The sequence below is a fragment of the Streptomyces iranensis genome (assembly GCF_017874715.1).
Lineage (GTDB): Bacteria > Actinomycetota > Actinomycetes > Streptomycetales > Streptomycetaceae > Streptomyces > Streptomyces iranensis.
Genome location: NZ_JAGGLR010000012.1, coordinates 171,414 through 226,881, shown reverse-complemented (window position 1 = coordinate 226,881; position 55,468 = coordinate 171,414). Strand labels below are relative to the sequence as shown.

The window sequence follows — 55,468 nt, the reverse complement described above, 5'->3', positions numbered from 1 at the left end:
GCGTTGACCGCCATCTCACGGCATCCCGGGATCAACGCGAAGTGGGACGCCGAGGCCGGTGAGATCGTCCAGTACTCCGATGTCAATCTCGGCATCGCCGCGGCGACACCGCGAGGGCTCATCGTCCCCAACATCGCCGCGGCCCAGCGGCTCTCCCTGCGTGAGATCGCCTTGGCGCTCACCGACCTCGTCGACGAGGCCCGCGCAGGCAAGACGCCACCCGAGCGGATGAGAAACGGGACGTTCACGATCACCAACATCGGTGTCTTCGGCATCGACGGCGGAACACCGATCCTCAACCCCGGCGAGGCGGCGATCCTCTGCTTCGGCCAGGTGCGGCGAACGCCGTGGGAACACAAGGGACGCATACGGCTGCGCGACACCACGACCCTCGCCCTGTCGTTCGACCACCGTCTCGTCGACGGCGAACTCGGTTCGCTCGTCCTGCGCGACATCGCCCGCTTCCTCGAGCGGCCGGACCTGATGGTCCTTCACCGCTGATCGGCCGTCCAGGACGTGAGGACGCGCAGGGCGTCGTGCGAAGCGCTGCCGGGCTCGGCGGTGAGGACCATGAGACGCTGCCCCGAGCCGTCGGGGCTGCTCCAGATGTCGCAGTCCAGCGTCAGGTCGCCGACCAGCCGATGCCGGTAGTGCTTGGTGCCGTAACTGTCGCTGTTGACCCGGTGCTCGGCCCACCAGATGCGGAAGTCGGCGTCCCCGAAGGACAGTTCGCCGACGAGCTGGGCCAGTTCGGGGTCGTCGGGGTCGGCCGCGGCCTCCATGCGCAGCGCGGCGACGGCGTCCCGGGCGTCGTGCCGCCACTCCTGGTGCATGTCTCGGACGATCGGGTCCGTGAACAGCAGCCGCACATAGTTGCGCCGCCCCGACGGCATCAGCGAGAAGTCGGTGAACAGGGCCGCGGCGGCGACGTTCCAGGCCAGGATGTCCATCCGCCGCCCGAGAACGATGGCGGGGGCTGCGGTGAGCTGGTCGAGGAGGCGCCGCATGGTGGGCCGCACGCGCTGCGCGGCCCGCCGTCGGCGGCGCGGCCACTCATCAGCCCTGCCGGCGAGTTCGTACAGGTACTTCCGCTGGTCGTCGTCGAGGCGCAGCGCGCGGGCGAGGGTGGTGAGCACCGATACGGACGCCCGGACGCGGCCCTGCTCCAAGCGTGTGTAGTAGTCGACGCTGATGGCCGCGAGCTGGGCGACCTCCTGGCGGCGGAGTCCCGCGACCCGGCGATGGGAGTCCGTCTCGGGCAGGCCCAGGTCCCGCGGCGCCAGCTGCGCTCGGCGAGCCTTGAGGAAGGCCCCGAGCTCGCGGGGGGCGGGTGCCGGAGTCATGGGTTCCATTGTCGCGTGAGCGCCACGAGGGGACACGAGAGGAGAGGGGGCAGATTTCTTCCCAGGCAGAAACGTGCCCCTTTTGTGTGCCGTGGGTGGCGCCGAGGGTGGGGGAGTGCCCGGCGATGTGCCGGGCGCGGAGCCCACCGTCCGGGGCGGCCCCGCCTGGAGCGGATCCACAGGTCCGTGGCGGATCCATCGCCCCGGCGCGAAGCACCGCCCGGGTGCGGCTCCGCCGTGACAGCACACCTGGAGCATCCCGTGGCGAAGACGAACATCACCTTCGACAGTGCCGGCATCCCGCTCGCCGGTCACCTCTACGTCCCCGACGCCCCCGCGCGCGGCCCGCGCCCGGCGATCGTCGTCGGCCACCCCGGCAGCGGGGTGAAGGAGCAGGCCGCGGGCCTGTACGCGCAGCGCCTGGCCGAGCGGGGCTTCGTCACGCTCGCGTTCGACGCGGCCCACCAGGGCGAAAGCGGTGGCCTGCCGTGCGGTCTGGAGGATCCCGCCCACCGTGTCGAGGACCTCAAGGCCGCCGTCTCCTTCCTCACCACCCGCGGCGAAGCGGACTCGGAGCGCATCGGCGCACTCGGCATCTGCGCCTCCGGTGGCTACGTACTGCCCGCCACTGCGAGCGATCACCGCATCCAGGCCGTCGCCACGGTCAGCGCCGTCGACATCGCCCGCCAGTTCCGGCTGGGAGCCGACGGGACCCAGGACCCGGCCGTGTTCCAGAGCATGCTGGCCGCCGCGGCCGACGCACGCACCACCGAGGCCCGTGGTGAGGCGCCGCCGGTTCTGACCCTCTTCCCCGACACCGCCGAGCAGGCCCGCGCGCTCGGCGGAGAGCACGGCGCCGAGGGCTTCGCGTACTACCGCACCCCGCGCGCCCGGCACCCCCGCTCGGCGGGCTTCCTCACCTGGACCAGCGTCGACAAGATGGCGGCCTTCGACGCCTTCAGCCCGATCCCGCTGATCGGGCAACGGCCTCTGCTCGTGATCGTCGGAGCCCGAGCCGTCACCTCCTGGATGAGCGTCGAAGCGTTCCAGCGGGCCATCGGCCCCAAGGAGATCCACTGGATCGACGGCGCGAGCCATGTCGACCTCTACGACAGAAAGCAGTACGTGGACCCCGCCGTCGAGAAGCTCGTGGGCTTCTTCGGCGAGCACCTGGACCGAGCGGTCTAGGGAACGGCCTCAGCGCCGGGCGAGCAGGTCTTCCAGGGCTCGCAACGCCGTGGCGTTGTCGGCCCGGCGGCGCTTGTGCTCCACCCAGTAGATGGTCCGGTCGGGTGGCCCGTCGCGCAGCGGGAGGACACGGCATCCCGTTCGCGCCTTCAGGTCGTCGGCCATGAAGGAGGGGGTCACGGTCCAGCAGTCCGGGGTGCGCAGCAGCGGTGGCAGCGTATGCACCATGGTGACGGTGTGGACGGGCTCCCGCAGCAGGTTCCGCTCCCGCCACAGGTCGTAGTCGGGGCCCCAGGGCAGGTATATCTCGTTCGACCGGGACAGCGCGGAGAGCGGCAGCGCCCCGGCCGCTTCCCGGTATTCGTCGTCGATCGATGGAGAGTTGACGGCGGCGAGCATCGGATATCGCGCGAGTGGACGCACCCGAAGGTCGGTGTGGACCGGCTCGTAGAAGACGAAGGCGACGTCGAGATGGCCGGCGACGACGCGGTCGCACAGCGCTGTGCTGCGCCCGCTTTCCAGGGTGAGCCGCAGCTGGGGGAGCCGGGTGCGCAGTTCTCCGACGAGCGAGTCGAACACATAGATGCTGATGGCGTCGGCGCCGCCCATGGCCAGGGCCGCGTCCGGGGCTTCGCGGATCCGGGCGGCCTCGCCGACGAGCCGTTCCCACTGCTCGGCGAGCTCGCGGTAGCGCTCACCCGCGACCGTCAGCCCGATCCCCTTCGCTCCCCGTGCCCGCAGGACAAGACGCCGCCCCAGGCGCTTTTCCAGCCGTTCCAGCCGGTAACTCACGGTCGACTGGGAGGTGTGCACGATCCGGGCGGCTTGGGCGAGGCTTCCCGAGCGGGCGATCGCGAGGAAAGTCTCGACCTCCTCTACGACGAACATATCGATCCCGTCGATATTCGGTCTCGAAAACTTGAGCGTGACAGGCATCTTAAGCCCGACCTAACGTGTGTCCACCGGCCGGAGACCCACGTCACATCCGACTGCCGATTCCCATGGGGAGATGAGACACCGTGGACACGCGCAAAGTCCCCCTGGACGACCTGCCCACCTGCCGATTCCACCGCAAGGTCGCCTTCGTCGCGGCAGGCGGCCCCTTCTGCGACGGCTATCTCCTCGGCATCATCGCGGTGGCACTGCCCACGATCGCCACGGACCTGGGAATGGGCTCGCTGGGCGAGGGACTCATCGGTGCCTCGGCGCTGATGGGCATGTTCCTCGGCGGCCTGATATTCGGGCCGCTGACCGACCGGCTCGGACGCAGCGGAATGTACACCGTGAACCTTTTGGTGTTCGTGGTGTGTTCCGCGCTCCAGTTCTTCGCCGTGGACGCCCTGTCCCTGTTCCTCATGCGCTTCGTCATGGGGGTCGCGCTCGGCGCCGACTACCCCATCGCCACGGCCCTGGCCACCGAATTCCTGCCCCGGCGGCTGCGCGGGCCGGTGCTCGTCTCGCTGGTGCTGGTCCTGTGGGTGGGTTTCACCGCGAGCTACGCGGTCGGCTATCTGATGGCCGGTCTCGGCGACGGAGCCTGGCGCTGGATGCTGGCCAGCGCGGCCGTCCCCTCGCTCGTCTTCCTGCTGCTACGGCTGGGCACCCCCGAGTCCCCGCGCTGGCTGCTGAGTGTCGGCCGCACCGACGAGGCGCGCGCGGTCGTCACCGAACACCTCGGGCCGCAGGCCGACTTCGAAGCGCTGGCCGCCGAGACGCGCGCCACCCCCGTGCGGAAGGGCCCGGCACTGAGCGGCATCGGTGAGCTGTTCCGCCGCGGCTACGGGCCGATGCTGGCGTTCTGCTCGATCTTCTGGGTCTGTCAGGTGGCGCCCTCGTTCGCGGTGAAGACCTTCCAGCCGCAGCTGCTCACCTCGCTCGGGGTCGACAACGCACTGGGGGCCAGCGTGCTGGTGCAGTCGTTCGCGATTGTGGGCACCGCCCTCGGCATGCTCGTCATCAACACTCTCGGCCGCAGGACGCTGCTGCTCGTCTCCACGGCCGTGTTCACCGTGGCGCTGCTGGTTCTCGGGATCAATCCATGGGCCACCAGCGGGCTGGTGATCACGCTGTTCATCGTGTTCAACCTGGCCGAGGCGGCCGGCGCCGCGCTGCAGTTCGTCTACCCCAATGAGCTGTTCCCCACCGATCTGCGCGGCACGGGCATGGGCGTGGCCACTGCCGTGAGCCGCATCGGATCGGCCACGGGCACCTTCCTCCTGCCCCTCACCACCGACCGATGGGGCACCAGCACCGGCCTGTACATCGCGGCGGGCATCGGAACGATCGGGCTCGCCGTCTCGTGGCGCATGGCGCCGGAAACCCGCCGGCTCAGCCTCGCCCAGGCGAGCGGGGCCGAGGAGCGGGGCCACGGACCGCGGCAGCCGGCCGACGCCACGCGACCGGGCTGGCCGGCCCAATAGCCCACCTGAAACCGCAGAGAGACCACGACGAGCAAGGAGACCCATGCCACCCCTCCCTTCCCCCTCCTCCGCCCATGTGGTGGTCGTCGGCGCCGGCATTCTCGGCACGGCGCTGGCCAGGCAGCTCGCCCTGAGCGGCGCCCGCGTGACCGTCCTGGACCGCGAGGGTCCCGCGGCCGGGGCCACGTCCGCCGCCTTCGCCTGGCTCACCAACCAGACGTACTTCCGCAACGGCACCTCGCTGTCGGACGGCACGTCCCGGCACTACTTCGGCCTGCACCGTCTCGCGCTCGGCGCCTGGCGGCGGCTGCACCACGAGCTCGGCGAGGCCCTGCCGGTCCGCTGGGGCGGAACGGTGCAGCTCGCACCCGGCCACGGCGCGGAACACGACCTTCTCCGCGGCGACCTGCGCCGACGGCTGGCCTGGGGCAGCCCCTCCCGAGCCATCACCGCCACCGAGGCCAGGGAGCTGCTCCCCGGCGCCGTCGTCGCCGACGAAGCCGTCGGCTTCTTCACACCCGACGAGGGCTCCGTCGACCCCGCCGGGGCCGTCGCCGCACTGGTGGACGCCGGCACGAGGCTCGGGGTGGACTTCCGCTACGGCGCCGACGTCACGGCTGTCGAGGGCGCCGGGGACCGCGCCCGAGCCGTGGTCACCTCGAGCGGGCGGATCGAGTGCGACCACGTGGTCGTCGCCTGTGGCGCGGACTCGCCTTCGCTGCTGGACCCGCTGGGCGTCACCGTGCCGCTGGTCGATTCCTCCGGCACCATCGTCCATCTCGCCCCGCTGCCGCCCTTCCTGGAGCGGGTGCTGCTCGCCTCGGACATCCACGCCATCCAGCGCACGGACGGGCGGGTGGTGCTGGCCAGGCACTACACCGGCACACCGGTCTCCGACCCGGCGGGGCTGGACGGCGAGGGGCTGCTGGCCGACGCGGCCACGGTGCTGCCGCCACTGCGGCGGGCGGAGATCGAGAAGATCACCGTCGGGCGCCGCATCGTTCCGGCCGACGGGCTGCCCGTCATCGGCCGCAGCCCCCTGTATCACAATGTCCACGGCGTCACCACGAACGCGGGTATCACCCTCGGCCCCTGTCTCGCGCAACTGCTGGCCACGGAGGTCCTGGACGACGTCAGGGTGGATGTGCTGGACCCCTATCGGGCGACCCGGTTCACAGCGGTCAGCGGATAGCCCACGCGGGTGGTGTCCTCGCCGCGGGCCGTTCTCGCGGCAGGGGCGCCGGCGCGGCCGTCGCCCGTTCGGCGGGACGCGTCCCGGGGTAGCACCAAGAGAGGTCGCGGCATGGGCATATGCACCGTGGGTGACTACCTCCTGCGCCGGCTGCGGGAGATCGGGGTCAGGCATGTCTTCGGCGTGCCCGGCGACTACCAGCTGGAATTCCTGGACCAGGTCGAGGCGATGGACGGCATCGAATGGGTCGGGAACTGCAATGAGCTCAATGCCGCCTACGCCGCGGACGGCTACGGCCGGCTGAACGGAATCGCGGCTCTCATCACCACCTTCGGCGTGGGGGAGCTGAGCGCCCTCAACGGCATCGCCGGCGCGTACGCCGAGTCGGTGCCCGTCGTGTCCATCGTGGGGACACCGGCCACCTTCGTCGTGGAGGGCAAGCAGAAGGTCCACCACACGACCGGCGACGGCGACTTCACCCGCGCCGCGAAGTGTGCGGGCGAGTACACGGTCGCGCAGGCCGTGCTGAGCCGCGACAACGCCGCTTCGGAGATCGACCGGGTGCTGCGCTTCTGCTGGCTGCTCAAGCGTCCCGTGTACATCATGCTGCCCTCGGACGTCGCGTACGAGACGATCGAGGCACCGGCCGAGCCGCTGGCCCTCCTGGAACCCTCCAGCGACCCCCGCAAGCTGGAGCGGTTCGCGGGCCAGGCGCGGGATGTGCTGCGCGCGGCCCGGTCGGTGGCCCTGCTGATCGGCCCCGAGATCGACCGGTACCACCTCACCGGCCGGCTGAGGGAACTCGCCGAAAAGATCGGCTGCCCGGTCGCCTGCCTCAGCAATGCCAAGGGCGTCTTCCCGGAGGACCACGACCAGTTCATCGGCGGATACGCGGGCAGGCTCAGCGACACGTACGTCAGGGAGGCCATCGAGAACGCGGACTGCCTGCTGGCCGTCGGCACTCAGTTCACCGACTCGGTCACCGGCGGGTTCTCCCAGAACATCGACCCGTCACGGGTCATCGCCCTGCATCCGACGGCCGCCGCCATCGGCGACACCCAGTACGCCCACGTATCCATGAAGGACGCGCTGCTGGCGCTCGTCAGCACCGGCGTCCACAAGCCCGCCGCCATCACCCCGCTCCTCCGGCGCCGCGTCACGGGGCAGGAGCGCGCGCCCGTCCGCCCGGCCCGGCTGGTCCAGGAACGCTTCTGGGAGCAGCTCCAGGCGTTCCTCGAACCCGGCGACGTGGTGATCGCCGATCAGGGCACCTCGTACTACGGATGCGCCGAACTGCCGCTCCCGCACGGCTGCACCTCACGGTGCTGCGGCATGGACTGCACCCCGTCATCTTCCTGATCAACAACGACGGCTACACGGTCGAGCGCTGCATCCTCGGCGCGGACGCGGGCTACAACAACATCGCCACGTGGCGATACGACCGGCTGGTCGAAGCCTTCGACCCCCAGAACCTCGCCATCACCGTCAAGGCGAACACCGAGGACACCCTCGCGGCCGCGCTCGAGACGGCCAGGGGCAACCGCGACTGGCTCATGTTCATCGAGGCGGTCATGGAACGCCTGGACGCCCCGGAGCCCCTCGTCAAGCTGGGCAAGGCATTCGCCGCAGCGGACTACCACCACGCACCCGTCTCCTGACCGGCGACCTACAGCTGAGAACTGCGCAGCCAGCGCAGTGAGGCGAGACCCAACGCGGTCATCATGGCCACGATGTTGGGATCGGCGCCCGGCCCGGCCGCGGCAGCGGTCCGCAGGAGAAATCCGGCGTGCAGGGCGAGCACCTCGTTGATCCGGGCGGGGTCGAGATCGCGGGTCAGCGGGTGGTGCTCGGCGATCGGCCGCGGGTCCACGCCGCTGAGGGAGGCGCTCGACACCAGGGTGACCACGTCACAGTGGCGGGGGCCGATCCAGGCGTGCGGCCAGTCGACGACGAAGACACGGTCCGCGGTCAGCATGATGTTGAACGGGTACAAGTCTCCATGCAGGAGAGTGGCGCCATCCAGTGAAGCGTTCTCCTCCAGGGCGACGAGCTGGTCGAAATGGCGGGCCGCCCACGGTGACAGCTCCTCGACCTTGCCCCTGACAGCGGCGTCGTCCGCCATCGCCGGCCATCCTCCGAGACGGGGCTTGCCCAAGACCGCCTTGTTCATGGGCGATGGCGTCAGAACCTCCGCCATATCGGTGACCGCCGCGAGCACTCTGTCGAGCTCCTCCCGCTGCCACGGCTGGACGGGCAGATGTCCCACGACCTCCTCGAAGGCCAGCACGACCCAGGTACCGTCGTCGTACGCGTCGAGCAACCGCGGCGCCGGCGCCTCCCTGGGAAGCCGCTCGGACACGGCGATCTCCCGGCGGTGGAAGTCCGCCACCGCCGGTGCCATCAGTGAGCCGGCCGCCTTGACGAAGGCACGCTTGCCGTTCTCCAGACGCACTCGTGCGGCGAGCCCCTCGGAGAACCCGCCCCGCTGGCTGACCGCATGGGCCACCGGGCTGCCGAGCAGCTGCCCGATCCGAGCCGCCACCTCGCGCGGCATCGCCGCCCAGTCCATCCTCCGGCTGCCTGTGGCCTCGGGCAGGCCCAGGCTCGCCGAAACGAGTCCGTCGTCGGGATCATGTGTCATGGTCGGCTCCGAGGTCGTCCTTCACCGTTCTCTGCCACCGCGTAACCGGGCACGGACGGCCACCGGACGGTCAGCACCACCGACTCCTCCTCCGCGAACCATGAATGGTCGACTCCGTGTCCCCACACGACGTAATCACCCTGCTCTTCCAGAAGAACGTCGCGGCCGGGGAGTTCCACGCGGAAACGGCCGCTGATGAGAACCAGGAGAGCCGTACGTTCCTCGCCCCTCACCCATTCCGCTCGTTCGTCGCCACGAGGGTGGACGCCCCATTTGATCTCCACGGCCTCGCTGTGGCGCGGATCGCCGGCGTCCTTGAAGTGTCCGAGGAGCCACCCCCGGTCCAGTGCCGCGTCCTTGCCTGCATTGCCCACGTACACGCTGTCGCTCACGGTGCCGGACGCTAGCAGCTCCTCGTGTGCGCGCCCGTGTGGGCATCTCGGTCCCCGTGGCCCGTGGCGGTCGCGTCCTCATCGTACGTCGGCCGGGGGCGGGGCCGCAGGACGGTGCCCAGGACGTGTGTCGTGGGGAAGTAGCCCGCCTCGCGGGAGTCGTAGCTGTTGTGGGTGTTGTCGCCCAGGAGGACCAGTGCCCCGGGTGGGACGGAGTCGACGGCGGCGTACGGCTCCGGGAGCGCTCCCGGGGGCGGTCGGTCGCCCGCCACCGCCGCCACCCGCTTGATCATCCATTCTTGCGCGGTACCGGCGGCCGCTACCGCCCGGCTCGGGGCGGGTGACGAGCGCCCGTCGTCCGTCTGCCGTACGACGATCACGTGCCCGACCGCGCACCGTCCGCCGCGCCGCACCAGGACTCGCTCCCCGTCTCGGTACGTGGGCTCCATGCTCCCGCCCCGTACGGTCACGACCACGAGTGTCCGCCGCAGTACCGTTCCCGTGATGAGAGCCGTCCCCAGGGCCATCCCCATTCCCAGTGCTGTCAGACCCATCACACCGCCTCCTCCGGCGCTACCGGAGACTCCTCGGCGGAGAGCTGATAGCCACCGGCCTGGAGGGTGAAGAGCCGCGCGTACTCCCCGCCCGCCGCCATCAGCAGGGTGTGGTTCCCCCGCTCGGCGACCCGCCCGTCCTTGAGTACGACGATGATGTCCGCGTCCCGCAGCGCACTGAGCCGGTGCGAGATCAGCAGGCTGGTGCGGGTGCTCCGCTCGCTTCGCAGGGACGCGTGGATCTCGTGCTCCGCCTCCGCGTCGAGCCCGGCCGACGGCTCGTCGAGGATCATCAGTTCGCGGCGCGTACACGCATCGCGCAGGAATGCCCGTGCCAGTGCCAGCCGCTGCCACTGACCGCCGGAGAGGACCACGCCCGTCTCCGGGTTGCCCTTGTCCTCCTCCGTGAAGAACATCCGGGTCAGCAAGGTGTCGTAGCCACGGGGGAGTGCGGCCAACTGGCGGTCGATTCCGGCCCGTTGGGCGGCCTGACGCATCCGCTCAGGCGATCGGTCCCGATCCGTCAGCACGGTGAGGTCGCCGAGTGCGATGTTCTCCGCCGCCGTCATGTCGTACTGCATATAGTCCTGGAACACCGCGCCCACGCGTTCCCGCAACCGCGCCGGATCGGCCTCACGGATGTCCACGCCGTCCCACAGGATCGCGCCGCGCGTCGGGTCGTAGAACCGGCAGAGCAGCTTCACCAGAGTGGACTTGCCCGCCCCGTTGAGCCCGACGAGGGCCAGCGCACGGCCCTGCGGAATGTGCAGATCGACGCCGCGCAGCACCCACGGGAGATCGGGAGAGTAGCGGAACCAGACGTCCCGGAGCTCGATTCCGTGGCGCAGCGCCGGCAACGGGCGGGGCCGGTCCGCGACCGGGAGGTCCGGGCCGGCCTGCGTCACCGCCGTGTAGTGGTCGAACATCAGCAGCGTCTGCTGGCCCTGCGCGGCGTCCCCCGCCAGCGAGGTCAGCGCCCCCTGCACACCGGCGATCGCGGCCACGAACATGGTCACATCCCCCACCGACAGCGCCCCGCCGCGCGCCGCGAGGACCGCCCAGAGCAGTCCACCGCCGGAGACCACCGCCGCCAGTCCGCCCAGCCCCGTCTGTACGGCGATTTCCCGCCGGTCCATGGCCCGCTTCGCGGCGTTGGCCGTGCGCCGTTCCGTCAGCATCCGCTCGCGCAGAAACGGGCCGATGCCGAAGAGCCGGACCTCCTTGGCCGCCTCCACGCTCGACAGCAGATCGGCGTAGAAGAACTCCCGCCGCTCGACCGGCCCGACCTCCCACAGCATCCGCGCCCGCCGCCGTGCCAGCGCCACTTCCGACCACAGCACGGGCACCCCCGCCACCAGCAGTATCCCGGCCATCACGGGGCTGACGAGGAGGAGCGAACCGAGGAAACCACCGATGGTCGCCCCGGCGCGCACGACGCCCAGGATGCTCTCCGCGACATGGGTGGCCGTCTCGTGGCCCGCCTGCTGGGCCAGCCGCAGGCGGTCCAGGAAGTGCGGGTTCTCGAACTTCCCCAGCCCGACGAACCCGTCGACGGCGGCGAACAGCCGGTCCTGCATCTCCAGCCCCACCCGGCGGTCCAGCTCCGCTCGCGCGTAGCGCATGGCCTGCGAGGCCACCACCGCCGTCACACCGAGGCAGGCCATCGCCGTACCGGGCCACAGCAGGGTGCTCGGGGCACCGCTCGCCAGATCGTCCAGGACCAGCTTCATCAGCCAGGCCGTCACCACCGGCAACGCGCTCACCAGCAGCGACAGTCCGATGTGGAGCAGCAGGGTGCCGGGGGCGGCGCGGGCGGTGACCGCACAGACGGCGGCGAGCCGCCGCAGCGCGATCACGGCACGCCCCGAGCGCCGGGAGTCGCGCCCCCGGTGCCCGGAAGGGGCGTCGGAGGGGGCGCGGTCGGTGTCCGCCGCCGACTCCTCGTGGCCGCCTCGCCCGCGCACGGTGCTCACACCGGAAGTGTCGGCCGGGACAGGTCCACCGCGTCGTCGGTGACCACGACATCGCCCTCGGCATCCGGCGCGACCATGAGCACCGTGGGAAACGCCATGATCTCGAATGCCGCGCCCAGGGGTTCCTCGTTGCGGGTCTGGGTCACGACCTTCGCCACCGACCTCAGTTCGGCGACCATGGGCGCGGCCAGATCCTCATCGCCCACCACGGCGGCCAGCACCCGATCGCGTCCGCCGGGCACCGTGCGGGCGTACTCCATGAACTTCGGCAGTTGCTCCTTGCACGGTCCGCAGGTCGGCGTGAAGAAGCCCACCAAGGTGGTCCCGGTGATCGTGGCGCGGCCCAACGGCTCGCCGTCCACGGTGTGAGTGGCGAACTCACCCACCGGTTCGCCGAGTTCGATCGCCGAGCGTGGCCGGTCGACGGCCCTCGCCGCCAGCAGCTCGCCGTGTTCCCGAAGGCGCTTGATCACGCCCAGGGTGAGGATCAGGTCCAGCGAACACAGTGCCCCCACGAGCACCACGGCGCTGATCAGGACTGGCATGGTTCCTCCCCGATGTCCCGGATATCCTGGATGTTGCGGATGGCCTTCGGATGGTGTGCGCGCGCGTCGAACCGCGGATCTGCCGGGCCCTGGACGGGCGGAAGAGCTCGGCCAGGTCGTCGAGTACGGTCACCAGGGCACCCGCGACGAGCCCGGCCGCCGCCGCCACGAGCGCCCCCGTCGCCGTCGCCGGAGCCCGGTCCGCCTGTGCCATCAGGCCGGCCGCCGCCGCGACGGCGGTCAGCACCACATTGCGCAGGAGGTGGCGGCCGCCGAGCGGGGCCGCCGAGGCCCCGAAGCAGCGGCAGGTGGCGCCCGTTCCCCGCCGTATCGTGCGGGCTATCGCCGCCGTGAAAGCGCTCAACAGCCCCGCCGCGAGGGCCAGTCCGGCCACGGTGGCACCGTCGGACTCCACGATGAGCAGGGCACATACCGCGCCCTCCGCGGCGACCACGGCCCCCGCCGCGGGTCCGACCAGCCGCGGTGGCACCACTCCCATGGCGGGCAGCGACTCCACGAAGGCCGTGAACCTGCCCCGGCCCGCCGACTTGCTCAGAAAGGCCATCAGGAAGACCACGCCGATCATGGCCCGGACCGCGATCACCAGATACTGCACGGCAACCCTTTCAACGGCAACCCTTTCAACGGCAACCCTTTCAATCGAGGTAGGGGTGCGGGCTGAGCGTGAAGGCGGCCCCCGGATGCCCCCGTGGCCACTCGGGGGCCGCCTGCCCGCTGTCGTTCAGCGGTGCGCCGCGTACGCCGTCGTCCAGGAGCGGACGGCGGTCAGCACGGCCCTGCGCGGTGTCAGCAGCCCACGCAACCGGCGCAGTCGAAGCCCCCGGCCGAGTTCTTGCAGCAGCGGGCGTTGCAGCTGCACTGACCGCCGTACTGCCGGTTGCACTGCCAGCATTGCGGCCAGCACTGCTTCACCTGCACGGCAGAGGCCTCCACCTGGGGAACGAACAGGCCGAGCAGCCTGCTGCCCATCGTGGTGAGCGTCCTGTACATGTCCACCCTCCTTCCGTCGAGTCCGGCCCGGCTCCGTGGACTGGGCGCGGGCCGATGTTGGGTCGAGCCGACAGACGGCGCCTGCCGACTCCGCCACCATCGCGATCCGGCAGGAGGGATGTCTTGTACGAATGCGACGCCGGGAATGCGCCGCCCTCACTCGGCGAGCAGAACGCTGGTGACCTGATCGGGCAGGAAGTCCAGCGGGTCGCCGGGCTTGGAGGACGCCCGGCGGGTTCCGAACCGGCCCGGTGTGCAGCCGACCCGGTCCTTGAAGGCCCGGGTGAAATGGGCCTGGTCGTAGTAGCCCGCGAGGGCCGCCGCCTCCGCCCACGGCAGACCGCCGTCCTGCAGGCGCAGCGCCTCCTGCAGCCGTAGCACCTGGGCTAACTGCTTGGGTGGCAGGCCCACTTGCTCGCGGAAGCGCCGCTCAAGACGTCGGCGGCTCCATCCGGTCTCGGTGGCCAGTTCCCCCACGCGTATCCGGCCGTGGGTGCGTCCCAGCCGCCGCCACGTCCAGACCACCTCGGGCGCGCATACCGGCCCGGCCTGGGCTCGGGCCGCGAACACCCCGTCGAGCAGGGCGAAGCGCGATGTCCAGTCGCGGCACTCGGACAGGCGGCAGAGGAGACGGCCCGCCTCCCGGCCGAGGAGATCGGCCGGGTCCAGGTTGCGCTCCGCCAGCTCGGCCATCGGCATGCCGAAGAAGCGGAAGGCCGCGATCGGCGTCAGCATGACCGTCACCCCGGACAACTGGCCGGTGTGCTCGCCCAGCGTGGCGGTGGCCCGTAAGCCGTTGATCATTGAGGTTCCGGTGACGGACTGGCACGGATCCACCGCGTCGGCGATCCGTACCGGCTCGCCGAACCCGAGCATCACCTTCACCACACCGTCCGGCACCAACAGCCGACATCGGGGCCGGCGCGCACCGAACCGGAAGCCCCGGTATCCCAGCACATGCTCGCGCGCGGCGGCGCCGGGTTTCCTGGTGATCAGCTCTCGCGAATCCGCCGCACTCGATAAGGCCCTCGGTGAGTGCTTCTCATGCATGGTGCTTTCCCCCTCGTGTCCGTGGATCGGTCACATAAGCCCCATCGTGTCCGGTACGGGGAGACGGGGACCACAGGGATCAGGCCAATGCGGACGGCGGGGGCGAACCCCGTACGGACACTCCGGATGCTAGCAGCGCTAGACATTCGAGCGGCGCTCTGGTTAGCATCACATGGAAATCTAGCGGCGCTAGAAATGCGTCAGGGGCTCGGGAGGGGACATGCAGAACACACTCGCCATCGTCACGGTCGTGGTCGTCGGCCTGCTGGTGGGCGTCGAGTTCGCGGTGGCGGCCTTCGTCAACCCGATCATCAGTCGGCTGCCGGACAACGGCGGCCTCGCGGCCCGCGGCCACGGAGCGCGCCTCCTCGGCAGGGTGATGCCGTTCTGGTACATCGGTTCGGTACTGCTCAGCGCCCTCTGGGCCGCCATGGCGCGGGGCGACGCGGGGGCGGGACTCATCGTCACGGCCGCCGCCCTGCTCGTCCTCAGCGTGCTGATGTCGATCGCCCTGCTCGTCCCGATCAACTCCCGCGTGGCCCAGTGGACCCAGGACACCGTCCCGGCGGACTGGAGGGAGCAGCTCGGCCGCTGGGACCGGTTCCACTACCTGCGCGTCGGCGTCATCATCGCAGCATTCGTCCTGCTGGTCGTCGGCATCGCGTGACGCCCCGGCGCCGGCCGGGCACCGGACTCCACGTCAGGCTCCGGCCGGGGACTGCCCGGTCGCCTCCCTGCAAGCACGTACGTAGTCCAGCACCAGGGGACGGTGGTCGTCGGCGCGCCGGGCGAGTGCGTACCGGCTCGGCGAGATGCCGCGCACCGGCCGGGTCACGACGCCGCCCAGAGTGATGAGCGGTGCGTTCCCGCCGGCCAGCAGGCAGACCCCGCGCCCGTCCACCAGCGCCTCGTACGTCTCCTCGGTACTGGCGATCTCGGCGCCGACGACCGGTGGCCTGCCGTCACGGGCGTCCATGGCGAGCCAGTAGTCCCGGAGCGCCCCGGCGCTCGGGGGCAGCGCGAGGAACGGCTCGTCCAGCAGGTCGGCGAAGTCGACCACATCCCGGGCGGCCAGCGGATGCTCCTCGGGCAGCGCGACCAGACGGGGTTCCCGGGCCACCACCACCCAGGTGTAGCGGTCCGGATCGGGCATCGGGAGCCAGACGAACGCGAGGTCGCTGGAGCCGTCCGCGAGCCCCGCGGTCGGGTCCTCCCAGCTCACCTGGCGCAGTTTCATACGGGCGTCGGGGTGTGCGTCGGCGAACCGGGACCTGATCCCCGGCAGCAGACCGCCGCGACCCGGGCTGGTGCTCATCCCCACGACAAGCGTCGCCCGTTGCCCGGCCTTGGCCCGCTCGACCGCTTCCCGCGCGGCGTCCCACGCGGCGAGCACCTGCTGGGCGTGCGGCAGCAGCGCGGCGCCCACCGGTGTGAGCCGGACGCTCCTGCCGTCCCGTACGAACAGCGGCGCGCCGAGCCGGAGCTCCAGCATCCGGATCTGCTTGCTCAGCGCCGGTTGCGAGATGAACAGCCGCTCGGCCGCGCGGGTGAAGTGCAACTCCTCGGCCACAGCGGTGAAGTACCGCAGATCCCTCCCATGCACATCCATAACCATCGGCTATCACACCGGGTCTTGGACGGGCAAAGGACTTCTCCGCGAGAGTCGACCCCGAAGAGCACAACACTTCCGTGAAGGGATGTCCGATGGGCAAGGTCTGGCTGGTGACCGGGGCGAACAGTGGCTTCGGCCGGGCGATCACCGAGGCCGCGGTGGCCGCCGGGGACGTGGTCGTGGCCACCGCACGCCGTGTGGCGGCGCTGGGTGACCTCGTGGCCGCGCACCCCGACCAGGTGGAGGCGCTGACGCTGGACGTCACCGATACCGCGGGGGCCGAGGCCACCGTGCGGGATGTGGTGAGCCGTCACGGCAGGGTCGACGTCCTGGTCAACAACGCGGGGCGCGGCCACGTCGGCGCCGCCGAGGAGACCACCGACACCGAGCTGCGCTCGCTGTTCGACCTGCATGTCTTCGGCCCCGCCGCCCTGGTCAGGGCCGTGCTTCCCGCCATGCGGGCCCGGCGCTCCGGTGCGATCGTCCAGATGAGCAGCATGGGCGGCCAGATGTCCTTCGCCGGATTCTCCGCCTACAGCGCCACCAAATTCGCCCTGGAGGGATTCTCGGAGGCGCTGGTGGAGGAGGTGCGCCCGCTCGGCATCAAGGTGCTCATCGTGGAGCCCGGCGCCTTCCGCACCAGCCTGATGGACAACACCGGCGCCAGCGAGGAGATCGCCGACTACGCCGCGACGGTCGGGCCCACCCGGCGGATGACCCGGACCGCCGGGGGCGCGGAGCCGGGCGACCCGGCCAGGGCCGCGGCGGCGATCCTGACGGCTCTGGACGCCGAGCGGACGCCGCTGCGGCTGCCGCTGGGCAGCGACGCGGTCGACGCGGTCCTCACCCACCTCGACGCCATCCGCTCCGACGTCACCACCTGGGAGAAGACCGCTCGCGACACCGCCTACCCGCAGTAGGCGCGCGGCAGGCGGAATGTCCCGCAGCGGCGAGAACGAGGCTCAGCGCCCGGTGCCGCCGTCGATGAGCTCGCGGAGGATGTCCGCGTGACCTGCGTGGCGACCGGTTTCCTCGATCATGTGGGTGAGTGCCCAGCGAACGCTCGGCGCCGGGCCCGGACGCCCCGGCCGGGGCAGTGGCGCACCGAGCTCGGTGCATTCGTCGAGCACCTCGTTCGCACGCGCGACGGTCTCCCGGTAGCGCGTGACGACGTCGGAGACGCTGTCCTCAGGGTCGGGCCGGAGCGTCGCCTGCCAATCAGTGACCTTCTCGCCGAGGAACGTCGCGCTCTCGACGGCGATCAGATGGTTGAGCAGTCCGAGCAGGTTCGTGCCCGAGGGCACCGCGGACGTCCGGACCTGAGGCTCCGCGGCTCCGTCGACTTTCGCGGCGATCGAGACACGCAGATAGTCGAGGAATCCGCGCAGGACGTCCGCTTCGCTGTTCGCGGTGCGGGGTGGAGGGGTGTCCTTGCGGCGGGAGGCGGTGGGCACGGCGTTCTCCTTGTGTGGCGCTCGTCGGGGCGGCCCTCGGTGTCGGTGGGGCCAGTCTCGGCACAGGCGTCACAAAGTGGCGAGGAACCTTGCGGTTTCGGCAAGCCGCCTCGAACGCTCATCGCTGGGGGACGTGGTCCGTTTCCCGCTGGGCGGCGTACCAGCCCAGTGCGCGGACCATGGGCTTGTGCGGAGTCGGCGGGAGCAAGGGTGCGAGGGCGTCCCAGGTCTTGTCGACGAGTGTGCGGGCCTCGGCCACGCACGCGTCGACGGCTCCACTGCGCATCAGCAGGTCGGAGGCTTCGAGCGCCCCGGCGTCGGAGCGCTCCCGGAGGGCGTCGCGCAGGCGCCGGCGGTCGGTTGCGCCGAGCAGGCCGGTGGCGTGGGCCACGGGGTAGGTGACCTCGCCGTTGCGGAGGTCTTCGGCGGGGGAGCGGGTGGTGATGCCCCGTTGGTGTTCGTCGGGGGTGCACTGCCCGTACAGGTCGGCGACGTCGTCGGTGATCTGGTAGGCGACGCCGACGGCCTCGAAGTACTCGCAGATCGCGGCCAGTTGGGCCTCGTCGGCGCCGCCGAGGATCGCGGAGACCTCGGCGGTGCTGCGGACGAGCATGCCCGTCTTGAGCCGGTGGGCGGTGCGGATCTGGTCGAGGAGGGCGCGGGCGTCACCCGTTGCCACGGCTTCGCCGAACGCGGTGTGGTGCCCGGCGAGGTCGAGGGCCTGACCGGCGTGGGCGGCGCGCAGGTCCCGCAGATAGAGCCGGTAGATGCGCAGCATGGTGCCGGGGTCGGCCTGCGGGACGCGCTGGATGAGGGCGTCGAAGGTGTAGTAGCCGAGGGTGCCGGCGGTGATCGCGGGAGCGGTGCCGAAGACCTCGTGGACGCTCGGACGGCCGCGCCGGGTGGGGGAGTTGTCCTGGATGTCATCGATGACCAGCGCCGAGACATGGAGGAGCTCGGTGACCGCCGTCAGCGGCCGGTAGGGCTCGGGGTCCGCGCCGAGGAGGCAGAGCACGGCCGCGGCCACGTAGGGACGCCATGAGCGCCCGGGGTTGTCCAGCAGGTGCAGGAGCGGAGCGGCGACCCCCTGGTGGAGGCGGATACGGGCGGCGGTGTCCAGGCCCGTCCCGTCGCCGGTGCCGGTGAGCAGTCCCAGCGCGGTGCCGTCGGTGGCATCGCTGGAGTAGAGCGCGGCGGCCTCCGCACGGGCGATGTCGTGGGTCCGGCGCATGTAGTGCTCGATGTCGCCGATGGTGTTGGTCGGGAGGGTCTGCAGGAACGCCGTGCCCGCCACGGACGTGGTCCCCATGACACCGCGCACGGTGGCGGGGCTCTCCCACAGGGCGCGTCCGGCGAGCAGCGTACGGACCTCGCCCTCCGCCGCCGGGGCGATCACCTCGACATCCAGGCCGAGGCCGGGGACGCTCACGCGCACGGCGGTCGGGTAGGTGTTGAGGGTGGCCAGCGAGGTCCAGTGGCGCACGGGCCGCCAGTCCACGTCGTGGTAGCCGACGCCGCCGTCCGGGGCGACCACCGTGGCGCGGGTGAATTCCAGTGTGGTGGCACCGGTGGTGGGGTCGGTGTTGCGCGCGTGGACGCAGCTGATCTCCCAGCCGTTGCCGAGCTGGATGCCCGCCCACTCCCAGGTGTGGTCCGGCGTTCCCGGGGCCCGCTGGACGTCGTAGTAGGTGCTGCCCCAGTCCTGCTCGAACCAGGCGTGCCCCGCCAGCCGCTTCTGGGTGCCGTCCGCACGGCGCAGGGTCCCGTGGGCGCGCAGCCGGGGCACGAAGTACGACGTCATCGTGTCCGCGCCGGTCGGGAGCCGCCCCGGGTAGCACCCCTGGGCGTCGAACTGCGGGACCGCCGCCTTGACGGGGGTGAGGACGAGCTCGAAACGTTCCTCGTCCTCGAAGGCCAGGCGGTAGCCGCCGTCCTCCTCACGGCGCAGCGCGGCCACGTCCCCGAAGGAGATGTCCAGCGTCTCGGCCGACTCCACCACCGGCTCGGCCAGCAGCCGGTCGGGCAGCAGCGGGCCCTCGGCGAGGGCGTCCGTCAGCGCCTCACGGACCCGGTGATCCAGCGCGGTGTCGCCGCGGAGCGCGTCGCGGACCGCGCGATGCATGGTGGGCGACAGCCAGGCGCGGTGGGAGACCCCTGCCGGGCCCGAGCACGTGGACACCAGACCGTACCCGGGACGGGCGGCGCGGTCCCGCAGATCGTGGTGTTTCAGGAAGCTGACCATCCACGTGTACGTGTCGCCGCTCTCGTCGCGCAGATGCCCGTTGAGATACCACGCCTCGGCGCCGGCCGAAGGGTGCGGCGCGCCGAAGGGCGCTGAGGCGGTGGTGTGCTGTGGCGCCGGCCTCGAAGGGCCCTGTGCCACGGAACGGGACGGGGAGGTGGTCATGCCGGAAACCTAGACGTCCATCGCCCGCTCACCGGGCTCCCTTGCACTGGCCCCACCTCATCGGATGAACGCACAGCCCGGATATCGGGTCGTCACCGTGCCCTCGAGGCCCCCGGCTCGTTATAGCGGAACGCCAAGGGGAGGAGGCGTTCGATGGAGGTGACCGGCGTGCATCACGCCTACGGCCGGCGGGTGGTGCTGCGCGGTGTCGACCTGCGGCTGCGACCGGGTGTCCTGGCCGGAATCGTCGGGGAGAACGGCGCGGGCAAGACGACGCTGCTGAGGATTCTGTCCGGCGAACTGGCCCCCGATCGCGGCACGGTCCGCCACCACGGCGGTTTCGGGTACTGCCCGCAGGCCGCCGTCCTCAACGACGCGCTCACCGTCCGCCAGCACCTGAACTACTTCAAGGTCGCCTACGGCCTGAGTGATCTGGCGCGGGCCGAAGAGGTCATGGAGGTACTCCGGTTCAGCGAGTACGCCGACGAACGGACCGGAGTCCTCAGCGGTGGAACCCGGCAGAAGCTGAACCTCACCCTGGCCCTCATGCACGACCCGCGGATCCTGCTGCTGGACGAGCCCTACCAGGGCTTCGACTGGGAGACCTACCAGCGGTTCTGGGACCTGGCCGGCCGGCTGCGCGAGGACGGCCGGTCGGTCCTCGTGGTCTCCCATCTGGCCTACGACGCCGAACGCCTCGACGAGTTGTGGCGCCTCCACGGCGGCGTGCTGCGCGAACGGACCACGGAGCCCACCGCATGACACCTCTCCGGGCCATACGCCGCCACCGCCCCCTTTTCCTGACCGCGGCCCGCTACGCGCTGATCGAGCACCTGCGCAACCGCTTCGCCATGGTCCTCATCGCCCTGTTCATCCCCGTGTGGACCGCGCTGGCGTTCTGGTCCGTGCCCGGCACCCCCACCCGCTTCCGGCTGCGCGCGACCGGACACCTGCTCACCCCGCACGGCAACCAGCTCACCGAGATCACCGGCGCCCTCAACGCCGTCACCCTGATCATCGGCTTCATGATGTTCGCGGCCTCCTTCACCGGCGGCCACTTCGACCGCCGACTGGCCCTGGCCGGCTACCCCCGCACCCATCTCGTCCTCGCCAAGCTCACCTCCCTGGCACTGGCCTCCGCCGCCGTGGCCGCCTACGCGACCGCCCTCACCTGCACCTTCTGGACACCCGAGCAACCCGCCCTGCTCGCCGCGGCTCTCTTCTGCGCCGGTATCACCTATGGCGCCCTGGGCGTCGCCTTCGGCTCACTGCTGCGCCGCGAAGTGGAGGGCATGTTCGCCATCGTGATGACCAGCGTGATCGACCTCGCCCTGCAGAATCCGCTCTACAGCTCCAGCTCCGACGGCAGCGTGGTGCGCTGTCTGCCCTCCTACGGCGCGATGCAGGCGGCCACCGGCGCCGGGTTCTCCACCACCCCGCTCCCGAAGTACCTCGCCATCCAGGCCGGATGGTTCACCGCCGCCGCACTCGTCGCCCTCCTCGCCTTTCACATGCGCACCCGGAACACCCTCGGCAAGACCGGGCGGCCGCGGTCGGCAGCCCATCAACCAGCCGCGTCACCGGTGCGAAAGATGCGGTTCAGACAGTGCTCCAGGACCACGACCGCGGAATGCCGGGTCAGCCAAGGAGATCCTGGGCCATCAGTTCAAGACGCTCGGCGAATTCGGTGAGTCCGGCTTGGTCGACGTTGCCGAAGCTGACCCGGAACGTCTGGCGGTCGTCGGGCAGGAAGGCGGTGCCCGATATGACGAGCGTGTCGTAGCGGGTGATGAGGTCGCGCACGACCTCGTCGGTGGGGCGCTCGGCAAAGGGGTGGCGGATCCAGCCGAAGAATCCGCCGCTGCTCATCAGCTGGAAACCGCCCGGCCGACCGGCCAGCGCGGTCTCCAGCCGACGTCGCTTGTCCGCGACCTCGTTCGCACGCGCACGTCGCCACTCCTGGGCCGAGGTCAGCCCGGCCCAGGCGGCTTCCTGCCCGATACGCGGAGGACATATCGCCACACAGTCGAGCAACTTCATCACCTCGCGGCTCAGCTCGGGCGAGGCGATGACCGCGCCCACCCGGTAGCCGGGAATCGCCAGGTCCTTGGAGAAGCTGTGCAGGCTCACCAGGGTCCGCTCCCAGTCCGGGTCGGCGAACAGCTCGTGTGCCGGTTGCTCCGTGTCGCGGAACGAGCGGTAGGTCTCGTCCAGGATCAGCGCGATATCGTGCCGCTTCGCCAGCTCGTAGAACCCCGCGAGCACATCCGACGGAAGGGTGACGCCGCTCGGGTTGCCCGGGGTGACCAGCACGATCGCCCTGGTGCGCGGCGTGATGAGCGCTTCGGCCGCCTCCGGGTCGGGCACGAGACCGGGGCCGGGCTCCAGGTATCGCGGCACGACACCGTTCATGCGCAGCCACATGTCGTAGTTGAAGTAGTACGGCAGGGCTTCGATGACCTCGTCACCCGGCTCGGTGAGCGACTGGGCAACCAGGCAGAACGCCTGATTGCAACCCGCGGTGACGACCATCTGGCCGGCCCCCACCGGGCTCTGGTAGGCGCGGCTGAGGTCGGCGGCGAACGTCTCCCGCAGCCGGGGCAGCCCGGGAGCCGGCACGTAGGCGGCGCCGTTCGGCTCGTGTGCGACCTTGGCGACGTGCTCGATCATCTCGATCGCGGGCGGGTAGCTCGGCGCGGCCTGGGCCAGATCGAGTAGCGCACGCTCGCCGCTGCGCTCCGCCAGCAGGGCATATGTCGCGCCCATCGGTGACTCGATCTGGTGCACGGTTCGCGGGCTGAGTCGCACGTCGGCGCTCCTTCACGGGTTGGCTGTCCGCAGACGGTCGACCACGATGCTATCGGCGTGCTTCGCGCACCAGCCGGGTCATGAGAGGGTGGCGGCGAGACAGGCGAGGACCATGGTTGAACGAGTCATTCGGTTCGATTTCATTGTTCAGGCTGTACGCATAGCTCTGCACCGCCATCGGGATCGCCGACGCACAAGGACTCGCCGCCGTGTCCATGCGCCGGATCGCCGCACGGCTCGGCTGCACCACGATGTCGCTCTACCGGTACGTGCCCGGCAAGGCCGAGCTGCTCGACCTCATGACGGACGCCGTGATGGGCGAAGTCCCGCCGGCCGATGCCGCGCCGGGCGACTGGCGGACCCGGCTGGAGCTGTCCGCCCGTGCCGACTGGGGCCTCTACCACCGTCACCCCTGGATCCGCTCCGACGCCTGCCGCCAACGCGCCTACCGCGCCTGCCGGTCCCGCCGGTCCCGCCCGGCGTAGGAAGCCCGGTGCAGAAGGCGCAGCCCGGGGTAGCGCAGCAAGACCGGATCATCACGCTACCGAGATCTCCGGGTTCCCTTCTCCGTGCCCACGGCTACGCTCATTCCGTGATGCAGTCGTGGAAAGACCACGTCAGCCGTCATCCGCTGTGGGGCGCGGTGGAGTTGACGTTCGCATGGCACACCGTGCTGCTGCTCTTCGCCAAGGTCATCCTGCCTCCACTGGCGCCCTCCTGGTACCCGGACCTCGGTGCCACCCTGGTCAACGTCATCTGCGCCGCGGGGGTGTGGCTCGTGCTGTGGCGGTGGGGGTGGCTGCGGGTTTCCGGGGTGGCCACGCCAGGCCGTCCGCGCCGCTGGTGGATGGCCGCGCCGATGCTGCTGGTCGCCTGCTCGTATTCCGTGGCGGGCCTCGACGGCAGCGCGACCGTTGTCGGCAGCGGCCTGGTGTCGCTGCTGTGGGTCGGCGTCAACGAGGAGATGTACAGCCGGGGACTCGTCCAGCAGGCCCTCGGCCCACTCGGTCCGGTGCGCGCGGCCGTCGGCGTCGCCGTGCTCTTTGGAGCGGGCCACATCCAGAACTTCCTGTTCTTCGGCGATCCGCTCGACGACACGCTGTGGCAGATGCTGTCCGCCGGGTTCTTCGGCTTCACATGCGCCGCCCTGCGCTACGCGATCGGCTCGATCTGGCCGATGGTGGTCGTCCACGGCCTCGACGACTTCTTCCAGATCCGCTCTCCCGGCTCGGCCCCGGACTGGTGGCAGGCGAGCGTGTACGCCTTCCACTTGGTGTACGGCCTGTGGCTGCTGCGCCGCTACGGTGCGGGCGGGTCGTACGAGCGCGCATGAGTCAACGCGTGAGTGGCTGCAGAGGCTGCTCGGCCCAGATGGTCTTGCCGTTGTCGGTGTATCGGGTGCCCCACTCCTGGGCGAGTTGGGCGACGAGGAAGAGGCCGCGCCCGCCCTCGTCCGTGGTGGCCGCGTGGCGCAGATGGGGGGAGGTGCTGCTGGTGTCGGACACCTCGCAGATCAGGGAGCGGTCGTGGAGCAGCCGCACCTGGATGGGGCCGTTGGCATAGCGGATGGCGTTGGTGACCAGCTCGCTGAGCAGCAGTTCCGTGACACATGCCAGGTCGCCCAGCCCCCAGGCGTCCAGCGTGTGCGCGGCGGCGGTGCGGATGTCGGAGACCGCGGCAGGGTCCGCGGGCACTTCCCAGCGCGCGATCCGGGCGGGGTCCAGGGCGCGGGTGCGGGCGAGGAGCAGGGCGATGTCGTCGCGCCGGGCGTCGGGCGGCACGGTGTCCAGGACGGCCTGGCAGGTGTCGTCCAGTGTGCGGTCGGTGGGGGCCAGGACGTGGCGTATCCGGTGGAGCGCGGTGTCGACGTGGCGGTGGCGGTCGTTGATGAGTCCGTCGGTGTAGAGGAGGAGCTGACTGCCCTGGGGGAGGTCGATGTCGGTGGCCTCGAAGGGGAAGCCGCCCAGTCCGAGGGGTGGTCCGGCCGGTATGTCGGGGAACTCGACCGTGCCGTCGAGGTGGGCCAGGGCGGGGGGAGGGTGACCGGCGCGGGCGAGGCTGCACCGCTGGGACGTGGGGTCGTAGATCGCGTAGAGGCAGGTGGCGCAGATGTTCCCCGCGCCGGTGCGGTCGCCGTCCTCGTCCGTGGCGCTGTCGTCCTGGTCGAGGCGGCCGACGAGTTTGTCGAGCTGGGTCAGGAGTTCGTCGGGGGCGAGGTCCAGGGCGGCGAAGTTGTGGATGGCGGTGCGCAGCCGGCCCATGGTGGCCGCGGCATGCATACCGCGGCCGGCGACATCACCGGCGACGAGGGCGACGCGGGCGCTGGAGAGCGGTATGACGTCGAACCAGTCTCCTCCGGCACCGGATGTGGCGGGGAGGTAGCGGGAGGCCACGTCGACCGCGTCCTGCTCGGGCAGCCCGTGGGGGAGGAGCCTGCGTTGCAGCGCGAGGACCATGGTGTGCTCGCGGGTGTAGCGGCGGGCGTTGTCGACGCACAGGGCGGTCCGGCCGGCCAGTTCGCCGGCCAGGGAGCGGTCGTCGTCGGTGAAGGCGTGTCCCCGCGCGCGGTAGAAACCGGCCATGCCCAGGACGACGCCGCGGGCGGCGAGCGGGACGGTGATGAGGGAGTGGAAACCGTGGCCGAGGACGGCCTGGGCGCGCTCGGGGTCCTGGGACAGCCAGCCGACGGCGGCCTTCAAATCGGGCTCCAGCTCGGGTTGTCCACTGGCCAGACAGCGGGACTGGGGGGTGGCCGGGCCGAAGGCGACCCGTGCGCCGAGGGGGTAGAAGGGGTGGCCGGCGCGGAGGCCGTGGGCCACCGTGCGGCGCAGCTCGGCGCCGGGATCCGGGGATTCGTCGCCACGCAGTACGGCATCGGCCAGATCGATGAGGACCACGTCCGCGAAGCGGGGCACCGCCACCTTGGCCAGCTCCTCGGCGATCCCCGTGATGTCCAGACTGGTGCCGATACGGAAGCTGGCCTCGGACAGCAGTTCCAGACGGTGGCGAGCCGCGAGAGCGAGCTTTCCGACCTCCGGCTCACCCAGCAGCACCAGTCGCTCGTCGGTGGCGTCCGGAGAGGACGCGGGCACACCGACGGCCATGCCGGTGGTCCCGGACGGGCTCGTCACCGGGCTGCTCGAGAGAGTGGCCACCGACCCGTCGGAGAGGGATGTCTCCGTGGTCGCCCCCCGGCCCAGTGCGATCAGTTCCGAGGCCTTCTCCGTCAGCAGCATCTGGTCCTGCCGGCCCAGCGCGCACTCGGCCGACGTGTCCGCTCGGCCCGGAGGGCGGAGCCCCTGTCGGGTCTCGAGGTATGCCTGGAGCAAGGCACGTTCGCGTGCCGAGCTCTGCTCCAGGAGTCGCCGTTCGATGGCCCGCGGAGCCCTGTCCAGCAAGGTGGTGATCGCCGGCATGGCGCTGGTGACGGGGAAGCTGAAGTCGAGGAAACCTTCGATGCGACCACTGAGCGGGTTGTGCAATGGGTAGGTCATACAGACGGCCGTGTGTCCCCAGACCGGGAAATGCTCGCTGCCGTAGACAAAGGTCGGCCTCCTCTCGGCGAGGGCCAGTCCGATGCCGTTGGTTCCGGCGAACGGCTCGGCTACATTGACGCCCGGCGGGTGTTGATCCTCCCCCAGTTTTCTGATCACCGATGGGTTGCCGAAGCGGCGCTGGATTATTGTGCCGTTGCTGTCGGCAAGGGCCACGAGCACATCAGTGCCCGCGATTTCGGCGGCCAGCCAATCAAGCACCGGCTCGGCCGCGCGGACGAGGTGACTCGAATCGTCGAAGTCCAGCTCATGAGTGGAGTCGTCATCCGGGGAGATTCCCAGGGACCTGCTGCGCTGCCACGAACGCAGAATCAACATCCGGACACCCTCTGTGACCGGCTTGTCGGCCAGGAACCGCTCGCGGATATGCGCCAAATTCTTGGGGTCGTCCTCCGCGATGGCCCTCATTTGATTCAGTTCCTTCATCGGGATACTCCGAGACGTCGCGAAGGAGCTCATACCCAAAGAGCTTGAGCCGGTCGACTCGACTGACTGAGGCTTGAGAAATTCAAACCTTGAACCGGAAACATTATCGCCCTCTCACGTCGAATTATAACGACCGGGAATGTCGTACTTCGGAAGCCGCTGCCGCGGGCATTCGAGTACCGCATGGCGGCCACCGGCCTGGTGGCATCGGGTAGGTTGGTCCGAGCGCCCGGAACTCGGCGCGGAGCTGGACGGAGGCGTGGAGTTGTCAGATGCGCTCAAGCGTGGGCTCGACGTTCTCGAGCTGCTTGCCACGCACGGCGACACGCGCGTGGCGGACGTGATGAGCGACCTCGGCGTCTCGCGCGCGACAGCACACCGCATCCTGGGCACCCTGGAGGGCAGGGGCTACGTCGAGCATGTGCGTGAAGACCACGTCTGGCGTCTCGGGCCCGCGATCACGGAGCTCACCGCCGGGCTGGATTCCACATCGATCATGCAGCTTGCCGCGCCCGCGATGGCGGACCTGCGCGCCACGAGCCGGGAGACGGTGAACCTCGCCGTTCTGCAGCGCAACCAGCTGGTCTGTGCGGCGTCGTTCGACAGCGCGCACGCCCTGCGGTTCGCCACCACGGTCGGGGAGCCGGTGGCGGTGCACACCACGGCGATGGGCAAGGCGATCCTTTCCGCCCTTCCCTCCGAGGACTGGGCGAAGCTGTTGCCCGCGGAACCCTATCCGGAGGCCACTCCGCACACCCGGCGCACGGCCGCCGCTCTCCGTCCGGACATCGAGGCGGCCCGCTCCCGGGGCTGGGCTCTCGATGAGGAGGAGTCCGAGCTGAACGGTGTCTGCGTGGGGGCGGCGATTCTCGGCCGGACCGGGCGTCCCGTCGCGGCGATCTCCGTTTCCTCGGTGGTCGGCCGGCTTCCGGAGGAAGCGCGCGGGGCGCTGGGCCGCGCGGTGCAGAAGTGGTGCGAGCAGATTTCGTACCGGTTGCGCGGCGGGGTCTCGTCGCCCGAGGTGTAAGCCGTCGCCCGTACGCGCGTCGTACGCCGGGGCGCCGTCCGCCGCCCCGGCTGAGTGGCCCGGCTGAGTGGCCCGGCCGGGTCACCGTCCCTCACGTAGACCAGTAGCCGCTTTCCGTCATGCGCTCGATGAGCCGGTGTGGTCTGCCCACGGCATGAGCGCGGTCCGCGGGTGTACACCGGGAAGAGCGGGTGTGTCCTCCTGTGACTCATCAGGAGAGACAGTGTTGACTCTCTGAGTGAGACATCCTAGCCTCGCTCGCAGAGACACCGAGGGTTCGTCTCGGCTTCCCCTTCTCTTCCCACCTTCTTTCCGTGTCTCCTTCACGTCCCCTCCCACCTGCACTTTGAGGCGGTACCGGCATGGCAGACGATGTGCAGTCCTCACCCGCGGACACTCCACCCGGGGGTCCGCGCGCTGACGACGACCAGTTGCGAGAACTGGGCTACCGGCCCGAGCTGCGACGGGCGCTCGGCGGAATGTCGAGCTTCGCCCTTCAGTTCTCGACCGCGTGTTTCTCCGGCGCGATCGTCGTGGCCTTCCTCGTCGGCTTCGGCCAAGTCGGCCCGCTGTCGCTGTGGACGTTCGCCGGAGCGACGGTTCTCCAGGTCGTGGTCGCGTTCTGCATCGCGGAGCTGTGCTCGGCCTATCCACTGGCCGGCGGTGTGTATCAGGTGGTCACGCGGCAGGCCGGCCGGTTCCTCGGGTGGCAGGTCGGATGGATGATCCAGATCGCACACTTCGCATCCGTCGGACTGGGCGCGGTCGGCCTCACACCGCTCATCTGCAACTGGTTCGGTGTCGAGCGGCTGTCCCACTGGCAGACCGTCGGTGTCTCCGCCTTGATCATCCTGGCCACCACCCTGCTGAACCTGTTGCGAGTGAAGCTCGTCGCGCTGCTCAACAACGTCGGGGTCGTCTCGGAGTTGCTGGCGAGCGGCGCCATCGTCGTCGGCTGCGGTGCGGCCTTCCTCTTCTTCGGCCAACCGCACCGGCCGATGGGCTTCCTGTTCACCGACGCCGGGGTGGTGCAGGGTTCGGTGGTCCTTCCGCTGATCTTCTCCTGTCTGCTCAGCGCCTTCATCGTGTCCGGATTCGACGTGAGCGGTACCGCCGGCGAAGAGACACACAACGCGTCCCGGTCGGTCCCCGTCATGGCGGTGAGCGCCAACATCCTCACCCTGATCGTGGGCAGCCTGGTGCTGTTCGTGCTGATGCTGGGCATCTCATCGGTCGACGGCACACTGAATTCCGCCTCACCGGTCAAGTACATCCTCGCGCCGATCCTCGGGACGCCGTTCGCGACGGCCATCGAGGTGCTGGCCGTCTTCTCCCTCTTCGTCAACGGCATGGTGGTCCAGCTCGCCGGTGCGCGCGTGCTGTGGGCACAGGGGCGGGACGGCGCCTTCGTCGGCGCGCGGCTGCTGAAGCGGCTCAGCAGGGAGCGTGTGCCGGTCACCGGTGTGCTCGTGTCCGGCGCGATCGCCCTGCTGTTCATCGTCTACTCCGCGGTCTTCCAGGTGCTGGCCGCCATCCTCGCGGTCACCTGGGCCCTGTCCTACGCCGCGTCGACCGCCGTCGGCATCCGGTCACGGATCAGGGGAAGCCTGCCGGAGCGCTCGTTCACCCTGCGCGGCGGCCCGTTCTGGTACATCGTCGCCACGATCTGGTCGCTGATGCTGGTGGCCTTCCTCATCTACCAGGATCCGGTCAAGGTCGGCTGCGGCACGCTCGGCGTCATCGTCATCGGCGTCGTCCTGTACTTCACCGCACATGCCAGGGACGAGCGTGCGCCCGAGGAGGCCGTGACCCCGCCACGGCCCGTGGCGCGCTGATACTCCCCGCACCTGTCGCCAACTCACCTCAGGGAAGAACGGATGTCACACTTCGACGCGGTTGTCATCGGGTCCGGTCACAACGGTCTCATCGCCGCGAACTACCTCGCCGACGCCGGACTGAAGGTCCGCGTGCTGGAACGCCGCGACATCATCGGCGGCGCCACCGTGACGGAGGAGATATGGCCGGGCTACCGGGCCTCCACCGCCTCCTATCTGTCCGGCCTGCTCCACCCCAAGATCCTTGCCGATCTGCGGCCGCACGAGTGGGGCCTGCGATTCCTGCAGGGCGGTGTCGGCACGACCAACGTATGGCGCGACGGCCGGACCGTGTCCATGTACAACGAACTCGGCGCGACCCTGCGGGAGTTGGAAGGGGTGAAGAAGGGGGAGAGCGAGGGATTCCTCGCCTTCGGGCTGGAACTGCAGAAGCTCTACCGCGTCATCAACCCGTTCCTGCTGACCACCCGGCCACCCAGCCTCGCCGAAGTCATCGAGGCGTTCCACCGGGCCGGCATTCCCGAGGTGTTCACCGACTTCTTCACACTGAGCATCAAGGAGATCGTCGACCGCTTCTTCACCGCCGACATCGTCAAGGGCCTGCTCGCCTTCACCGGCACGGTGAGCGTGTACGGCGGTCCCGCGACACCCGGCTGGGCCTATGTCTACGGCCACCACGCGATCGGTGAACACGAAGGCCACATGGGACAGTTCGCCTTCCCCCAAGGCGGCATGGGCTCCATCGCCAACGCACTGGCCGACCGGGCGCGGGCCCGCGGCGCCGTCATCAGCACCGAGGCCGAGGTCGCCTACGTCACCTCCCGCAACGGGCGGGCGACCGGCGTGGTCACCAGCGGCGGTGAGGCGATCACCAGCGATGTCGTCCTGTCCAACGCCGACCCGGTCACGACCTATCTGCGGCTGGTGGACGCCGCCGACCTGCCGTCCGAACTGCTCGAGCGCATGGGCGCCTACGACGTACGCGGCTGTATGGCGCGGTCGTACTTCGCGCTCGACCGGCTTCCGGAGTTCGTCGGCCGCAAGGGCGAAGGCCCGGAGCACCGGGGACTCACCCTCCTCGGCGCCGACGTCGACCTCTTCACCCGGACGGGGGAGGACCAGGCACACGGCCGGATGGCCGACGACTTCCCCATCGAGTTCATCATCCAGACGGTCCTGGACGACACCCTCGCACCGGCCGGCAAACACATCCTGAGCACCGGCGTCCAGCAGGTCCCCTTCGAACTCGCCGACTCCGACTGGGACACCGCCAAGCCGGAGTTCGAGAAGCGCGTCATCGACGTCCTGGAAACCTACTCGCCGGGCATCAGCAACTCGATCATCCACTCCAGGACCTGGACACCGCTGGACTACGAGCGCACCTTCGGCCTCGCCGGGGCGAACATCTTCCACGGCGCGATGACCCTTGGGCAGCTGTTCGACGCCAGGCCCGTACCCGGGGCCGGCGGATACCGCGCCCCGTTGCGCGGCCTGTACCTGTGCGGCGCCGGCACCCATCCCGGCGGGGGCGTGATGGGGTCGCCCGGACACAACGCGGCCCACGCGGTCCTGGAGGACAAGTTCGGCAGCTCCGGCCTCGACGAATCCCGGGGCGCCCGGCAGGCCCGCACTCCGGTGGTCGAGCGGCTGATGGCCAACCCCACTCTCCGCCGGCTGGGTGCGCAAGCCGCGCGCAACCCCCGCCTGGCCCGCATCGTCGACCGCTTCAGCTCGCGCTGACCACCACGGCTTCCACGCACAGGCAACGCGAATGCCACGCAGAGGAGAGAGATGTCCGGAGAGATCCAGCAGACGATGGACGGCTTCCCCGTGCGGATCGTCACCCTCGAGAACGAGCACTGCAAGGCAGTCCTCACCGACCTGGGCGCACGCCTCCTGGAGTTCCACGTGCCCGACCGGGACGGTGTCATGGCCGATGTGGTCCTGGGACGTCCGTCGCTCAGGGAGGCTTTCGAGGACCGCAGCTACATGGGCGCCACCGCCGGCCGCTACGCGGGACGCATCGCGGCCGGCAGGTTCACCCTGGACGGCGCCGAGTACCAGCTCGCGACCAACGAGGGCGTCAACCACCTGCACGGCGGCGAGCGCGGCTTCGACCAGTACGCCTGGAGCACGGTGCGCCATCCCGGGGAGGAGGCGGTGAGCTTCCACCGCCAGTCCGGGGACGGCGAGGAAGGCTTCCCGGGAACGCTCGACACCCGCGTCACCTACCGGCTGGAAGGCAACAGCCTGCGGATCACCATGACGGCCACCACCGACCGGCCCACCATCGTACGGCTGGTCCACCACTCGTACTGGAACCTCGGCGGCCATGACTCCGGCACCGTCCTGGACCACGTCCTCCAGCTGGACTCCTCCCACTACGTCCCCGTCGACGAGGAGCTCATCCCGGACGGAGAGGTCCGGCCGGTCGAGGGAAACCCCTACGACTTCCGCACCCCCAAGCCGATCGGCAAGGACAACGCGCTCATCGAGAACACCGGCGCCGGACGGGTGGCCGCCGGATCCGCCGGCTACGACGACATCTGGGCGCTGGACGGCTCCGGTATGCGGGTCGTCGGCTCGCTGACCGATCCCGCCAGCGGCCGGAGCCTGGAGCTGGCCACCAACCAGCGGGGGCTGTGTGTCTACGCCGGAGGGTATCTGGCCGGCGAACCCGCCAAGGGAGACCTGGACGCGTATCCGGCGTTCGCCGGGGTGACCTTGGAGACGACCGGCTTTCCGGACGACATCAACATCCCCCACTTCCCGTCTCCGGTCCTGCGTCCCGGTGAGGTCTACACCAACGACATGCGGCTGACGTTCACCGCCCGGTGACACGGCCCCGCCACCGGGCGCGCCCGGTGGGAACGACTCACACCACAGGAGGATCTCGTGGAACACCCCCCGCCGCCCAACCCCTCGGACGCCGCGGAAGCCGCGCCCGACCCCGCGTGGGACCTGCTGACCAGCGCACTGGCCTCGGACGCGCTCGACGCACTGGGACGCAGGCGGCAGTGTCTCGGACCGGACATCCGGCCGCTCGGCCTCGCCCAGCGAGTGGTCGGCAGGGCCCACACCGTCCACGCCGTGGCGGCGGCCGAGGTCTCACCCGCGCGCCCCTACGAGGGGCTGCTGTCGGCGTTGGACCACACGGCGCCCGGGACGGTGTTCGTCTTCCACACCGGCCGCTCCGACGCCGCCGGTGTGTGGGGCGAGCTGGTGACCACCGCCTGCCTTTCGCGTCAGGTGGCCGGTGCGCTCACCGACGGGCTGATCCGTGATGTCAGCCGGGTGCAGGCCCTGGGCTTCCCGGTCTTCAGCCGCGGCGCCACACCGTACGACAGCAAGGGCCGGGTGGACGTGGTCGAGGAACTGGTCCCGGTCACCATCGACGGCGTGCGGATCGACCCCGGCGACCTGATCGTCGGCGACGCCGACGGCGTCTGCGTCGTCCCGGCCGAGCTGGAGGAGAAGGTGATCTCCCTGGTCCGGGAGAAGCGGGCCGGCGAGCGCGAGTTCCGCGAGGCGGTTGCCCGGGGCGTTCCGGTGACCGACGCCTTCCGGACGTACCGCGTCCTGTGACGTGCGGAGAGGAGCCGATGGCCATGGCGCGGCCGACTCCGCAACGGGCCGAACTCTGGGCCGACTGCCGCTGCTCCCTGGCCGAGAGCCCCCGCTGGGACGACCGGACGAACCAGCTGCTGTGGGTGGACCTGGACGCCGGTGATCTGTGGAAGGCGCGGACCGACCGCACGGCGCCGCCGGACGGCGGACCGGTCCGCGTCCAGTTCGACCGGCCCACCTCGGTCGCCGTGCCCCGGATGGACGGGGGCCTGCTGACCGCCGGGCCGGGCGGCTTCGTATGGACGGACCGCGACGGCCGTCCGGGCCGCACGGTGGACCTGCCGGAGGACTGGTCGGTCATGCGGATGAACGACGGCGCCTGCGACCCGGCCGGCCGGCTGCTGTGCGGCTCCACCTCCCGGGAGGCCGGCGCCGGACCGGGACGTCTCTACCAGCTCGACGGCGACGGACGGGTCCGCGTCCTGCTCGACGGCCTCGGCATGTCCAACGGCATCGCCTGGAGTCCCACCGGGGACACGGTCTACCACGTCGACTCGCTCGCCCACGAGGTGGCGGCTCACGACTACGACGTGGACGGCGGGGCGCTCGGCGACCGGCGGCGGTTTCTCGTCCTCGAAGAGGACTTCGGCATGCCCGACGGCCTCACGGTCGATGCCGAGGGATTCCTGTGGGTCGCGGTATGGGGTGCGGGACGCGTACTGCGCTGCGCACCCGACGGCGAGGTCGTCTCCCACGTCGACGTCCCGGCCCGATACGTGACCGCCTGCGCCTTCGGCGGTGACAGCCTGTCCGACCTCTACATCACCACCGCGCGCCGGCCGTCGACCGGGCGGCCGCCGCGGGCGGAACCCGCGGCGGGCGGGGTGTTCCGCTGCGCTCCCGGAACCAGTGGCCTGCCGCTCAGCCGGTTCGACGGATGAGCGGGCTTCCCCTTCCGGTCACGTCCTCAGCAAGGAGAGAGAAACCATGAAGATCGTCGATATCCGCGCAACGCCGGTGACCGTGCCCCTCACACGCCCCCTGCGCTGGTCATTCGGCGTCGAGACCGCCACCACACGCACCATCGTGGAGCTCATCACCGACGAGGGTCTCGTCGGCATCGGGGAGACCCGGGGCGGCGACGAGATCGTCCGCGCGCTGGAGCTGCACCGCGACCTCTACCTCGGCGTGGATCCCCTGGAGGTCTGGCGGATCACCCGCCGCTTCTCGGTGTTCCGGATGACCAGTGAGCAGCTCGCGCTGGTCGGCGCCGCCAAACTGGCCGGTGCGGCGGTGGAAATGGCCTGCTGGGACCTCATCGGCAAGGCCACCGGCAAGCGCTGCGGGGACCTGTGGGGCGGCATCGAGTCCGACGCCGTCGAGTTCTCCGCCTATGTCTTCTACCGCTACGACGCCGATGGGAGCGTCGGCACCGGCGACCGGCCCGAGAACGCCGTCGAGCACGCGGTCGAACTCTTCGACACCTACGGCTTTCGTGACATCAAGTTCAAGAACGGTGTGCTCGACCCCGCTCTGGAGATCAAGTCGGTCGAGCTGATGCGCGCCGAACTCGGGGACCGGCTGCGGTCCATCAGGATCGATCCCAACGCGGTCTGGTCCGTCGACACGAGTGTCCGCGTGCTCAACCGGCTCGCCGACTACGACCTGGAATTCTGCGAGGATCCGACCTGGGGCATCGAGGGCCTGGCGCGCGTCCGTGAGCGGACACCGGTGCCGCTGGCCACCAACATGGCCGTGGTGACCTTTGAGCAGCTTCCGCTGACGGTCCGCAGCAAGGGCCTGGACATCATCCTCGGCGACATCCACTTCTGGGGCGGGGTCAGCTCCGTCCTCCAACTGGCCAAGATCTGCGAGACGTTCAACATCGGCATGAGCCTGCACAGCGACCGCGAACTCGGCATCTCGTCGGCTGCCGCCATCCATGTCGCCGCGTCCGAGACCATGATCAGCCATTCGATCGACACCCACCTCCTGGAGCAGGCGGACGACATCATCACCGCACCGTTCCGCTTCGAGGGCGGGAAGGTGCGGGTACCCGAGGGCCCCGGTCTGGGCGTCGAAATCGACCGGGACAAGCTGGAGTTCTACGCCAAGCGCCACCGTGAGGTCGGGGAGGTCAGCGAGTTCCAGGACCCCGCGCAGAGCACGTTCCGCGCGAAGTTCCCCAAGTTCTGAGCCCGCCGAACGAGGAAGCGGACCGGCCGCCGGCCGGTCCGCTTCCTCGTGTGCCCAACGGGTCTTCCGCGGCGGTTCTCAGGCCGTCGCGTCGAGCAGCAGCTCCAGCACATGCCGATACGAGGCTCCGGTGGCGCGGGACATGCCGATCTCGCAGGTACGGTTCATTGACGCGTACGCCGTGGTCGGCCGCCGGGCCACCGCCGCGGCCTCCGCCGCCGTGGCGGAGGCCGTGAGCTCGGGATGGAGCATCCCGCGGTCCCCGGCGAAGCCGCAGCAGCCCCAGTCGTCGGGTACGTGCACCCGGTGCGCCACCGCTTCGCCGAGGCGCACCAGGTCCTCGTTGAGGCCCAGCCGGGTGGACGAGCACGTCGGGTGCAGCGTCAGCGACTCCAGCCGGTGGCGTACCCGCAGCCTGGGCAGGAGCCGCTGGGCGGCGAAGCCCACGGCGTCCATCACCTCCGGTCCTCCCTCCACCGGACCGAGGTCGCGCAGCATCTCGGCGAATCCCTCCGTACACGACGAGGCGTCCACCACCACCGGCAGCCTTCCGCCGTCACCGGCCTCACGAAGCCGCGGCACCGCCTGGGCCGCCATCGCCTGATAGCCGCGGAGGTGGCCCTTGGACTTCCAGGGGGTACCGCAGCACAGCGCGCCCGTCCCGCGAGGTGTGCGCACCTCAAGGCCGGCGCGCCGGCACAGGGTGAGGAACGCCTCCGCCGCACCGCCGCCCTCCTGGTCCCCGAACATGGACCCCATGCACGAGGGCATGAACACCAGGTCGGCCTCGTCGGCCGTGATGTCGGGGCGGGGCGCGCCACCGCGGGGCAGGTCCCCGCTCCACAGCGGCACGGTGTCGGCTCCGGCGGCCCGGCGGGCGATCCGGCTGCCGCTCCCGGCGATCCGGGGCACCCGCTGGGCGGTGGTCAGGGCGAATGACGCCGCCCGGGTCGAGAACTCCCAGTGCTGTGCCGCGGAGTGCCACAGCCGCCGGGCCACCGGTCCTTCCTGCTCCGCGCGGAGTCTTTTGACCAGCGCTCCGGTGTCGATGAGCACCGGGCACGCCGTCTGGCACATCCCGTCGGCCGCGCAGGTCTGCACGCCGTCGTAGGCGTAGTCGGTCTGGAGGCGCTCGGCCAGCGCCGAGTCCCCGCGTGCCCGCGCACGGGCGATCTCACGGCGCAGCACGATGCGCTGGCGTGGGGTGAGGGTCAGGTCGCGGCTCGGGCAGACGGGCTCGCAGTAGCCGCATTCGACACACCGGTCGACCTCCTCGTCCACGGCCGGGGTGCTCTTGAGGTGCCGTACGTGCGCGTCGTCGGACGAGACGAGGATGGTGTCGGGGTTGAGCAGCCGGCCGGGATCGAGGAGCCCCTTGAGGTCGGACATGACCTGGTACAGCTCCTGCCCGTACTGCCGCCGCACGAACGGGGCCATGATCCGGCCGGTGCCGTGCTCGGCCTTCAGCGTGCCGCCACGGGACAGCACGAGCTCGACCATGTCCTCGGTGAACGCCTCGTACCGCTCGGTGTGCCCCTCGCCGAAGGTCTCGTTGAGCATGAAGTGGATATTGCCGTCCTTCGCGTGGCCGAAGATCACGCTCTCGCTGTAGCCGTGGGCCGAGAAGAGCTCCACCAGGTCCTCGCAGGTGCCGGCCAGCGACTCCAGGGGGACGGCGATGTCTTCCAGCAGGGCGGTCGTGCCCGGTGGCCGGCTGCCCGCCACCGTGGCGTAGAGACCCTTGCGGATGTGCCACAGCGCCGCGCGGGCGGGCGCGTCGGTGGTCAGTGTGGCCGGCGCCGCCAAGGGGAGTCCGCCCAGCACCGACCCGCCCGCCTCGACCCGTGCCGCGAGTCCGGCCGCGGACGACTCCTGGTACTCGACCAGGAGTGCGGCGTGCCGGTCGACCGCGAGGCCGCGCAGGGATGGATCCGCCCGCGCGTCGCGCTGTGCCACCCGCAGCGAAGCGGCGTCCATCAGCTCGACCGCCCGCGGGCTCGAGGCGACCAGATCCGGCAGCGCCTCCGTGGCGCGCCGGAGGTCGGTGAAGAGCAGCAGACCGGTCGCCCGGTGGGGGTACAGCGGGACCGTGCGGAAGGTGGCGGAGGCGACGAACGCCAGCGTGCCCTCACTGCCCACCACGAGGTGGAGCAGCAGCTGGACCGGGTCGTCGAAGTCGAGGAAGGCGTTCACGCCGTAGCCCATGGTGTTCTTCAGGGCGAAGAGCCTGCCGATGGTGGCGACGGCCGCGGGGCTCGCGCGCACGCGGTCCCGCAGCCGCAGCAACCCCTCGCACAGCTCCGGCTCGTGGTGGGCGAGGAACGTGGTGGCGTCGGTGCGGGAGGTGTCCAGCACCGTTCCGGACGGCAGCACGAGGACGGCCGACTCCAGGGTCCGGTAGGTGTTCTGCTCGATGCCGCACGCCATACCGCTTGAGTTGTTCGCGACGACCCCACCGATGGTGCAGGCCGCCTCACTGGCCGGATCCGGGCCGAGCTTCCTGCCGTAGGGCGCCAGCCGCGCGTTGGCCGCGCGCACCGTCACCCCGGGGCCCACGGTGATGCGGCGCCCCTCGTCGGCCACCTCGATGTGCTGGAACCGGCGCCGGGTGTCGACCAGGACGTGTGCCGAGCCGGCCTGTCCGCTCAGGCTGGTGCCCCCGGAGCGGAAGGTGAGCGGCAGACCCAGCGGGCGCGCGGCCCGCAGCAGCGCCGCCATCTCGTCGGTGCCGGACGGGGTGACCACCGCCCGGGGGGTGAGCAGATAGTGGGACGCGTCGTGTGCCAGCGCGAGCCGGTCCGCGGCACGGACGCTCACGCCTCCGGGGACGGCCCCCTCCAGCGCGGTGCGCGCCCGTTCGTCCAGGACTGCCTCGTCGGACCGCGGGGACATCGCGGCTCCTCTCAGTAGATGCGGGCGAGCAGGCCGCCGTCGACGAGGATGTCGGTGCCGGTGATGCAGCCGGACTCGTCGGACGCGAGGAAGAGGGCGGCGTTGGCGACGTCACGGGGAACCGCGAAGCGCCGCAGCGGATAGCGCTCGGTGATCTGGGCCCGTGCCGCCTCCGGGTCGTCCTGGAACGCGAAGAACTCCGCGACCATGGGCGTCTCGACGTCCCCCGGGCAGATGGTGTTGACCCGGATGTTCTCCGGGCCATACCGCGTGGCCATGGACCGGCACAGCGCGCGCACACCGCCCTTCATGGCGCCGTAGGCCGGCAGGTCGGGATCGCCCACCAGGCCGAGGACGGAGGCCGTGATGATCAGGGACCCGCCGCCGCGCCTGCGCAGTTCGGGGACCGCGTGGCGCAGCCCGCTCGCCACGCCGTAGAGGTTCGTCCGGAACTGCCTGTCCCAGTCCTCCGCGGTGGCCTGCTCCAGTCCGCCCATGATCTGCGTGGCCGCGTTGGCGTGGAAGACATCCAGTCCACCGAAGCGGGAGCGGGCGGCATCGACCAACTCCGCGTTGCCCTCGTCAGTGGAGACGTCGGCGGTCACGGCGACCACGGTCCCCGGCGCGGACGCGGTCTCCTCGGCCACTGTCCCGATCCCTTCGCCCTCGAGGTCGGCCGCCACCACCGAACATCCCTCCTCGGCAAGGCGATGGCACACCGCCGCGCCGATGCCCCCGCCGGCGCCCGTCACGACCGCCACTTTCCCGTCCAGCCTCATCAGCTCGTCCTCTCCTCGCCAGACTTCCATTATTCTGAATGGCGATCTACTATTTGGATTATGGCGGATACTAGTCGACGGCAGAAGCAAGCGGCACCGGTCTCGCAGGACCGGTCCTCAACACCGGTGGGCGCCGACCGCGTGCTGCTGATCCTGCGCGAACTCGCCGCCAACCCCGGCGGCATCGATCTGGACGACCTGACGAAAACCGTCGGGTCACCGAAGCCGACCGTGCACCGGGCCCTGGCCGTGCTCCGCAGGGCGGGGTTCGCCAGGCTCGAGGCCCACGGCAGATACATGCTGGGAGACGAGTTCCTGCGACTGGCCTTCAGCCACTACGAGGCACGCCCCGATCACCTGCACATGCAGCCGGTCCTGGAGACGCTGGCCGCGCGGTACAACGAGACGGCCCACTACGCCGTCCTGGACGACCGGACGATCGTCTACCGGGCCAAGGTCGATCCATCGGCCGGCGCGGTCCGGCTCTCGTCGACGATCGGCGGCCGCAACCCGGCACACTCCACCGCCGTGGGCAAGCTCCTGCTGTCCTACACCCTTCCGGACGACGACGCCGTGGCCGAGTGGGTGGGCGGCGCCCCCCTCACCGCCCGGACCGGGCGGACGAAGACCACCGCCGCCGAACTCGCCGAGGAACTCGCACTCGTCAGGACGCGGGGCTTCGCCATCGAGGACGAGGAGAACGAGCCGGGCGTGGCCTGCCTCGCCGTTCCCGTCTTCCTCGGTTCCCCCACCCGGCCCACCGGCGCGGTCAGCATCAGCGCCCTGACCTACCGCACGCCCGTGTCCCGCCTCGTCGACGAGGTGGACGAGATCAGGACCGTCGTGGCCGACCGCGGGGCGCCGACCGCCACATAGCACCACAGAGAACGACACCGGAGAGTTGACTGTGCATCTGATGAGAATCGGCGAGCCGGGCCGGGAGCGGCCCGCCGTCCGCGTGGCCGAAGGCTCCTACGTGGATGTGTCGGACGTCGTGGCCGACTTCGACGGGGACTTCTTCTCCCGTTCGACACCCGAACACCTCGCCCACCTCGCCACGGTGGCCGCCGAACGGGCCGCCGCCGGTGGCGCCCGCCCGCTCGACGGCGTCCGGATCGGCTCACCACTCGCCCGCCCGCACCAGATCCTGTGCATCGGCCTGAACTACGCCGACCACGCAGCCGAGACCGGCCAGGCGGTCCCCGACGAGCCGATCCTGTTCACCAAGTCCCCGAACACGATGGTCGGACCCTATGACGACGTCCGGCTGCCCCGGGGCGGCGACAAGACCGACTGGGAGGTCGAACTCGGCATCGTCGTGGGGCGCCGCGCCCGCTATCTCGACACACCCGAACAGGCCCGTGCCGTCATCGCCGGGTACGTCCTGGTCAACGACGTGAGCGAGCGTGCCTTCCAGCTGGAGCGAGGCGGGCAGTGGTCGAAGGGGAAATCCGCGGAGACGTTCAACCCGGCGGGGCCCTGGCTGGCCACGCCCGACGAGATCGACGACGTCCGGGCGCTGGGCATGTGGCTCGACGTCAACGGAAAGCGTCGGCAGAGCGGTTCCACCGCGACGATGATCTTCGACCCCTGCACCATCGTGCACTACCTCAGCCAGTTCATGGTTCTGGAACCCGGCGATCTGATCAACACCGGCACACCCCCGGGAGTGGGCATGGGCTTCACCCCACCGGTGTGGCTGCGCGCCGGCGATGTGATGGAGCTCGGCATCGACGGCCTTGGCACCCAGCGGCAGCGCGTCGTCGCGCCCCGCTGACCAAGCGCACTCCGCACGCCCCGCCCGGCGCGCGGCGCGGACCGCACCGCACCGCAGACGACAGGAGCAAGGACGGCATGAAGGAATTCCAAGGACTCGTGGCGGCCGTGACCGGCGGTGCCGGCGGCATCGGCGCCGCGACCGCGGCACTGCTCACCGAACGGGGCGCCACCACGGTGGTCCTCGACCGCACCGCGCCGGACACCCCCCATCCGTACATCCGCTGTGACATCACCGACGACGACGCCGTCGCGGCGGCGATGCGCACACTGGCCGACGACCACGGACGCCTCGACGTGCTGGTGAACAACGCCGGTATCGGAGCCAAGGGCGATGTCACGGCCAACAACCGCGAGGAGTGGCACCGGATCCTGGACGTGAACGTGGTCTCGATGGCGCGCATCACAGCTGCCGCACTGCCCCTGCTGCGCCGCTCGGACCACGCCGCGGTGGTCAACGTGTCATCCGTGGTCGCCCTGGCCGGGGTACGCAACCGGGCGCTCTACAGCGCCACGAAGGGCGCCGTGCTCTCCATGACGCTGGCGATGGCCGCCGACCACGTCAAGGAAGGCATCCGCGTCAACTGCGTCACCCCCGGCACCGTGGACACCCCGTGGATAGGCCGACTGCTGTCCACCGCGCCGGATCCGGAGGCCGAGTCCCGGGCCCTGCGCACCCGACAGCCTCTGGGACGGCTGGTCACCCCGGAAGAGGTGGCGCATGCCATCACCTACCTCGCCAGCCCGCTCTCGGCGTCCACGACCGGCAGCGCCCTGGCCGTGGACGGAGGCATGGCCACGCTGAAGGTGTGAACAGCGACCGCGGCCCCCGGCCCACGGCCTTCAGGGGCGCCGCCGGTGGCGGGCGTACTCGCCGGCCAGGGCCCGGAAGGATTCCTTGGGCTCCCAGTGCCAGGGGGAATCCGGCTCCGCCGGACGGTCCCTGATCACTTTCACCAGGCTGTAGGCGGCCATGTCCAGGTCGAGTCGCGGCTCGCGGCGGTGTGGGGCGTCGGGCGTGACGAACGTGTAGGCCATGGCCGCGTACAGGTTCATCGACTCGAACACATCGAGCACATCGGTCAGATACGCCGCCTGTGTGTGCTCGCTGCGCTCCAGCCCCTTCTTGACCCGAGGCGGCGTCTTGGCGTAGTCGACGACGTCCCACCCCATACCGCCCAGACGGGGCGCGCCCTCGAAGGTGCAGCAGCCGAACTCGGTGATCGCGAGCGGCTTGCCGTGACGCTGGTGTGTACGCAGCTCCTTGACATGCCCGGCGCGGTTCGGAAACCAGCCGTAGTAGTCGACGCACACCAGGTCGAACAGGCCCCAGTCCACGTCCTCGTCCTGCGCGGCCCCGTACGACAGCGGCCCGCGGAAGACCGAGCGGCCGACGGCGGCGGCCCGTGCGGTGAAGCGGCGCAGCCGCCGGGCGGTCTGCACCGGGTCGTAGTCGCCTTTGACCAGGTTCTCGATCCGTTCGGTCGCGGTGGCGCCGGGCACGATCCCGGGGACGAACAGCAGGAACTCACAGCCCACGTTGAGATGCACCCGTACGCCCTGCCGGCGCAGTCGTTCGGCGAATCGTCCGGTCTCCGCGAGGTGGTCGAGGATGTCCGAAGCGGGCACATCGCCGAGGGTCGGCTCCAGCCAGACACGCAGACCGTTCTCGGCCGCCTCGGCCGCGGTGCGGGTGAGCCGTTCGACGCCATCGCCGGTGATCTTCACCGTGTCGGCGTGCAACTGGCGGCGGATCGCCCGTAGATCGGCGCGGGTACGAGCCGCGCTCCATGCCGTGGCCGGTGTCTCGCCCTCGCTCACTTCGTAGACGACCCCGCGATATCGCACTCCGGCCGGCCGGGCGTCCCCCGCCCGCTTCCGATCGGCCGGGGCGCCTGTGCTGTCGTGCCACTCCGTCGCGGCGGCGTATCCGGCGGGCAGTGCCGCACCGACGGCGACGGCCCCCGCGAGCCGCAGCAACCGCGCCCTGCTGACCTGGGCTGCACCCATCTCGTTCTCTCCCGTCTTCCGGATGGCAGCAGTCTGCGGGGGCCACCTGGGTCGGCACCATTCGCCGACGGTCCAGGAGGAGGCGGCGGGAGTCAGACCAATGGCCGAGGGACGTCTGGCCGGTTGGCCGATGTGCCGCCCTCCCCGGCCCGAATACCCTCACCTCATGACGAACGGCCTCGACCTCGCCCTCCCGGCCGGGCGCACCTGGCGCGAGCGGGCGGTGGACGCGGGACTCTTCTGCGCGGCCGTCTTCCTCGGCATGGTCGTCCTCGGGGTCGTGAAGGAGCAGGGCGACCTGCCGGGGTGGGCGGCGGAACTGGACCCGCTGCTGGGGCTCGTGGCCTGCTGCGCGCTGTGGTGGCGGCGTGACTTCCCGCTCGCCGTGGCGCTGATCGGGCTGCCCGCGGTGGCGCTGGCGACCAGCGCTCTGCCTGCCGGTGCGGTGATCGTCACCAACCTCGCGCTCCGTCTGCGCTGGCGGCAGGCGCTGCTGATGCTCGGTGCGTACGTGGTGTGCATGGTGCCCTCCGGTCCGCTGCTGTCGGGAGCGACTGACGACCTGTGGTTCGATGCCGCGTTCTCGCTGGCCTACCTCCTGGCCGCCTTCGCCTCGGGCAACGCCCTGCGTTCCCGGCGGCTGCTCTTCGAGCGGCTGCGCGTGGACGCCGAGCGGGCCCGGACCGAACACGAGCGCCGGCTCGCCGACGCCCGCCGCGGCGAACGCCAGGCCATCGCCCGCGAGATGCACGACGTGCTGGCGCACCGCGTCTCCCTGCTCTCCGTGCACGCGGGCGCGCTGGCCTACCGCACCCGGCAGGCGGAGGCGGGCGCCGGGCCCGCGCTGAGCAGCGCCGAGGTCGCCGAGAGCGCGGAGGTGATCCGGGGCAACGCGCACCAGGCCGTGGAGGAGTTGCAGGAGGTGCTGCACCTGCTGCGGGCGGAGAGCGGCGGAGAGCCGGTGTCGCTGCTGCCGCGGATCGCGGACATCGACGGTCTGGTCGCGGACGCCCGTGCCACGGGCCAGCCGGTGGACTTCCGCACCGAGCTGGCCGCCGACGCCGTCCGCGACCTGCGGGGGCAAATGCACCGGACCGTCTACCGCGTGGCGCAGGAGGGTCTTACCAACGCCCGCAAGCACGCGCCCGGCACACCCGTCAGCGTACGGCTGGCCGGAAGTCCCGGTGGCGGCCTCACGGTGGAGGTCCGCAACGGGCTGCCCGCCGCGCCACGCGCCGACGGGGCGGTCCCGGGCACCGGCGCCGGTCTGACCGGGCTCGCCGAGCGGGTCCGGCTCGACGGCGGCACCCTCGACCACGCCGCCGCCGACGGCACCTTCACGCTGCGCGCCCGGCTACCGTGGCCCGCGAGGTGACGCCATGATCCGAGTGCTGCTGGCCGACGACGACCCCCTGGTGCGGACCGGGCTGAAGATGATGCTGCGCGGGGCGGACGGTATCGAGGTCGTGGGGGAGGCGGCGGACGGCGCCGAGGCGGCCGCCGCCGTCCGTGAACACGCGCCCGATGTGGTCCTCATGGACATCCGGATGCCGGTCGTGGACGGCCTCGCGGCCACCCGGGAGCTCACCCGCCGCGGTGCCCAGGCACCCCAGGTGATCGTGCTGACCACTTTCGACGAACACGGCCTGGTGCTGGAGGCGATGCGCTCCGGCGCCGCCGGGTACCTCGTCAAGCACGCCGTACCCGAGGAAATCGTCGAGGCGGTACGGCGGGCCGCCCGCGGCGAGCCCGCGCTGTCGCCGTCCGCCGCGCGTGCCCTCGTCCGGCACGCTGCGGGTGGGCCGGACGATCGCGCCGAACAGGCCCGACAGCGACTGGCGTTGCTCACCGAACGCGAGCGCGAGGTGGCCGAGGCGGTCGCCGAGGGCCTGTCCAACACCGACATCGGCACCCGCCTGCACCTCTCCCTCGGCACGGTCAAGGCCCACCTCTCCAGCGCCCTGGCCAAACTGGACCTGGAAAATCGCGTCCAGCTCGCCCTCCTCACCCACGACGCCCATCCGCAACCCTGACCGGAGGGCTTACGGAACGCGGACCATCCGGCGTCGTGCACGGGCTGGGTCAGGCGCGTACGGGCGAGCCCCTTCATCGCCAGGTCTTCCACCGCGACCGCTTGGTTATCGCGGATCAGCCGGGTGGAGAGCTGGATGGGGTCCCCCCTGCTCGAGCGAAGCCGAGAGCTTGGGGGCGGAACTCACGCCGCGCGTCGGTGACCCGCGCGTGAGCGCGTGCGACCTTGATACGGGCCTTGTCCCGGTTGTTCGAGCCCTTCGCCTTGCGGCTGAGGGCTTGCTGTGCGCGCTTGAGCTTCTTCTCGGATCGGCACAGGAAGCGAGGAGCGTCGATCTTCGTGCCGTCGGCGGAGCTTGGGCAGGTCCCCGGTCTTCGAGAACGCCTCGCCTGTGGCGTCCGAGTATTGGTTGGCTGTTTTTCTTCTGTCGCGGTCGCTCGCCGGTCACGCGGATACCAGGTGGTTGTAGCGGCTTCGGAAGAACAGCAGGGGTGAGGCCGTGCTGTCGGCGTCGAGGTCGTTGACCCGCCCGATGACGATGTAGTGGTCACCGGCGTCGTGCACGGCTTCGATCCCGCAGTCGATCCAGGCGACCACGCCGTCGATGACCGGGTCTCCGTGCGGCCCCGGCTGCCAGGCCACCTCGGCGAACTTGTCGCCGCCCGACACCGACAGGGCGCGGCAGATCCGCTCCTGGTCGGTGGCGAGGACGTTCACGCAGAAGGTGCCGCGTTCGGCGATGACCGGGAAGGTCGACGACGTCTTGCCGGGCAGGAATGCCACGAGCGGAGGGGTGAGTGAGACGGAGGTGAACGACGCGACGGTCATGCCCACCGGCTCGCCCCGCGTGTCGCGCGAAGTGATGGCGGTGATGCCGCTGGGGAAGTGGCCGAGGACGGCACGGAAACGTGCGGTGTCGGGGCCCGGCTGCTGGAAGTTCGATGTAAGCATGCTTATAAAATAGAAGCATGCTTAGCATTAATGCAAGCATGCTGATGTTCCGGTCCCACGGGCCGTATGCTGTACGGGTGTCCAGCGCTCTCCCCTACATCAACCCGTTCGACGACGGTCGCTCGCCGACCGAGGACGCCGCAGACATGGACGAAGCGTCCTCGATGATCGATGCGGTCTTCCGGTTCGAGCGGGCGGTCACCAGGATTGGGAACACGCGGCTGCGTCCGTGGAAGATGACGTTGTCCAGCTACACCGCCCTGCGCATCCTGGCCAATCAGCCCCATCTCAGCCTCGCTCAGCTGTCACGCCGTTGCTATGCGCGGCCGCAGACCATGACGCGAATGGTGACACAGCTGGAGAACCGCGGATTCGTGGCCCGCGCCGCGCATCCGGAGAGCGAACGGGCGCTCTCGCTCCAGGTCACCGAGGCAGGTCTGGCCGCCCTGGAGGAGATGAGCAACGAGGTTCTCAAGATCAGCGAGACATTGAACGCCACGCTGGGGCGGGACGACATCGTCGCCACCGACGGCCGCCTGCGGCAGGCCGCGCTCGTGGTGGAGACCGAACTCCGGGACATGGGCCGCCCGGAGGAGTAGAGGCGCGGATGACCGACCCGCGGGGGAGTTCCCCGCGGGACAAGTCCCCGGCCCGCGCCGTGGCCGTCGGGCCGGGTGGGGTCGTCGGGCCGGGTGAGGCGCCGACGTGGCTTCGGTCGCGGCGGTGTGTCCGGCCGCGCGGCCGAACACCGCCGCGCGCATGAGGGCGGCGCCACCGGGATAGTCGCCGTAGAACAGACCGCCGATGGCCTCGCCCGCCGCGTACAGGCCGGGCACCGGCGCCCCGTTGGCCCCGAGCGCCCGTCCGTCCGGGTCGATCCGGATGCCGCCGAAGGTGAAGGTGAGCCCGGCGACCGCGGGGTAGGCGACGTACGGTGGCCGGTTGAGGGGCGCCGCCCAGCGGGACTTGGGCGGGGTGATGCCGGACGTGCCGCGATCCTCACTGACGGTGTCGCCCGGCGGGCAGGCGTTGTTGAACATCTCGAGCGTGTGCGTCAGCCGGTCCGCGGGCACCCCGATCCGCCCGGCGAGCTCGACGACCGTATGCGCGACGATGGGCACCGCCGCGCCGGCGAACTCATCGGCCACCCGGGCCGCGGTGCGCTGGTCGAAGATTTCGAATGCCTCGCACCCGGGCTGACTCATGATCGCTCTGCCCATCTTCGAGTAGTTCCTGATCCACGGGCCGGGGCCCTCGTCGACGAACCGCTCGCCATCGCGGTTGACGAGCACACCGAGCCAGAAGCCGTGCAGCGGGAACGGTGGCGAGTCCGCACTGCGCCCCGGTGACGGCACGGTCGGGTCGACCGCGGCCGAATGGCAGCTCGACCATGTCCCGGCCCGCTCCGCCCCGGCGCGCAGCGCGGCCTGGATCCCGTCGCCCGTGGCCAGGCGGGTGCCGCGCAGGCGCACCGTCTCCCACTCCGGCCCCAGATGCCCGCGGCGCAGTTCACGGCTCGCCTGGAAGCCGCCGGTGGCGACCACCACGGCGTCGGCGGGCACGGTCCGGCTGCCGTCGCCGACCGCGGCGCCCGTGACCCGGCCGTCGCCGCGCCGCACCTCCGCCAGCGGTGTGGACCAGTGGATTTCCACGCCGATCCGCTCGGCGTGCGCGAGCAGGGGCCGGATCACCTCGAACCCGCGCGACATTCCCTCGCCGACGCAGGTCAGCACCTGGCCGGGCGGGATGTGCAGGACACGGTCGCGGACCTCGGCCCCCAGGGTGCGGTTGAATGTGAAGCGGACGCCCTTCGCGGCCAGCCAGCGGACCGTGTCCAACGACCGTTCGGCGAGCGCGCCGACCAGCCGTGACTCGGCCCGGCCGCCGCTCATCGCCGACAGCTCGGCCGCGTAGGCATGACGGGTGTAGGGCGGTGCCTCGATCCGGTCGGCCTTCATGCCCGGCTCGAAATCCTCCGTGATCGACGTCAGATCGTCCGGCCCGTCATAGCAGAACAGGAACAGACCGCCGGAGAAGGCCGCGTTCCCGCCGACGTCCTCGCGGCTGCCCTTCTCGAGCAGCACCACGCGGGCGCCGGCCTCGCGGGCGGAAATCGCCGCGGAAAGGCCGGTCAGCCCGGCGCCGGCGACGACGATCGTGGGCGTACGGGTATGCGTCACTGGTCCTCCTGGATTCGTGCTGCTGAACCGATGTGCGTGGGTCGGCGTGGCGGTGGCGCACCGGGCGCGGGCTCCGGCCCGGCGTCACCAGGTGAAGGCGAGCGGATCGCCGGGGCGGGCCGTGCCCGGCACGCGGCCGGTGCGCCGGACGAACCCCTTGCCGGCCACGCCGACCTCGCCGGTGAGCCAGTTCGCCGTCTCGATGAGGCGGGGCAGATCGATACCGGTGTCCACACCGCACAGTTCGAGCATCTGCACGGCGTCCTCGGTGCACAGCCCCCCGCCCTGGGCGCCGGGCATCGCCGGATGGCCGCCGCTGCCGGCGAGGGAGGTGTCGATGGCGCGGACGCCGAGTTCGAGGAGCGGGAGCAGGGCGGCGAGGCCCATGCCTCGGCCGTCGTGGATCTGCACGGTCAGGTTCCCGGGCGGTATGTGCGTGAGCGCGGCGCTGATGAGTTCGCGGATCTGGGGCGGTGCCGCGTAGCCGGAGGAATCCGCGAGGATCCAGTGCTCCACCCCGATGTCGAGGAGCCGCCGGGCCAGCGGCTGGAGATCCTCGCCGGTGCGTGCGGGGCCGGTCGGCCCACCCCAGGCGAAGATGACGTAGGTGCCGAGCAGGATGTCCTCGTTCGCGGCGTACGCGGCCATGCGCTCCAGCTCGCGCAACGAGTCCGCCGTGGACCGTCCGATGTTGGCGTGGGCGAACTCCTCGTCGGCGGAGAGCAGGAAATGTGCCGTGTCGGCCCCCGCGTCGACCGCGCGGGCGAGCCCGCGCGCATTGCCGACACAGCAGCCGAGGCTGAGCGCGGGCACCCGCGGTACCCGGGCGAACACCTCCGCGGCGTCGGCGAGCCCCGGTACGAGATCGGGCCGGACGAAGGAGGACAGCTCGAACCCGCGGACGCCGGCATCGATCAGGCGCCGCACGAGTTCGATCTTGACGTCGGTCGGGACCGTATGGTCCTGGAAGGTCAACCGGGGCGCGATCTCGCGGATGCGCACTCCGTCGGGCAGGGACATGGCGGTTCCTCAGGTGTGGCGGGTGGGTGCGAGCCCGGCGGCCAGCGCGTCCCAGGCCCCGGCGCGGCCCTGGTCGCGCAGCTGGTGTTTGCGCACCTTGCCGTTCGGGGTGACGGGAAGCCGGTCCACGACGCGGTAGTAGCGGGGGACCATGAAGTGCGGCATCGAGCGGTCGCAGTGGGCGAACAGCTTGGTGAGATCCGGCTCGTGGCCGGGTTCGGGTTGCACGACGACGAGGACCTCGTCCTCGCCCAGCTCCGACGGTGTGCCGATGGCGGCGACGGCCATGACGCCGGGGCAGGCGAGCAGAACCGATTCGATCTCGTGGGAGGAGATGTTCTCACCGCGGCGGCGCAACGCGTCCTTCTTACGGTCGATGAAGTAGAAGTAGCCGTCCTCGTCCGTGTAGCCCAAGTCGCCGGTGTGCCACCAGAGATCCTTCATGGTCGCGAGCGTCGCTTCGGGATCGCGGTGGTAGCCGGCGAACATGATGTCCGGCAGCCGGGGCCGGTACACGATCTCCCCGGTCCGGCCGGGCGCGGCACGCTGCCCCGACTCGTCGTGGATCTCCAGAACGGACGATGCGGTGGGCAGGCCCAGCGAGCCGGCCTTCCGGGCGCCAAGAGGGTTGTAGAGAACGTTCTTGATCTCGGTGAGCCCGTAGCCCTCGACGACGTGGACGCCGAAGCGCTCCTCGAACGGATGCAGTACCTGCGGCGGGGCGGGCGCGGCGAACACCTTCGTCGCCCGGTGGTCGCGATCGCGGTCGGACGGGGGCTGCGCCAGAAGCATCGGCAGAACGGAACCGAGCGCGTTGAACTGGGTGACCCGGTGGGTGCGCAGCTCGTCCCAGAACCTGCTGGCGCTGAACCGGCGCCCGAGGACCACGGTCGCCCCCGCGTAGAAGGCGTGCAGGGATATGTTGATCTGCGCGGCGCCGTGGAAGAGCGGCAGACAGGTGTAGAGAGCCGCTCATCGGCGGTCGTGGCCATCTGCGCCGCGCATTCGCGCGCGGCGACCAGGGGCATCAGGTGCGGGTGGACGACTCCCTTGCTGCGTCCGGTCGTTCCGGACGTGAGCATGATCGCGACCGGGTCCCGCGGCCCGACGCGGGGGAGCTCCACCGCCGGGTCGCCGGCCGCGAGGAGGTCGTTCCAGGTCCGTACCGTCACCCCGGGCGGGGTGCGGCGGTGGCGGTCGCCGTCGAGCAGGACGACGGTCTCGAGGGTGTGCGGTACGTCCGGCAGGTCGGCGACGAGTTCCAGCAGGGCCGCGTCGGTGACCAGCACCCGCACGCCGGTGCTGCGGAGCGCGTGGTCGAGGAAGGAGCCCTTGTAGGCGATGTTGATCGGGACCTCGACGGCCCCGGCGCGGGCCGCTCCCAGCCAGGCGAGCAGATACTCGGGCCGGTTGGGCAGGAAGATCCCGACCGAGCCGCCCGGGGTGGCGCCCGCCGACATCAGGCCGCGTGCCACGTCGGTGACCGCGGCGTCGAGTGCGCCGTAGGTCAGTTCGCTGTCTTCGAAGACGAGCGCGGGCTTGTCGGGGTGCAGTGCGGCGCGGGCGGCGAGGAACCCGCCGACCGTGCCGTCGGCGAGATCGGAGAATCCCTCCAGGCCCGGAGCGCCATCGCCCCGGGCGATGGATACCGTCATGCCAGCTCCTTCTTCACCCGGGCCAGGAAGCCCTCCAACGACGGGTCCCAGGCCGCTTCGGCACCGGTCGTCACCAGAAACGCGTCGACTCCGAGCTCCCGGTACCTGCCGAGGGTGTCCAGGACGCGCTCCTCGGTGCCGACGAGCGCCTGGGAGTTGGCGAAGCCGCCCAGGAGCTTGGTCAGCCCGGTCCAGAAGCAGTCGTCGTGCAGCTCGTGGTCGGTGAGCGCGAGGGCCCGTTGCCGTCCGACGGAGGTGTCGCTCGACGACGAGCGCAGGAAGGCCGGGGTTCCGGCGGCCTCGGCGATCCGCCGCTCCACGGACCGGGCCCGTGCCCAGGCCTCGTCGTCGGTGTCACCGATGAACAGGCGCAGGCTCAGCGAGAACCGCATGGCACGGCCGTGGCGTTCGGCCGCCGCGGTGACCCGGTCGATGCGTTCCTTCGTGCCGGCGAGTGGTTCCCCCCACAGCATGTACAGGTCGGCGTGGCGGGCGCCGAAGTCCACGGCGTCGGCGCTCTCGCCGCCCATGAGGATGGGCACCTGACCCTGCACCGGCTTGGTCCCCAGCTTCACCGCCTCGGCCGTGTAGTACTCGCCGTGGTGGTCGAAGGGCTCGGTCTCGGTCCAGGCGCGGCGGATGATGTCCAGGCACTCGACCGCCCGCCGGTAGCGGTCGGCCTTTGGCAGATCGTCCGACTCGCGACGCAGATCCCTGTCGGAGCCGCCCACGACCACGTTGACGGCGAGCCTGCCCCGCGCGAGTACGTCGAGGGTGGCGAAGTAGCGCGCGGCGGCCACCGGCGCCATCACGCCCGGACGGTGCGCGACGATGGGCGAGAACCTCTCCGACATCGCCAGCGCGAACGGCGCGGTGGCGTGGTTGTGCGGCCAGGTGGCGGAGTACCCGAGCAGGACCCGGTCGATGACCTGCGAGCGGTCCAGTTCCTGGATCCTGGAGATCATGAGGTCGGGGTCGGTTTCGCTGGTCTGAAGGGGCTGCAGCCCGGTGAGGAATTCGACCATGGCGTTCTCAGCTTTCTGCGTGGGGTCCGTTGGGGGAGGGTGATCGGCGGGCGAGCCAGGCTTCGTGGCGGGCGAAGTGGTGCGGTCGGCGTGTCCGCAGCTCGGCCCGCGCGGTGGCCAGCGGCGTGCCGGTGAGCGTCATCTCGGCGGACACCTCCCACCGCCTGCCGCTGTGCCGCTCGATCCGCGCCAGGAGGTCCATGGGCCGCCCGACCGGGACCGGGCGGAGGTAGCGGACCGCCAGCGACTTCGTGACCAGCCGTGGTTCGATCCGCAGCGCGACGATGTTGAGCGCGTCGTCGAACACCGCGGCGGTCCAGCCGCCGTGCGCGACACCGGGTCCGCCGTGCCAGAACGGTGGGCAGACGACCTCGAACCGCACCGCGTCATCCCGCGCCTCGGCGATCTCGACGCCCAGGCGGCAGACGTCGTGCGGAGCGCAGCCGCCGCACAGGAGCCGGCCCGACGGGGAGGGCTCGATCGTGAAGGCGTCGGGGTCCTCCGCGAAGGCGCCGGGGTCCTCAGCCACCCGCGGCCTCCTTGCGCAGGGCCGCCACCACCGCTTCTGGTACGTCGATGGCGCCGCGACGGAGCGTCTCGTTCCGGCGGCTCGCCGAGCGGTCGAACGGCATCCGCACCGCGCGGCCGTCCTCGACGGGACGGGTGGCACGGACCGATTCCGCGAAGGCCGCGACCCGCTGCCGGTAGTCGTCCGGGTCGGTGAGCACACCGGGATCGACCAGCACGACGAAGAAGCCGCAGTCCGACACGCCCGGCGGGTCGGCGGCCGCGCCGGTCATCATGCCGAGGAGCTGGACGACCAGGGCGAGCCCGGAGCCCTTGTGGGCGCCCCATACGCCGAACGCGCCCTCGAGCGCGGCGTCCGGGTCGAGCGTCGGGGCCCCGGCCGCGTCGTAGGCCTGGCCGGGTGCCAGCTTCTCTCCGAGCCGCGCCTTCAGCCGCACCTCCCCGTACATCACGGCGGAGGTACCGATGTCCCAGATGACCGGAGTCGGGGTGGCCGGGAACCCGAACGCGATCGGGTTGGTGCCGAACCGGGCTTCGGTGCCGCCGTGCGGGGCCACCACCGCCGGTCCGCTGCCCGCGATCATCCCGGCGAGCCCGGCGGCCGCGGCCTTCTCCAGGTAGTACGAGAACATCCCGGTGTACCAGGTGTTGTACGCGCCGACGACCGCGACTCCCTGGGCGCGGGCCTTCGCCATGGCCAGCCGCAGCGAGTGCCTGCCGACGAGGTAGCCCACCTGGTCGCCGCCGTCCACGGTGGCGGACACCGGCGTCTCGGCGACGACCCGGATGGGCCGCGGCGGCGCCTCGGTCGTGCGGATGCGCTCCGCTATGGACAGCGCGCGGGCGAGCCCGCCGAAGGACAGCCCGCGCAGTTCGCAGTCGAGCAGATGGTCGGCGATGGTCTCGGCGGCCTCGGCGGAATGCCCGCAGGAGGTCATCGCCGCCGCGACGAGTGCGCGGGCGTCGGGGAGGGACAGAGCCGTCATGAGCCGACCTCCACGGTGAGAGAGCTGGGGATTCGCCCGTCCATAAGCATGCTGAGACAATATAAGCATGCGTAGTAGATAGCAAGCATGCTGATACCCAGGCGGGCTGTCGATGGGGGTGTGCACGCGCGCAGGGGCGGCAAGGAGCGCGCCTCCGGGGATCGTTTGACCGATCCCCGGAGGCGAGGTCACATCACGGCGTCGGTCTGGAGTGGGCCCGCGGTGATGCGCAGCGTCCGGACGCGAACCGGCTCTTCCTGGTCGAGGTAGAAGATGTGCGTGAACGGGGCGCGCACCACCTCTTCCGGTGCGCTCTTCTTGGCCATGGCCGCCTCGCCGCGCAGCAGGCGGACGCCGTCGCCCGCGGCCCAGAACTCCAGAACCTCGTGGGTGATGTTCAGCGGCTCGTCGATCTTGACGAAGAACGCCTTGATGGCCTCGACGCCGTGGATGTGCGCGGTGCCGAAGTACATCTCGGTGTCCTCGGTCAGCGGCGCGAAGCCCTCGTCGAACTCCAGGGTGTCGATGGCGTCCATGAACTTCAGGACCCAGTCGGGCACGGATGTCGCATGTGCAGTGTCTGTCATGCCTAGTAGCGTAACGCTACTAGTTTCAAATCACTACTAGGCTCTACGGTCGCGTCGCCCCGGGCCCTCAGGCTGAGGTGATCAACGGGCGCCACCTTCCTCGGCGGGCACCGGCCGCAGGGTCGATGCCTCGACCGGCTGATGGCAGCTGCTGCACGCGAGGTACGGATTGGTCGGGTTGCCGCACACCGTGTGCATCAGTGGGTGCTGGCTGATGTCGCTGTCGGTCGCATGGCTCTCGGCCCAGCGCGTGATGGCCGCGATGGCGGGGACGACGAGCTCACGGGCGCTGTCGGTGAGCTCGTACTCGTACCACGGCTTGTCCGCGCGGTAGGCGCGCCTGGTGAGCAGACCCAGTTCGGTCAGGCTGTTCAGCCGTGCGGTGAGGATGTTCGCCGAAATGCCCAGCGCTCGCTTGAGTTCGCCGAACCGGCCCACACCGAAGAACACCTCCCGCAGGATCTGGTAGTTCCAGCGCTCGGAGATCGCGGCCAGGAACTCCTGGCCGTGCTGGAAGGTGATGCGGCTCCCGCGGTCGGGCACGGCTTCTCCCCTTGGGTGGTCTTGGGTGATCCCGGTAGTAGTCTTGAATCGAAAGTAGTCCTGCAATGCTACCGGTGTCCGTGCCGACATGCCCAAGCCCCGCCACTTGCAAGGGAGTTGTGCCATCGAGATCAAATCACTGCTTTAATTGGGTAGCTGATCTTGAGTCCCGGCCCCTCGGAAAGGCAGCCTTGATGTCCTCGGTCCTCTACTCGTCCCGCTCCCGTTCCGAGGTCCCGTTCGAGGCTGCCGACGCCGGTGTTCTCCGCGTCATGTCCAACTCCCGCACTCCGGTGTTCTGCACCGTGCGCGCGAGCGGACGACGCCGGTACGGCTACTGGCAGCCGTACGACTCCGTCACCAACAGGGGCGGCTGCTACGTCGCGCTGCCCACCCCCGTATGCGACAGGCTGTACTCCCAGGGGCGGATCACTCTCGGTGAGCCCCTGGTGGATCCGGCCAAGACCACATACCGCGTGTGGCCCGCTCATGGCCCGGTCGCGCCGGTACGCATTCCGGCGGAGCGTCTGCCCGCGACGGCGGTGGCGCAGGTGCTCGCCGCCTGAGCGCAGGTCAGACGTAGAAGCGGGACAGGCTCTGCACCACGGCCGCGGGCTTCGTGCCGCCGTCCACCTCGATCGTGCCGTCGACGGTGATCTGGACGCCGCCGGGTACGTCCTCGACCGAGGTGAGCCGGGCCACCAGCCGTATGCGGGACCCGGCCTTCACCGGCGCGGGGAAGCGCACCTTGTTCAGGCCGTAGTTCACCTTGGTGGTCACGCCCCGTACGTCCAGCAGTTGGGTGAAGAGCGGGATGAACAGGGACAGCGTGAGGTAGCCGTGCGCGATCGGCGCGCCGAAGGGGCCCTGGGCCGCTCGCTCCGGGTCGGTGTGGATCCACTGGTGATCGTCGGTGGCATCGGCGAAGGTGTCGATGCGGTCCTGAGTGACCTCGATCCACTCGCTGGTGCCGAGGTCCGCGTCGGCGAGCTTCTTCAGGTCGTCCAGGCCGTTGACGGTGATGCTCATGAACCGGCTTCCTGTTCAGGGGCGGGGGTGCCGTAGCGGTCGCGCACCCGGGACTTGAGGAGCTTTCCGGAGGCGGTGCGCGGAAGTTCGTCCGCGACCACCACCGACTTGGGGATCTTGTACTTGGCGAGCCGCCCGGACAGTGATGCCAGCACCTGCTCCGGGTCGAGTTCGGTGCCCGCCGCCGGGACGACGACCGCCCGGGGCACCTCGCCCCACATGTCGTCCGGGACACCGATCACCGCGCACTCGGCGATGCCCGGGTGGGCGAGGAGGAGAT

The 55,468-nt window shown here is 70.6% G+C and carries 54 protein-coding genes and 3 pseudogenes (2 of these 57 only partly in view); 26 read left to right on the top strand and 31 right to left on the bottom strand.

Annotated features, from left to right (window positions below):
• On the top strand, positions 1–501 hold the final stretch of the coding sequence (locus J2Z30_RS23250) for a dihydrolipoamide acetyltransferase family protein (RefSeq protein ID WP_044580389.1). Its footprint begins 816 nt before the window's first position; only the last 501 of its 1,317 coding nucleotides appear in the window; the start codon falls outside the window, past its left edge; the stop codon is at positions 499–501.
• Here the strand turns inward: J2Z30_RS23250 and J2Z30_RS23245 are convergent.
• Positions 492–1,343 (bottom strand): helix-turn-helix domain-containing protein, encoded by an 852-nt coding sequence (locus tag J2Z30_RS23245; RefSeq protein WP_044580390.1) that lies wholly within the window; start codon positions 1,341–1,343, stop codon positions 492–494. The two genes, J2Z30_RS23250 and J2Z30_RS23245, sit on opposite strands and share 10 nt — an antisense overlap.
• A 261-nt stretch (positions 1,344–1,604) precedes the next feature.
• Between J2Z30_RS23245 and J2Z30_RS23240 the strand changes: the two genes are divergently transcribed.
• Positions 1,605–2,531 (top strand): alpha/beta hydrolase, encoded by a 927-nt coding sequence (locus J2Z30_RS23240; protein WP_044580391.1) that lies wholly within the window; start codon positions 1,605–1,607, stop codon positions 2,529–2,531.
• Between the two features lie 9 nt (positions 2,532–2,540).
• Here J2Z30_RS23240 and J2Z30_RS23235 read toward each other — a convergent pair whose 3' ends face one another.
• Positions 2,541–3,419: a LysR family transcriptional regulator gene (locus tag J2Z30_RS23235; protein WP_044580392.1), complete on the bottom strand. Its 879-nt coding sequence runs from the start codon at positions 3,417–3,419 to the stop codon at positions 2,541–2,543.
• Positions 3,420–3,550: 131 nt separating this feature from the next.
• Here J2Z30_RS23235 and J2Z30_RS23230 point away from each other — a divergent pair, with 131 nt between their 5' ends.
• The 4 genes from J2Z30_RS23230 to J2Z30_RS23215 all read left to right on the top strand — a co-directional run bounded on the left by J2Z30_RS23230 (position 3,551) and on the right by J2Z30_RS23215 (position 7,801).
• Positions 3,551–4,951, top strand: a complete 1,401-nt coding sequence (locus tag J2Z30_RS23230) for an MFS transporter (RefSeq protein WP_063791033.1) — start codon at positions 3,551–3,553, stop codon at positions 4,949–4,951.
• A 43-nt stretch (positions 4,952–4,994) separates the two neighbouring features.
• Positions 4,995–6,143 carry an NAD(P)/FAD-dependent oxidoreductase gene (locus tag J2Z30_RS23225; protein WP_044580393.1) on the top strand — a complete coding sequence of 383 codons (1,149 nt, stop codon included), beginning with the start codon at positions 4,995–4,997 and terminating at the stop codon, positions 6,141–6,143.
• A gap of 111 nt (positions 6,144–6,254) precedes the next feature.
• On the top strand, positions 6,255–7,502 hold the full coding sequence (locus J2Z30_RS23220) for an alpha-keto acid decarboxylase family protein (protein ID WP_052701904.1): 1,248 nt from the start codon (positions 6,255–6,257) through the stop codon (positions 7,500–7,502).
• On the top strand, positions 7,466–7,801 hold the full coding sequence (locus J2Z30_RS23215; protein WP_052701906.1) for a hypothetical protein: 336 nt from the start codon (positions 7,466–7,468) through the stop codon (positions 7,799–7,801). The genes J2Z30_RS23220 and J2Z30_RS23215 overlap by 37 nt, the downstream gene beginning before the upstream one ends.
• An 8-nt stretch (positions 7,802–7,809) precedes the next feature.
• On the opposite strand, the gene J2Z30_RS23210 is transcribed toward J2Z30_RS23215, so the two are convergent.
• From J2Z30_RS23210 to J2Z30_RS23180, 8 genes are all read right to left on the bottom strand, one after another.
• A complete protein-coding gene (locus tag J2Z30_RS23210) occupies positions 7,810–8,784 on the bottom strand; it encodes a phosphotransferase family protein (RefSeq protein WP_044580394.1) in 975 nt (324 codons plus the stop codon).
• A complete protein-coding gene (locus tag J2Z30_RS23205; protein WP_078957200.1) occupies positions 8,781–9,176 on the bottom strand; it encodes a cupin domain-containing protein in 396 nt (131 codons plus the stop codon). The genes J2Z30_RS23210 and J2Z30_RS23205 overlap by 4 nt, the downstream gene beginning before the upstream one ends.
• A gap of 11 nt (positions 9,177–9,187) precedes the next feature.
• A complete protein-coding gene (locus J2Z30_RS23200; RefSeq protein ID WP_209468796.1) occupies positions 9,188–9,730 on the bottom strand; it encodes a S26 family signal peptidase in 543 nt (180 codons plus the stop codon).
• Positions 9,730–11,703, bottom strand: coding sequence for an ABC transporter ATP-binding protein (locus J2Z30_RS23195; protein WP_078957201.1), 1,974 nt, complete (start codon positions 11,701–11,703; stop codon positions 9,730–9,732). The genes J2Z30_RS23200 and J2Z30_RS23195 overlap by 1 nt, the downstream gene beginning before the upstream one ends.
• Positions 11,700–12,191: a TlpA family protein disulfide reductase gene (locus J2Z30_RS23190; protein ID WP_372453293.1), complete on the bottom strand. Its 492-nt coding sequence runs from the start codon at positions 12,189–12,191 to the stop codon at positions 11,700–11,702. The genes J2Z30_RS23195 and J2Z30_RS23190 overlap by 4 nt, the downstream gene beginning before the upstream one ends.
• Positions 12,082–12,852 (bottom strand): MauE/DoxX family redox-associated membrane protein, encoded by a 771-nt coding sequence (locus J2Z30_RS51745; protein WP_372453292.1) that lies wholly within the window; start codon positions 12,850–12,852, stop codon positions 12,082–12,084. Before J2Z30_RS51745 ends, J2Z30_RS23190 begins: the two co-directional genes overlap by 110 nt.
• Before the next feature lie 203 nt (positions 12,853–13,055).
• Positions 13,056–13,259: a hypothetical protein gene (locus J2Z30_RS23185; protein WP_014057610.1), complete on the bottom strand. Its 204-nt coding sequence runs from the start codon at positions 13,257–13,259 to the stop codon at positions 13,056–13,058.
• Between the two features lie 156 nt (positions 13,260–13,415).
• A complete protein-coding gene (locus J2Z30_RS23180) occupies positions 13,416–14,309 on the bottom strand; it encodes a helix-turn-helix domain-containing protein (RefSeq protein ID WP_052701909.1) in 894 nt (297 codons plus the stop codon).
• Between the two features lie 220 nt (positions 14,310–14,529).
• On the opposite strand from J2Z30_RS23180, the gene J2Z30_RS23175 reads away from it, so the two are divergent.
• Positions 14,530–14,976 (top strand): anthrone oxygenase family protein, encoded by a 447-nt coding sequence (locus tag J2Z30_RS23175; protein ID WP_044580399.1) that lies wholly within the window; start codon positions 14,530–14,532, stop codon positions 14,974–14,976.
• 33 nt (positions 14,977–15,009) lie between these two features.
• Here the strand turns inward: J2Z30_RS23175 and J2Z30_RS23170 are convergent, their stop codons facing one another.
• Positions 15,010–15,924, bottom strand: coding sequence for a LysR family transcriptional regulator (locus J2Z30_RS23170; RefSeq protein ID WP_209468795.1), 915 nt, complete (start codon positions 15,922–15,924; stop codon positions 15,010–15,012).
• An 89-nt stretch (positions 15,925–16,013) separates the two neighbouring features.
• On the opposite strand from J2Z30_RS23170, the gene J2Z30_RS23165 reads away from it, so the two are divergent.
• Positions 16,014–16,841: an oxidoreductase gene (locus J2Z30_RS23165; RefSeq protein ID WP_044580402.1), complete on the top strand. Its 828-nt coding sequence runs from the start codon at positions 16,014–16,016 to the stop codon at positions 16,839–16,841.
• Between the two features lie 42 nt (positions 16,842–16,883).
• On the opposite strand, the gene J2Z30_RS23160 is transcribed toward J2Z30_RS23165, so the two are convergent.
• Positions 16,884–17,375 (bottom strand): DinB family protein, encoded by a 492-nt coding sequence (locus J2Z30_RS23160; RefSeq protein WP_044580403.1) that lies wholly within the window; start codon positions 17,373–17,375, stop codon positions 16,884–16,886.
• A gap of 118 nt (positions 17,376–17,493) precedes the next feature.
• Positions 17,494–19,782, bottom strand: a complete 2,289-nt coding sequence (locus tag J2Z30_RS23155; RefSeq protein ID WP_044580404.1) for a polyprenyl synthetase family protein — start codon at positions 19,780–19,782, stop codon at positions 17,494–17,496.
• A 153-nt stretch (positions 19,783–19,935) separates the two neighbouring features.
• Between J2Z30_RS23155 and J2Z30_RS23150 the strand changes: the two genes are divergently transcribed.
• Both J2Z30_RS23150 and J2Z30_RS23145 read left to right on the top strand, forming a co-directional pair.
• Positions 19,936–20,544 carry an ABC transporter ATP-binding protein gene (locus tag J2Z30_RS23150; protein WP_044580405.1) on the top strand — a complete coding sequence of 203 codons (609 nt, stop codon included), beginning with the start codon at positions 19,936–19,938 and terminating at the stop codon, positions 20,542–20,544.
• Positions 20,541–21,473 carry an ABC transporter permease gene (locus J2Z30_RS23145; protein WP_245388319.1) on the top strand — a complete coding sequence of 311 codons (933 nt, stop codon included), beginning with the start codon at positions 20,541–20,543 and terminating at the stop codon, positions 21,471–21,473. Before J2Z30_RS23150 ends, J2Z30_RS23145 begins: the two co-directional genes overlap by 4 nt.
• Here the strand turns inward: J2Z30_RS23145 and J2Z30_RS23140 are convergent.
• Positions 21,421–22,590 carry an aminotransferase gene (locus J2Z30_RS23140; RefSeq protein WP_044580406.1) on the bottom strand — a complete coding sequence of 390 codons (1,170 nt, stop codon included), beginning with the start codon at positions 22,588–22,590 and terminating at the stop codon, positions 21,421–21,423. The two genes, J2Z30_RS23145 and J2Z30_RS23140, sit on opposite strands and share 53 nt — an antisense overlap.
• A gap of 176 nt (positions 22,591–22,766) precedes the next feature.
• On the opposite strand from J2Z30_RS23140, the gene J2Z30_RS23135 reads away from it, so the two are divergent.
• Together J2Z30_RS23135 and J2Z30_RS23130 are read left to right on the top strand one after the other, a co-directional pair.
• The gene (locus tag J2Z30_RS23135) at positions 22,767–23,075 is read left to right on the top strand and encodes a TetR/AcrR family transcriptional regulator (protein ID WP_308280031.1); all 309 of its coding nucleotides are present in this window, start codon (positions 22,767–22,769) and stop codon (positions 23,073–23,075) included.
• 110 nt (positions 23,076–23,185) lie between these two features.
• Positions 23,186–23,923, top strand: a complete 738-nt coding sequence (locus tag J2Z30_RS23130) for a CPBP family intramembrane glutamic endopeptidase (protein WP_044580407.1) — start codon at positions 23,186–23,188, stop codon at positions 23,921–23,923.
• Between the two features lies 1 nt (position 23,924).
• On the opposite strand, the gene J2Z30_RS23125 is transcribed toward J2Z30_RS23130, so the two are convergent.
• Positions 23,925–26,552 carry a SpoIIE family protein phosphatase gene (locus tag J2Z30_RS23125; protein ID WP_044580408.1) on the bottom strand — a complete coding sequence of 876 codons (2,628 nt, stop codon included), beginning with the start codon at positions 26,550–26,552 and terminating at the stop codon, positions 23,925–23,927.
• Positions 26,553–26,829: 277 nt separating this feature from the next.
• Here J2Z30_RS23125 and J2Z30_RS23120 point away from each other — a divergent pair, with 277 nt between their 5' ends.
• The 7 genes from J2Z30_RS23120 to J2Z30_RS23090 all read left to right on the top strand — a co-directional run bounded on the left by J2Z30_RS23120 (position 26,830) and on the right by J2Z30_RS23090 (position 35,195).
• On the top strand, positions 26,830–27,597 hold the full coding sequence (locus J2Z30_RS23120; protein ID WP_044580409.1) for an IclR family transcriptional regulator: 768 nt from the start codon (positions 26,830–26,832) through the stop codon (positions 27,595–27,597).
• Between the two features lie 362 nt (positions 27,598–27,959).
• Positions 27,960–29,432: an APC family permease gene (locus J2Z30_RS23115; protein WP_044580411.1), complete on the top strand. Its 1,473-nt coding sequence runs from the start codon at positions 27,960–27,962 to the stop codon at positions 29,430–29,432.
• A gap of 42 nt (positions 29,433–29,474) precedes the next feature.
• On the top strand, positions 29,475–31,172 hold the full coding sequence (locus J2Z30_RS23110; protein WP_044580412.1) for a phytoene desaturase family protein: 1,698 nt from the start codon (positions 29,475–29,477) through the stop codon (positions 31,170–31,172).
• 51 nt (positions 31,173–31,223) lie between these two features.
• Positions 31,224–32,270: an aldose epimerase family protein gene (locus J2Z30_RS23105; protein WP_052701913.1), complete on the top strand. Its 1,047-nt coding sequence runs from the start codon at positions 31,224–31,226 to the stop codon at positions 32,268–32,270.
• A gap of 57 nt (positions 32,271–32,327) precedes the next feature.
• On the top strand, positions 32,328–33,017 hold the full coding sequence (locus J2Z30_RS23100) for an RraA family protein (protein ID WP_308280022.1): 690 nt from the start codon (positions 32,328–32,330) through the stop codon (positions 33,015–33,017).
• 23 nt (positions 33,018–33,040) lie between these two features.
• Complete coding sequence (locus J2Z30_RS23095; protein WP_044582548.1) at positions 33,041–33,940, top strand: SMP-30/gluconolactonase/LRE family protein; 900 nt, start codon at positions 33,041–33,043, stop codon at positions 33,938–33,940.
• Positions 33,941–33,986: 46 nt separating this feature from the next.
• Positions 33,987–35,195: an enolase C-terminal domain-like protein gene (locus J2Z30_RS23090; protein ID WP_044580413.1), complete on the top strand. Its 1,209-nt coding sequence runs from the start codon at positions 33,987–33,989 to the stop codon at positions 35,193–35,195.
• A 78-nt stretch (positions 35,196–35,273) separates the two neighbouring features.
• Here the strand turns inward: J2Z30_RS23090 and J2Z30_RS23085 are convergent, their stop codons facing one another.
• Both J2Z30_RS23085 and J2Z30_RS23080 read right to left on the bottom strand, forming a co-directional pair.
• On the bottom strand, positions 35,274–38,087 hold the full coding sequence (locus tag J2Z30_RS23085; RefSeq protein ID WP_044580414.1) for an FAD-binding and (Fe-S)-binding domain-containing protein: 2,814 nt from the start codon (positions 38,085–38,087) through the stop codon (positions 35,274–35,276).
• An 11-nt stretch (positions 38,088–38,098) separates the two neighbouring features.
• Complete coding sequence (locus J2Z30_RS23080; protein ID WP_052701916.1) at positions 38,099–38,866, bottom strand: SDR family NAD(P)-dependent oxidoreductase; 768 nt, start codon at positions 38,864–38,866, stop codon at positions 38,099–38,101.
• Between the two features lie 60 nt (positions 38,867–38,926).
• Here J2Z30_RS23080 and J2Z30_RS23075 point away from each other — a divergent pair, with 60 nt between their 5' ends.
• From J2Z30_RS23075 to J2Z30_RS23065, 3 genes are all read left to right on the top strand, one after another.
• Entirely contained in the window at positions 38,927–39,742 is an 816-nt protein-coding gene (locus J2Z30_RS23075) for an IclR family transcriptional regulator (protein WP_044580415.1), read from the top strand.
• Between the two features lie 31 nt (positions 39,743–39,773).
• Complete coding sequence (locus tag J2Z30_RS23070) at positions 39,774–40,643, top strand: fumarylacetoacetate hydrolase family protein (RefSeq protein ID WP_044580416.1); 870 nt, start codon at positions 39,774–39,776, stop codon at positions 40,641–40,643.
• 77 nt (positions 40,644–40,720) lie between these two features.
• Positions 40,721–41,455: an SDR family NAD(P)-dependent oxidoreductase gene (locus tag J2Z30_RS23065; RefSeq protein WP_044580417.1), complete on the top strand. Its 735-nt coding sequence runs from the start codon at positions 40,721–40,723 to the stop codon at positions 41,453–41,455.
• Positions 41,456–41,485: 30 nt separating this feature from the next.
• Here J2Z30_RS23065 and J2Z30_RS23060 read toward each other — a convergent pair whose 3' ends face one another.
• Positions 41,486–42,652: a glycoside hydrolase family 113 protein gene (locus J2Z30_RS23060; protein WP_044580418.1), complete on the bottom strand. Its 1,167-nt coding sequence runs from the start codon at positions 42,650–42,652 to the stop codon at positions 41,486–41,488.
• A gap of 166 nt (positions 42,653–42,818) precedes the next feature.
• On the opposite strand from J2Z30_RS23060, the gene J2Z30_RS23055 reads away from it, so the two are divergent.
• Positions 42,819–44,027 (top strand): sensor histidine kinase, encoded by a 1,209-nt coding sequence (locus tag J2Z30_RS23055; protein ID WP_044580419.1) that lies wholly within the window; start codon positions 42,819–42,821, stop codon positions 44,025–44,027.
• 4 nt (positions 44,028–44,031) lie between these two features.
• On the top strand, positions 44,032–44,685 hold the full coding sequence (locus J2Z30_RS23050; RefSeq protein WP_044580420.1) for a response regulator transcription factor: 654 nt from the start codon (positions 44,032–44,034) through the stop codon (positions 44,683–44,685).
• A gap of 14 nt (positions 44,686–44,699) precedes the next feature.
• On the opposite strand, the pseudogene J2Z30_RS23045 reads toward J2Z30_RS23050, so the two are convergent.
• A pseudogene (locus J2Z30_RS23045) lies at positions 44,700–45,034 on the bottom strand (transposase); the annotation flags it as partial.
• 94 nt (positions 45,035–45,128) lie between these two features.
• Positions 45,129–45,635: a flavin reductase family protein gene (locus J2Z30_RS23040; RefSeq protein ID WP_044580421.1), complete on the bottom strand. Its 507-nt coding sequence runs from the start codon at positions 45,633–45,635 to the stop codon at positions 45,129–45,131.
• Positions 45,636–45,652: 17 nt separating this feature from the next.
• Here J2Z30_RS23040 and J2Z30_RS51380 point away from each other — a divergent pair.
• Positions 45,653–45,985, top strand: a pseudogene (locus J2Z30_RS51380) (winged helix DNA-binding protein); the annotation flags it as partial.
• Here the strand turns inward: J2Z30_RS51380 and tcuA are convergent.
• From tcuA to J2Z30_RS22995, 9 genes and pseudogenes are all read right to left on the bottom strand, one after another.
• Positions 45,941–47,815: an FAD-dependent tricarballylate dehydrogenase TcuA gene (gene tcuA, locus J2Z30_RS23030; protein ID WP_308280021.1), complete on the bottom strand. Its 1,875-nt coding sequence runs from the start codon at positions 47,813–47,815 to the stop codon at positions 45,941–45,943. The pseudogene J2Z30_RS51380 and the gene tcuA sit on opposite strands and share 45 nt — an antisense overlap.
• Before the next feature lie 84 nt (positions 47,816–47,899).
• Entirely contained in the window at positions 47,900–48,835 is a 936-nt protein-coding gene (locus tag J2Z30_RS23025; protein WP_044580422.1) for a hydroxymethylglutaryl-CoA lyase-like TIM-barrel protein, read from the bottom strand.
• 9 nt (positions 48,836–48,844) lie between these two features.
• Positions 48,845–49,750 (bottom strand): AMP-binding protein, encoded by a 906-nt coding sequence (locus J2Z30_RS50995; protein ID WP_281062744.1) that lies wholly within the window; start codon positions 49,748–49,750, stop codon positions 48,845–48,847.
• Between the two features lie 143 nt (positions 49,751–49,893).
• Positions 49,894–50,490: pseudogene (locus tag J2Z30_RS50990) on the bottom strand (AMP-binding protein); the annotation flags it as partial.
• Positions 50,487–51,515, bottom strand: coding sequence for an LLM class flavin-dependent oxidoreductase (locus J2Z30_RS23015; protein WP_044580423.1), 1,029 nt, complete (start codon positions 51,513–51,515; stop codon positions 50,487–50,489). The gene J2Z30_RS23015 and the pseudogene J2Z30_RS50990, both read right to left, overlap by 4 nt.
• 7 nt (positions 51,516–51,522) lie before the next feature.
• Positions 51,523–52,044, bottom strand: a complete 522-nt coding sequence (locus J2Z30_RS49785; RefSeq protein ID WP_052701920.1) for a PaaI family thioesterase — start codon at positions 52,042–52,044, stop codon at positions 51,523–51,525.
• Positions 52,037–53,029, bottom strand: coding sequence for an Ldh family oxidoreductase (locus tag J2Z30_RS23005; protein WP_044580424.1), 993 nt, complete (start codon positions 53,027–53,029; stop codon positions 52,037–52,039). The genes J2Z30_RS49785 and J2Z30_RS23005 overlap by 8 nt, the downstream gene beginning before the upstream one ends.
• Positions 53,030–53,217: 188 nt before the next feature.
• The gene (locus J2Z30_RS23000; RefSeq protein WP_044580425.1) at positions 53,218–53,616 is read right to left on the bottom strand and encodes a nuclear transport factor 2-like protein; all 399 of its coding nucleotides are present in this window, start codon (positions 53,614–53,616) and stop codon (positions 53,218–53,220) included.
• Positions 53,617–53,697: 81 nt separating this feature from the next.
• Positions 53,698–54,159 (bottom strand): winged helix-turn-helix transcriptional regulator, encoded by a 462-nt coding sequence (locus J2Z30_RS22995; RefSeq protein ID WP_044580426.1) that lies wholly within the window; start codon positions 54,157–54,159, stop codon positions 53,698–53,700.
• A gap of 194 nt (positions 54,160–54,353) precedes the next feature.
• Between J2Z30_RS22995 and J2Z30_RS22990 the strand changes: the two genes are divergently transcribed.
• Positions 54,354–54,725, top strand: a complete 372-nt coding sequence (locus J2Z30_RS22990) for a hypothetical protein (RefSeq protein WP_044580427.1) — start codon at positions 54,354–54,356, stop codon at positions 54,723–54,725.
• Positions 54,726–54,732: 7 nt separating this feature from the next.
• Here J2Z30_RS22990 and J2Z30_RS22985 read toward each other — a convergent pair whose 3' ends face one another.
• Both J2Z30_RS22985 and menE read right to left on the bottom strand, forming a co-directional pair.
• Positions 54,733–55,188 (bottom strand): MaoC family dehydratase, encoded by a 456-nt coding sequence (locus tag J2Z30_RS22985; protein WP_044580428.1) that lies wholly within the window; start codon positions 55,186–55,188, stop codon positions 54,733–54,735.
• On the bottom strand, positions 55,185–55,468 hold the final stretch of the coding sequence (gene menE / locus J2Z30_RS22980; protein WP_044580429.1) for an o-succinylbenzoate--CoA ligase. Its footprint extends 1,243 nt past the window's final position; 284 of the gene's 1,527 nt are visible here — the last part of the coding sequence; the start codon falls outside the window, past its right edge — the gene reads right to left on this strand; its stop codon occupies positions 55,185–55,187. Before menE ends, J2Z30_RS22985 begins: the two co-directional genes overlap by 4 nt.

Excerpts from the sequence above, each read along its gene's own strand:
- J2Z30_RS23245 (WP_044580390.1), bottom strand. The coding sequence starts at position 1,343 with ATGACTCCGGCACCCGCCCCCCGCGAGCTCGGGGCCTTCCTCAAGGCT.
- J2Z30_RS23235 (WP_044580392.1), bottom strand. The coding sequence starts at position 3,419 with ATGTTCGTCGTAGAGGAGGTCGAGACTTTCCTCGCGATCGCCCGCTCG.
- J2Z30_RS23225 (WP_044580393.1), top strand. The coding sequence starts at position 4,995 with ATGCCACCCCTCCCTTCCCCCTCCTCCGCCCATGTGGTGGTCGTCGGC.
- J2Z30_RS23220 (WP_052701904.1), top strand. The coding sequence starts at position 6,255 with ATGGGCATATGCACCGTGGGTGACTACCTCCTGCGCCGGCTGCGGGAG.
- J2Z30_RS23210 (WP_044580394.1), bottom strand. The coding sequence starts at position 8,784 with ATGACACATGATCCCGACGACGGACTCGTTTCGGCGAGCCTGGGCCTG.
- J2Z30_RS23200 (WP_209468796.1), bottom strand. The coding sequence starts at position 9,730 with ATGGGTCTGACAGCACTGGGAATGGGGATGGCCCTGGGGACGGCTCTC.
- J2Z30_RS23185 (WP_014057610.1), bottom strand. The coding sequence starts at position 13,259 with ATGTACAGGACGCTCACCACGATGGGCAGCAGGCTGCTCGGCCTGTTC.
- J2Z30_RS23180 (WP_052701909.1), bottom strand. The coding sequence starts at position 14,309 with ATGCATGAGAAGCACTCACCGAGGGCCTTATCGAGTGCGGCGGATTCG.
- J2Z30_RS23175 (WP_044580399.1), top strand. The coding sequence starts at position 14,530 with ATGCAGAACACACTCGCCATCGTCACGGTCGTGGTCGTCGGCCTGCTG.
- J2Z30_RS23170 (WP_209468795.1), bottom strand. The coding sequence starts at position 15,924 with ATGGTTATGGATGTGCATGGGAGGGATCTGCGGTACTTCACCGCTGTG.
- J2Z30_RS23165 (WP_044580402.1), top strand. The coding sequence starts at position 16,014 with ATGGGCAAGGTCTGGCTGGTGACCGGGGCGAACAGTGGCTTCGGCCGG.
- J2Z30_RS23155 (WP_044580404.1), bottom strand. The coding sequence starts at position 19,782 with ATGACCACCTCCCCGTCCCGTTCCGTGGCACAGGGCCCTTCGAGGCCG.
- J2Z30_RS23150 (WP_044580405.1), top strand. The coding sequence starts at position 19,936 with ATGGAGGTGACCGGCGTGCATCACGCCTACGGCCGGCGGGTGGTGCTG.
- J2Z30_RS23145 (WP_245388319.1), top strand. The coding sequence starts at position 20,541 with ATGACACCTCTCCGGGCCATACGCCGCCACCGCCCCCTTTTCCTGACC.
- J2Z30_RS23130 (WP_044580407.1), top strand. The coding sequence starts at position 23,186 with ATGCAGTCGTGGAAAGACCACGTCAGCCGTCATCCGCTGTGGGGCGCG.
- J2Z30_RS23125 (WP_044580408.1), bottom strand. The coding sequence starts at position 26,552 with ATGAGGGCCATCGCGGAGGACGACCCCAAGAATTTGGCGCATATCCGC.
- J2Z30_RS23115 (WP_044580411.1), top strand. The coding sequence starts at position 27,960 with ATGGCAGACGATGTGCAGTCCTCACCCGCGGACACTCCACCCGGGGGT.
- J2Z30_RS23110 (WP_044580412.1), top strand. The coding sequence starts at position 29,475 with ATGTCACACTTCGACGCGGTTGTCATCGGGTCCGGTCACAACGGTCTC.
- J2Z30_RS23105 (WP_052701913.1), top strand. The coding sequence starts at position 31,224 with ATGTCCGGAGAGATCCAGCAGACGATGGACGGCTTCCCCGTGCGGATC.
- J2Z30_RS23095 (WP_044582548.1), top strand. The coding sequence starts at position 33,041 with ATGGCGCGGCCGACTCCGCAACGGGCCGAACTCTGGGCCGACTGCCGC.
- J2Z30_RS23090 (WP_044580413.1), top strand. The coding sequence starts at position 33,987 with ATGAAGATCGTCGATATCCGCGCAACGCCGGTGACCGTGCCCCTCACA.
- J2Z30_RS23085 (WP_044580414.1), bottom strand. The coding sequence starts at position 38,087 with ATGTCCCCGCGGTCCGACGAGGCAGTCCTGGACGAACGGGCGCGCACC.
- J2Z30_RS23080 (WP_052701916.1), bottom strand. The coding sequence starts at position 38,866 with ATGAGGCTGGACGGGAAAGTGGCGGTCGTGACGGGCGCCGGCGGGGGC.
- J2Z30_RS23075 (WP_044580415.1), top strand. The coding sequence starts at position 38,927 with ATGGCGGATACTAGTCGACGGCAGAAGCAAGCGGCACCGGTCTCGCAG.
- J2Z30_RS23065 (WP_044580417.1), top strand. The coding sequence starts at position 40,721 with ATGAAGGAATTCCAAGGACTCGTGGCGGCCGTGACCGGCGGTGCCGGC.
- J2Z30_RS23060 (WP_044580418.1), bottom strand. The coding sequence starts at position 42,652 with ATGGGTGCAGCCCAGGTCAGCAGGGCGCGGTTGCTGCGGCTCGCGGGG.
- J2Z30_RS23055 (WP_044580419.1), top strand. The coding sequence starts at position 42,819 with ATGACGAACGGCCTCGACCTCGCCCTCCCGGCCGGGCGCACCTGGCGC.
- J2Z30_RS23050 (WP_044580420.1), top strand. The coding sequence starts at position 44,032 with ATGATCCGAGTGCTGCTGGCCGACGACGACCCCCTGGTGCGGACCGGG.
- J2Z30_RS23040 (WP_044580421.1), bottom strand. The coding sequence starts at position 45,635 with ATGCTTACATCGAACTTCCAGCAGCCGGGCCCCGACACCGCACGTTTC.
- J2Z30_RS23025 (WP_044580422.1), bottom strand. The coding sequence starts at position 48,835 with ATGTCCCTGCCCGACGGAGTGCGCATCCGCGAGATCGCGCCCCGGTTG.
- J2Z30_RS23015 (WP_044580423.1), bottom strand. The coding sequence starts at position 51,515 with ATGGTCGAATTCCTCACCGGGCTGCAGCCCCTTCAGACCAGCGAAACC.
- J2Z30_RS23005 (WP_044580424.1), bottom strand. The coding sequence starts at position 53,029 with ATGACGGCTCTGTCCCTCCCCGACGCCCGCGCACTCGTCGCGGCGGCG.
- J2Z30_RS23000 (WP_044580425.1), bottom strand. The coding sequence starts at position 53,616 with ATGACAGACACTGCACATGCGACATCCGTGCCCGACTGGGTCCTGAAG.
- J2Z30_RS22990 (WP_044580427.1), top strand. The coding sequence starts at position 54,354 with ATGTCCTCGGTCCTCTACTCGTCCCGCTCCCGTTCCGAGGTCCCGTTC.
- J2Z30_RS22985 (WP_044580428.1), bottom strand. The coding sequence starts at position 55,188 with ATGAGCATCACCGTCAACGGCCTGGACGACCTGAAGAAGCTCGCCGAC.